47 protein-coding genes, 2 tRNA genes, 1 other RNA gene and 1 pseudogene (1 of these 51 running past the window's edge) are annotated in these 57671 nt (G+C 36.3%); 19 read left to right on the top strand and 32 right to left on the bottom strand.

Translation table 11 applies throughout. From position 1 onward, the window contains the following. From ACFIKJ_RS04685 to ettA, 13 genes are all read right to left on the bottom strand, one after another. On the bottom strand, positions 1-331 hold the 5' end (the start) of the coding sequence (locus tag ACFIKJ_RS04685) for an FtsW/RodA/SpoVE family cell cycle protein (RefSeq protein ID WP_375626128.1). Its footprint begins 824 nt before the window's first position; 331 of the gene's 1155 nt are visible here — the first part of the coding sequence; its start codon is at positions 329-331; its stop codon lies beyond the left edge, outside the window. Between the two features lie 143 nt (positions 332-474). Next, positions 475-1869, bottom strand: coding sequence for a UDP-N-acetylmuramoyl-L-alanine--D-glutamate ligase (gene murD / locus ACFIKJ_RS04680; RefSeq protein WP_375627068.1), 1395 nt, complete (start codon positions 1867-1869; stop codon positions 475-477). A 4-nt stretch (positions 1870-1873) separates the two neighbouring features. Next, entirely contained in the window at positions 1874-2944 is a 1071-nt protein-coding gene (gene mraY / locus ACFIKJ_RS04675; protein ID WP_015856644.1) for a phospho-N-acetylmuramoyl-pentapeptide-transferase, read from the bottom strand. Positions 2945-2965: 21 nt separating this feature from the next. Further along, positions 2966-4387 carry a UDP-N-acetylmuramoyl-tripeptide--D-alanyl-D-alanine ligase gene (gene murF / locus ACFIKJ_RS04670; RefSeq protein WP_375670300.1) on the bottom strand — a complete coding sequence of 474 codons (1422 nt, stop codon included), beginning with the start codon at positions 4385-4387 and terminating at the stop codon, positions 2966-2968. Next, positions 4384-5835, bottom strand: coding sequence for a UDP-N-acetylmuramoyl-L-alanyl-D-glutamate--2,6-diaminopimelate ligase (locus tag ACFIKJ_RS04665; RefSeq protein WP_375627063.1), 1452 nt, complete (start codon positions 5833-5835; stop codon positions 4384-4386). The genes murF and ACFIKJ_RS04665 overlap by 4 nt, the downstream gene beginning before the upstream one ends. Positions 5836-5858: 23 nt before the next feature. Next, entirely contained in the window at positions 5859-7601 is a 1743-nt protein-coding gene (locus tag ACFIKJ_RS04660) for a peptidoglycan D,D-transpeptidase FtsI family protein (protein ID WP_375627061.1), read from the bottom strand. Beyond that, on the bottom strand, positions 7601-8005 hold the full coding sequence (locus ACFIKJ_RS04655; RefSeq protein WP_375626139.1) for a hypothetical protein: 405 nt from the start codon (positions 8003-8005) through the stop codon (positions 7601-7603). Before ACFIKJ_RS04655 ends, ACFIKJ_RS04660 begins: the two co-directional genes overlap by 1 nt. Further along, positions 8002-9000, bottom strand: coding sequence for a 16S rRNA (cytosine(1402)-N(4))-methyltransferase RsmH (gene rsmH, locus ACFIKJ_RS04650; protein WP_375651872.1), 999 nt, complete (start codon positions 8998-9000; stop codon positions 8002-8004). The genes ACFIKJ_RS04655 and rsmH overlap by 4 nt, the downstream gene beginning before the upstream one ends. A 264-nt stretch (positions 9001-9264) precedes the next feature. Next, an RNA gene (gene rnpB / locus ACFIKJ_RS04645) (RNase P RNA component class A) lies at positions 9265-9655 on the bottom strand. Between the two features lie 83 nt (positions 9656-9738). Next, on the bottom strand, positions 9739-10248 hold the full coding sequence (locus ACFIKJ_RS04640; RefSeq protein ID WP_375627056.1) for a lytic transglycosylase domain-containing protein: 510 nt from the start codon (positions 10246-10248) through the stop codon (positions 9739-9741). Positions 10249-11563: 1315 nt separating this feature from the next. Then, the gene (locus tag ACFIKJ_RS04635) at positions 11564-11941 is read right to left on the bottom strand and encodes a hypothetical protein (protein WP_375651874.1); all 378 of its coding nucleotides are present in this window, start codon (positions 11939-11941) and stop codon (positions 11564-11566) included. A gap of 1892 nt (positions 11942-13833) precedes the next feature. Then, positions 13834-14772 (bottom strand): ArsR/SmtB family transcription factor, encoded by a 939-nt coding sequence (locus ACFIKJ_RS04630; RefSeq protein ID WP_375627052.1) that lies wholly within the window; start codon positions 14770-14772, stop codon positions 13834-13836. Positions 14773-15444: 672 nt separating this feature from the next. Beyond that, on the bottom strand, positions 15445-17094 hold the full coding sequence (gene ettA, locus ACFIKJ_RS04625) for an energy-dependent translational throttle protein EttA (protein ID WP_375636151.1): 1650 nt from the start codon (positions 17092-17094) through the stop codon (positions 15445-15447). 161 nt (positions 17095-17255) lie between these two features. Between ettA and ACFIKJ_RS04620 the strand changes: the two genes are divergently transcribed. Next, complete coding sequence (locus ACFIKJ_RS04620) at positions 17256-17792, top strand: hypothetical protein (protein WP_375653815.1); 537 nt, start codon at positions 17256-17258, stop codon at positions 17790-17792. 46 nt (positions 17793-17838) lie between these two features. Continuing rightward, complete coding sequence (gene pncA / locus ACFIKJ_RS04615) at positions 17839-18447, top strand: bifunctional nicotinamidase/pyrazinamidase (protein WP_375627046.1); 609 nt, start codon at positions 17839-17841, stop codon at positions 18445-18447. A gap of 455 nt (positions 18448-18902) precedes the next feature. Here the strand turns inward: pncA and ACFIKJ_RS04610 are convergent, their stop codons facing one another. Beyond that, positions 18903-19955 carry a DUF475 domain-containing protein gene (locus tag ACFIKJ_RS04610; RefSeq protein ID WP_375627044.1) on the bottom strand — a complete coding sequence of 351 codons (1053 nt, stop codon included), beginning with the start codon at positions 19953-19955 and terminating at the stop codon, positions 18903-18905. 362 nt (positions 19956-20317) lie between these two features. Between ACFIKJ_RS04610 and ACFIKJ_RS04605 the strand changes: the two genes are divergently transcribed. Further along, on the top strand, positions 20318-20857 hold the full coding sequence (locus ACFIKJ_RS04605; protein WP_375626155.1) for a helix-turn-helix domain-containing protein: 540 nt from the start codon (positions 20318-20320) through the stop codon (positions 20855-20857). A 389-nt stretch (positions 20858-21246) separates the two neighbouring features. Further along, complete coding sequence (locus ACFIKJ_RS04600) at positions 21247-21426, top strand: YegP family protein (protein WP_375626157.1); 180 nt, start codon at positions 21247-21249, stop codon at positions 21424-21426. 509 nt (positions 21427-21935) lie between these two features. Here the strand turns inward: ACFIKJ_RS04600 and ACFIKJ_RS04595 are convergent. The 4 genes from ACFIKJ_RS04595 to ACFIKJ_RS04580 form a co-directional block, all read right to left on the bottom strand. Further along, a complete protein-coding gene (locus tag ACFIKJ_RS04595; protein WP_375626159.1) occupies positions 21936-22118 on the bottom strand; it encodes a hypothetical protein in 183 nt (60 codons plus the stop codon). A gap of 52 nt (positions 22119-22170) precedes the next feature. Further along, positions 22171-22482, bottom strand: a complete 312-nt coding sequence (locus ACFIKJ_RS04590) for a hypothetical protein (RefSeq protein ID WP_375626160.1) — start codon at positions 22480-22482, stop codon at positions 22171-22173. A 308-nt stretch (positions 22483-22790) separates the two neighbouring features. Beyond that, positions 22791-23039 carry a hypothetical protein gene (locus tag ACFIKJ_RS04585; protein WP_375626162.1) on the bottom strand — a complete coding sequence of 83 codons (249 nt, stop codon included), beginning with the start codon at positions 23037-23039 and terminating at the stop codon, positions 22791-22793. 21 nt (positions 23040-23060) lie between these two features. Then, positions 23061-23186, bottom strand: a complete 126-nt coding sequence (locus tag ACFIKJ_RS04580) for a hypothetical protein (protein ID WP_375626164.1) — start codon at positions 23184-23186, stop codon at positions 23061-23063. A 613-nt stretch (positions 23187-23799) separates the two neighbouring features. On the opposite strand from ACFIKJ_RS04580, the gene ACFIKJ_RS04575 reads away from it, so the two are divergent. Further along, positions 23800-24114, top strand: coding sequence for a helix-turn-helix domain-containing protein (locus ACFIKJ_RS04575; protein WP_007347852.1), 315 nt, complete (start codon positions 23800-23802; stop codon positions 24112-24114). Here the strand turns inward: ACFIKJ_RS04575 and ACFIKJ_RS04570 are convergent. Continuing rightward, positions 24038-24220: a hypothetical protein gene (locus tag ACFIKJ_RS04570; RefSeq protein WP_015856659.1), complete on the bottom strand. Its 183-nt coding sequence runs from the start codon at positions 24218-24220 to the stop codon at positions 24038-24040. The two genes, ACFIKJ_RS04575 and ACFIKJ_RS04570, sit on opposite strands and share 77 nt — an antisense overlap. 1675 nt (positions 24221-25895) lie before the next feature. Next, positions 25896-25972 (bottom strand) — tRNA-Ile (locus tag ACFIKJ_RS04565). A 172-nt stretch (positions 25973-26144) separates the two neighbouring features. Between ACFIKJ_RS04565 and ACFIKJ_RS04560 the strand changes: the two genes are divergently transcribed. After that, positions 26145-26888, top strand: coding sequence for an SIMPL domain-containing protein (locus ACFIKJ_RS04560; RefSeq protein WP_375653813.1), 744 nt, complete (start codon positions 26145-26147; stop codon positions 26886-26888). 28 nt (positions 26889-26916) lie between these two features. Here the strand turns inward: ACFIKJ_RS04560 and ACFIKJ_RS04555 are convergent, their stop codons facing one another. From ACFIKJ_RS04555 to dnaG, 3 genes are all read right to left on the bottom strand, one after another. Further along, the gene (locus ACFIKJ_RS04555) at positions 26917-27378 is read right to left on the bottom strand and encodes a YcgN family cysteine cluster protein (RefSeq protein ID WP_375651876.1); all 462 of its coding nucleotides are present in this window, start codon (positions 27376-27378) and stop codon (positions 26917-26919) included. A gap of 591 nt (positions 27379-27969) precedes the next feature. Next, complete coding sequence (gene rpoD / locus ACFIKJ_RS04550) at positions 27970-29985, bottom strand: RNA polymerase sigma factor RpoD (protein WP_375626202.1); 2016 nt, start codon at positions 29983-29985, stop codon at positions 27970-27972. A gap of 389 nt (positions 29986-30374) precedes the next feature. Beyond that, complete coding sequence (dnaG, locus tag ACFIKJ_RS04545; protein ID WP_375627035.1) at positions 30375-32312, bottom strand: DNA primase; 1938 nt, start codon at positions 32310-32312, stop codon at positions 30375-30377. 135 nt (positions 32313-32447) lie between these two features. On the opposite strand from dnaG, the gene ACFIKJ_RS04540 reads away from it, so the two are divergent. From ACFIKJ_RS04540 to ubiC, 4 genes are all read left to right on the top strand, one after another. After that, positions 32448-33665, top strand: a complete 1218-nt coding sequence (locus tag ACFIKJ_RS04540; RefSeq protein WP_375626171.1) for a mechanosensitive ion channel family protein — start codon at positions 32448-32450, stop codon at positions 33663-33665. 70 nt (positions 33666-33735) lie between these two features. Continuing rightward, entirely contained in the window at positions 33736-35427 is a 1692-nt protein-coding gene (locus ACFIKJ_RS04535; protein ID WP_375670299.1) for a Na/Pi cotransporter family protein, read from the top strand. 866 nt (positions 35428-36293) lie between these two features. Then, the gene (locus tag ACFIKJ_RS04530) at positions 36294-36545 is read left to right on the top strand and encodes a GlsB/YeaQ/YmgE family stress response membrane protein (RefSeq protein ID WP_375626175.1); all 252 of its coding nucleotides are present in this window, start codon (positions 36294-36296) and stop codon (positions 36543-36545) included. A 1078-nt stretch (positions 36546-37623) separates the two neighbouring features. After that, a complete protein-coding gene (gene ubiC / locus ACFIKJ_RS04525; RefSeq protein WP_375626176.1) occupies positions 37624-38130 on the top strand; it encodes a chorismate lyase in 507 nt (168 codons plus the stop codon). 666 nt (positions 38131-38796) lie between these two features. On the opposite strand, the gene ACFIKJ_RS04520 is transcribed toward ubiC, so the two are convergent. Beyond that, complete coding sequence (locus ACFIKJ_RS04520; RefSeq protein ID WP_375626178.1) at positions 38797-39249, bottom strand: GatB/YqeY domain-containing protein; 453 nt, start codon at positions 39247-39249, stop codon at positions 38797-38799. A 258-nt stretch (positions 39250-39507) separates the two neighbouring features. Here ACFIKJ_RS04520 and carA point away from each other — a divergent pair, with 258 nt between their 5' ends. Continuing rightward, positions 39508-40704, top strand: a complete 1197-nt coding sequence (gene carA, locus ACFIKJ_RS04515) for a glutamine-hydrolyzing carbamoyl-phosphate synthase small subunit (RefSeq protein ID WP_375626180.1) — start codon at positions 39508-39510, stop codon at positions 40702-40704. A gap of 497 nt (positions 40705-41201) precedes the next feature. On the opposite strand, the gene ACFIKJ_RS04510 is transcribed toward carA, so the two are convergent. Continuing rightward, positions 41202-42422 carry an MFS transporter gene (locus tag ACFIKJ_RS04510; protein ID WP_375626181.1) on the bottom strand — a complete coding sequence of 407 codons (1221 nt, stop codon included), beginning with the start codon at positions 42420-42422 and terminating at the stop codon, positions 41202-41204. A gap of 754 nt (positions 42423-43176) precedes the next feature. On the opposite strand from ACFIKJ_RS04510, the gene ACFIKJ_RS04505 reads away from it, so the two are divergent. After that, on the top strand, positions 43177-44013 hold the full coding sequence (locus tag ACFIKJ_RS04505) for a DUF1460 domain-containing protein (RefSeq protein WP_375626183.1): 837 nt from the start codon (positions 43177-43179) through the stop codon (positions 44011-44013). A 1175-nt stretch (positions 44014-45188) separates the two neighbouring features. On the opposite strand, the gene ACFIKJ_RS04500 is transcribed toward ACFIKJ_RS04505, so the two are convergent. Continuing rightward, positions 45189-46097 (bottom strand): cation diffusion facilitator family transporter, encoded by a 909-nt coding sequence (locus ACFIKJ_RS04500; RefSeq protein ID WP_375626185.1) that lies wholly within the window; start codon positions 46095-46097, stop codon positions 45189-45191. Positions 46098-46852: 755 nt separating this feature from the next. Between ACFIKJ_RS04500 and ACFIKJ_RS04495 the strand changes: the two genes are divergently transcribed. Further along, positions 46853-47662 carry a TrmH family RNA methyltransferase gene (locus ACFIKJ_RS04495; RefSeq protein ID WP_375627021.1) on the top strand — a complete coding sequence of 270 codons (810 nt, stop codon included), beginning with the start codon at positions 46853-46855 and terminating at the stop codon, positions 47660-47662. Between the two features lie 295 nt (positions 47663-47957). Here ACFIKJ_RS04495 and mnmA read toward each other — a convergent pair whose 3' ends face one another. Next, positions 47958-49169 carry a tRNA 2-thiouridine(34) synthase MnmA gene (gene mnmA, locus ACFIKJ_RS04490; RefSeq protein WP_375670298.1) on the bottom strand — a complete coding sequence of 404 codons (1212 nt, stop codon included), beginning with the start codon at positions 49167-49169 and terminating at the stop codon, positions 47958-47960. 387 nt (positions 49170-49556) lie between these two features. Between mnmA and ACFIKJ_RS04485 the strand changes: the two genes are divergently transcribed. Then, positions 49557-49832 carry a DUF1153 domain-containing protein gene (locus ACFIKJ_RS04485; RefSeq protein WP_015856675.1) on the top strand — a complete coding sequence of 92 codons (276 nt, stop codon included), beginning with the start codon at positions 49557-49559 and terminating at the stop codon, positions 49830-49832. 146 nt (positions 49833-49978) lie between these two features. Here ACFIKJ_RS04485 and ACFIKJ_RS04480 read toward each other — a convergent pair whose 3' ends face one another. Next, positions 49979-50365, bottom strand: a complete 387-nt coding sequence (locus ACFIKJ_RS04480) for a flagellar export protein FliJ (protein ID WP_375626192.1) — start codon at positions 50363-50365, stop codon at positions 49979-49981. 566 nt (positions 50366-50931) lie between these two features. On the opposite strand from ACFIKJ_RS04480, the gene ctrA reads away from it, so the two are divergent. Then, positions 50932-51633 (top strand): response regulator transcription factor CtrA, encoded by a 702-nt coding sequence (gene ctrA / locus ACFIKJ_RS04475; RefSeq protein WP_015856677.1) that lies wholly within the window; start codon positions 50932-50934, stop codon positions 51631-51633. Positions 51634-51857: 224 nt separating this feature from the next. Here the strand turns inward: ctrA and chpT are convergent, their stop codons facing one another. Further along, positions 51858-52496 carry a histidine phosphotransferase ChpT gene (chpT, locus tag ACFIKJ_RS04470; RefSeq protein ID WP_015856678.1) on the bottom strand — a complete coding sequence of 213 codons (639 nt, stop codon included), beginning with the start codon at positions 52494-52496 and terminating at the stop codon, positions 51858-51860. Positions 52497-52712: 216 nt separating this feature from the next. Here chpT and ACFIKJ_RS04465 point away from each other — a divergent pair, with 216 nt between their 5' ends. Genes ACFIKJ_RS04465 through ACFIKJ_RS04455 form a run of 3 tightly spaced genes read left to right on the top strand, consistent with a single transcriptional unit; the run spans position 52713 to position 53974 of the window. Next, the gene (locus ACFIKJ_RS04465; RefSeq protein ID WP_375626194.1) at positions 52713-53309 is read left to right on the top strand and encodes a DUF1134 domain-containing protein; all 597 of its coding nucleotides are present in this window, start codon (positions 52713-52715) and stop codon (positions 53307-53309) included. Between the two features lie 28 nt (positions 53310-53337). Further along, on the top strand, positions 53338-53718 hold the full coding sequence (locus ACFIKJ_RS04460; RefSeq protein WP_375627013.1) for a hypothetical protein: 381 nt from the start codon (positions 53338-53340) through the stop codon (positions 53716-53718). Next, a complete protein-coding gene (locus ACFIKJ_RS04455; protein ID WP_375626198.1) occupies positions 53708-53974 on the top strand; it encodes a hypothetical protein in 267 nt (88 codons plus the stop codon). Before ACFIKJ_RS04460 ends, ACFIKJ_RS04455 begins: the two co-directional genes overlap by 11 nt. A 326-nt stretch (positions 53975-54300) precedes the next feature. Here the strand turns inward: ACFIKJ_RS04455 and ACFIKJ_RS04450 are convergent, their stop codons facing one another. Continuing rightward, on the bottom strand, positions 54301-55419 hold the full coding sequence (locus ACFIKJ_RS04450; RefSeq protein ID WP_375670297.1) for a DegT/DnrJ/EryC1/StrS family aminotransferase: 1119 nt from the start codon (positions 55417-55419) through the stop codon (positions 54301-54303). 49 nt (positions 55420-55468) lie between these two features. Then, positions 55469-56425, bottom strand: a complete 957-nt coding sequence (locus ACFIKJ_RS04445; protein WP_015856681.1) for a Gfo/Idh/MocA family protein — start codon at positions 56423-56425, stop codon at positions 55469-55471. A gap of 163 nt (positions 56426-56588) precedes the next feature. Between ACFIKJ_RS04445 and ACFIKJ_RS04440 the strand changes: the two genes are divergently transcribed. Next, a tRNA-Met gene (locus ACFIKJ_RS04440) sits at positions 56589-56665 on the top strand. Between the two features lie 541 nt (positions 56666-57206). Here the strand turns inward: ACFIKJ_RS04440 and ACFIKJ_RS04435 are convergent. Further along, positions 57207-57671, bottom strand: a pseudogene (locus ACFIKJ_RS04435) (late control protein); the annotation flags it as partial.

The following is a 57671-nucleotide window of genomic DNA, read 5'->3' as shown; positions in this document are numbered from 1 at the left end:
TCCGTGCTCCCTTTAATTCTGGACCAAAAAATAAGGTTGCAACCATAAGAGCAAGCGTTACAATGAGCAAAAGAGCACATAAACGACGAATATTAGAAAGCGAAAAAAAAGAAATGGTAACCATCGTAAAAAATGCTGAAATGCTAAAAATGATATGCCACCGAACAAAATAAAAACTATCAGCAATTCCGATTTTTTTTGCAATAATAGGGCTGGCAGCAAAAGATAGCATAATGCCAATACCCATTAAAATTAAACAAGCTGCAAAGATAGAGCGATCAATCGTCCACCACCAATTAGCAATTGGATCTCTATCTGCGCGCGTAACCATGGTATCCACCTTATCCATTTTATAAATTATCTCAAAGTGATATGGTTCCCCAGCCTATTTAACAAACACTTTAAAAACTAAATTACACAAAAAAAGATTCTGGAGTCTTAACGCAAAAATATTTTTTTATAACTGATGCTTTTTTATTGTAACTGCATCACAAAAGAGACAAATGCTTCACCTCGCATTTCATAATTTTTAAATTGGTCATAACTTGCACAAGCAGGTGACAAAAGAACCGTCACCTCTTTTTCCTTACAACCCATTGCGTCAACAGCTGCTTCATGCACCGCATTTTTCAAAGTTAAGCTCATAGAAAAGGGAAAAGCAGATCCAATGGTGCGGGCAAATTCTTCCGCCGCGCTCCCAATCAAATAGGCTTTACGAATTTTAGGAAAAAATTCTCTAAGAGACTCTATTCCTCCCTGTTTTGCCTCTCCCCCAACAATCCAAAAAATATCATTAAAGGTGGAAAGCGCAGGAGCTGTTGCATCTGCATTAGTCGCCTTGCTGTCATTGATAAACAAAACCGCCCCCATTTTACGCACCTGCTGCATACGATGATCCAGCCCTTTATAGCTTGCTAAACAGTTCTCTATATGTGGATCGGTTATTTTTAAAGCCTGCAACGTTGCTAATGCCATAAGGGCATTTTGCGCATTATGACATCCGCGCAAAGCAGTCATAGACGCCAGATCTGCAAGCATATGACGCTGTCCTTGACAAACAGAAAAGAGCTTAGTCCCATCTGCATAAAAACCATTTTCAACAAAATGATCCTTGGAAATTGCCCAAATTTTCTTCCCCTCATGAAGCAACTGTTGATATAAAACCCGACAAGCTGCATCATCAACTGAAATAAAAGCCTGAGAAGCCTGAGCAATCAGATGCCTTTTGGTTTGCACATAACAGGCAAAACTCCCATGTCGATCAATATGATCAGGTGTCAAATTCAATAAAAGTCCAATGGTCGGCTGAAGAGAGGGTGTAAGATCAATTTGAAATGATGAACATTCAATCACATAGATACGTTTTTTAACAAATGGCTTAAGCGTCAATATTGCCTTTCCGATATTCCCCCCCACCTGCACATCATAACCCATTTTTTCCAACAAATGCGCAAGTAAAGCCGTTGTAGTTGACTTCCCATTCGTCCCCGTAATCGCAATGAAAGGAACATCTTGGTCACAAAAACCATAATGCTGTAAAAAATGCTGGCGCGCACGAACAAATAATTCAATATCACCGATAATTTCTATATTTTTTTTTCGTGCTTTTTCAACAACCCAATGGGGTTGAGGACAATTTAAAGGAACTCCAGGAGCTACAATCAATGCAACAAATTCTGACCAATCTTCATAACGGAGATCTCGCGTTGGAATATTGTGCCGAAAAGCCATTTGCACGCTTGAAGGACTATCATCCCACGCCACCACTTCTGCACCGCCACGCATCAATGCTTGTGCCGTTGCTAGTCCAGACTTCCCCAATCCAAATAAAGCAACTTTTTGTCCTTTATAACACGCAACAGAAATCAAAATCTCACCGCAATTTAAGTGTTGAAAGACCAATAAGAGCAAGAACAATTGAAATAATCCAAAAGCGTATCACGACTTGGCTTTCAGTCCAGCCTTTTTTCTCAAAATGATGATGTATCGGTGCCATAAGAAACACGCGTTTTCTTGTTAATTTGAAATAACCAACCTGAATAACGACCGAAAAAGCTTCCACAACAAAAAGCCCACCAATAAGAGCCAAAACAATTTCGTGCTTCGTAGCGACTGCAACAGTCCCTAATAATCCTCCAAGAGCCAACGAACCAGTATCTCCCATAAAAATAGCTGCAGGTGGTGCATTAAACCATAAAAAACCAAGCCCTGCCCCAACAACAGCTCCCAATAAAACAGCCAATTCACCTGCTCCCGATACATAATGGATTTGGAGATAATCAGCAAAATTCATATTACCAGAAAGATAAGCAATCAGAGCAAAAGATAAGGCTGCAACCATCACAGGAACAATAGCAAGGCCATCAAGTCCATCCGTCAAATTAACCGCATTACCGGTCGCGACAATAACAAAAGCAGAAAAAGGAATAAAAAACCAGCCCAAATTGATAAGATAATCTTTCAAAAAAGGCAAAGCGAATCCAGATGAGCCAATTTGTAGGATGACAAAAGCAGCAATTGCGGCAACACAAAACTCCAAACTTAACCGTGCTTTCCCAGAAAATCCTTTGTCTGTTTGTTTTGTGACCTTAAGATAATCGTCATAAAATCCAATTGCCCCAAAAGAAAGCATAACCAATAGCGATACCCAAAAATAAATATTCGATAAATTACACCACAAAAATGCCGATACCACAATACCGGTTAAAATCATCAATCCACCCATTGTAGGTGTTCCAGCCTTTTTAAAATGTGTTTGAGGACCATCCGCACGAATCGGTTGCCCCTTACCCTGCCGCAATTTAAGAGAAGCAATGATGCTAGGTCCAAACAAAAAGACGATGAGCCCCGAAGTAAGCATAGCCGCTATCGTGCGAAAAGTAATGTAACGAAATACATTCACACCTGGAAGCCAATCACTAAACGAAGAAAAAAACAGCATCATGGTACAAAAAACCTCTTAAAACTATGAAGAAACCGCTTTATAGCGGTCAAGCAATGCAGTCACAATATTTGATGAACAAAGGCTATTGGATGATTTAACCATAAGCAGATCCCCAGAAGAAATTTCTGCTAAAAGGAGAGATAAAATTTTCTCAATATTTTCAGCATAATGAACCTTAACACCAGCAGACAAATCACTAACTAAAGATTTCATCGCCTCACCAAATAGAAAAACCGGATTAGCACCGGAACGACGTATTGGCTTTATTAAATCACGATGAAGCTTTTCACTATACTCCCCTAACTCTAGCATATCTCCTAAAATAGCAATTCGCCGCCCCTCTTCCCCGACTGGTCCTGTAGCAAGAAGCTCAAGCGCAGCACGCATAGAAGCAGGATTTGCATTATAGCTTTCATCAATGAGATAAAATTCACCCCCATTTGATAAAGACAGTCGATAACGAACACCTCGCCCCTTTTGAGAAGAAAAATGGCGAAAAGAAAGAAGAACAGGCTCTAACTCAACTCCCATAGCATCACAAGCAGCAATAACCCCTAAACTATTTTGCACAATATGGCGTCCGGGAGCACCAATTTGAACCTCCCTATCCCGCTCCCTAATACGTACAATCATAGAAGAACGATCAGTTAGAAGACGTATATCTCGTGCTTGATAATCAGCATTTTTGCTCTCACCAAAGCTTAAGATATTCTTTACACCGCATTTCTTTGCTTCTTGAACGAGATAAGAAAAAAAATCACTATCCGCATTTAAAATGGCAATGCCTTTCTCATCTAATCCTTCAAAAATTTCAGCTTTTGCCTTTGCTATTTCTTCAAGATTTTTGAAAAAACCCATATGTCCTGCACAAATATGCGTAATGAGAGCAACATGCGGACAAACCAGTTTGACCAGAGGGCGAATTTCATCTCTATGATTCATGCCAATTTCAAAGATACCATAATCACTCTCCATAGGCATCCGCGCTAAAGTGAGTGGAACCCCCCAGCAATTGTTTAAAGAAGCGAGATTCGCATGAACGTTCCCTTTCGTTGCAAGTGCTTGTTTCAAAGCTTCTTTTGTCGTTGTTTTTCCCACCGATCCTGTTATCGCGATAATCTTAGCTCTTGAACGTTTGCGTGCAGCTTGTGCAAGTTTTTCTAAGGCTTGCAAAACATCAGGAACAACAATAAGCGGGGCCGATATCTTTTTCATATCCCTCAAACGGTGTTCCGCAACGATAAGAACGCCTGCACCTCGTTCATAAGCTTGCGCAGCAAAATCATGACCATCAAGATGATGCCCTTTAATGCAGAAAAAAATATCACCTTCCGCAAGAGTACGACTATCAATGGAAACCCCAGAAAAAGTTTCTGGCATGCTTCCCATTACAACACCATTAATTGCAGCAACAAGTGCTTTTTTATCCCATAAAGCTGTCATTTCTTTCGGTCCTCTAGAGCTTCTATCGCTTTCAAACGATCTGAAAAAGGATACGTTGTTTGCCCTATAATTTGGCCATCCTCATGACCTTTTCCAGCAATGATGAGTGTATCACCAGCTTTCAAAAGCTCCACCGCATAAGAAATAGCCTCACCACGATCTGCTATCTCTATTGCTGTTGGCACTGCCTGTAAAATATCCTTGCGTATTTTTTCTGGCATTTCTGTGCGAGGATTATCATCCGTTACAATAACAATATCCGCTTTATCCGCCGCAATTTTTCCCATCAAAGGTCTTTTTCCTTGATCACGATCTCCTCCACAACCAAAAACAACAATCAAACGCCCTTGCGTAAAGGGACGAACAGAAAGCAAAACCTGCTCCAAAGCTTCTGGTTTATGAGCATAATCAATATAAACAGGCGCATTATTTTCTGTCTTTCCGACAAATTCTAACCGCCCAGGCGCCCCCTGCAAAGTTTCAAGCGCAGAAAAAACCTTACGAGGTGAAACACCCGTTACAATTGCTAACCCCGCTGCCATAAGCGCATTGGCTACCTGAAAATCTCCAGCCAAAGGCAAATCAAATGTATAAATATTATTTTCCACACGACACTCAATACACTGTTTTGAGCGTTGATGTTCAACACGATTAATCGTGATAAATTGCCCCTTACGACCAATTGTCAAGACACGGCGGCGCGCTTGTGTAACAACATCAATAACCTTTTGTGAATAAACATCATCAGCAAAAATCAAAGCAGGAGCAGATACAGGCAAAAGTGTATCAAACAACTTCATTTTAGCCCGCAAATAATCCTCTACCCCCGTGTGATAATCCATGTGATCTCGCCCTAAATTGGTAAAGGCACCAGCCGTTAAACGAACTCCATCAAGTCGTCCTTGATCAAGCCCATGCGAAGATGCTTCAAGGGCCGCATGTGTAACACCTTCATTGGAAATTTCACAAAGAAGACGGTGCAAGACAACCGGATCAGGTGTTGTGAGAGAACCATAAACATTCCGTTTAGGAGAAACAACACCAACCGTTCCTATACTCGCAGCACAAAATCCAACATGAGTCCAAATTTGCCGAATAAAAGAAACAACAGATGTTTTACCACTTGTACCAGTCACAGCAACGACCGTTTCAGGCTGAGAACCGTAAAAACGTGCAGCTGCCAACGCTAAACTATGACGAACATTAGAAACACGTAAAATGGGAACAGATAAATCCTCAAGAACAGCATGACAATCTGTAACAATTGCTCGTGCGCCACGCTTTATCGCATCATCTATATAGTGCCTTCCATCACTTTTTTTTCCTTGAACAGCGACAAAAACATAGCCTGGCAAGACTTGTCGAGAATCTGCACTGATTCCTGTTATTTCCATTGAAGAAAGATTCTGATCTTCAAGACATTCTGTAAAAACTGTTCCAAACAACATAACGCTGCACCTTTGTATTCATTTTACCGTTGTTTAACGAAACTTGAATTACTCTTTTTACTTAAAAGAGGCTCATATTCTTTTTTAAAATCGGATTTTACACCAAGAAAACTAGCTGTGCGACGAACAATATTAGCAAGCATTGGTCCAGCATTCATCCCCGCTGTTGCTGAACGCTGTCCCTCTGCAGGCTTTGGTTCATCAATAATTGTTAAAACAACATAAACAGGATCATCAATAGGAAAAGCAGCAAGAAAACTATTGAAATTTTTTGTTTTAGAATATTTTCCATTTTCAACTTTTTCAGCTGTTCCTGTCTTACCACCTACACGATAACCTTCAACTTTTGCATTACGTCCAGAACCAATATCACTATTTAATTTATAAAGGTAACGCATATTTTGACTTGTTTTAGCCTGCAAAACCCGTTTTGCGTAGTGCAACGTTTGTCCTTTTGTACGTTTTAAAAATGTCGGAGCGATTAACCAACCACCATTCATTAAAGCAGCAGCCCCAACAGCTGTTTGCAAAGGTGTTGTTGCCATACCATGCCCAAAAGAAATCGTCATAGAATGGATATCCTTCCAATGATGAGGCACAATAGGATGGGCAACTTCAGGCAATTCTGTTGTCAATCGATCCAGTAAACCAAGTCGTTTCAAAAAATTACGATGTCCATCAATCCCCACCGCCAATGCCTCCTTAGCAGAACCAATATTAGAGGAATAAATAAAAACCTCCCATAACGTTAAGGGACGATTTTTCCCATGAAAATCATGAATAGTATACCCACTACTTGCTTTTATTGGCTTTGAAGCATCAATAATACTGTTTAAATGAAAAATATCGGAATCAAGAGCCATGGCAGTTGTAAAACTTTTAATGATTGATCCCATTTCAAAAGCTCCTGCCGTCATCCGATTGAGACGATCACTTTTTAAAGCTTCAATAGGATTTCCAGGATCAAAATCTGGTAGTGATGCCAAAGCCAAAACTTCCCCCGTATGTATATTTAAAATAATAGCTCCTGCAGCAATTGCCCTATAACGCTTCATAGCCTGAATAAGTTCATCATGAACAATTGCCTGAACACGCACATCAATCGAAAGCTGAACTTGTTTTAATGATTCTTCCATAGCAAGACCAGCGGCACGCAAAGCACTCAACCCCGCATCATCAATATATTTTTCCATACCTGCAATGCCCTGATTATCAACATTCACCATACCGAGAATATGGGAAGTTACAGGTCCATCAGGATAAAAACGACGAATTTCAGTCCGAAAACCAATTCCTGGTATACCAAGAGCCATAATTTTCGTCTTCTGCATTGGTGTTAACCCACGCTGTATCCAAGAAAAACCAGATTTTCTTTTTAAGCGCTTATAGGTTTCCTGCCAATTAAGATCAGGCAAAACTGTTGAGAGCAATTCAATTGTTTCATCCACATCAATAATACGTCGTGGCTCAGCAAAAAGTGAATAAGTTTTAATATCTGTTGCCAATAAACGACCATTACGATCAACAATATCAGGCCGTGCCATCAATTGAAGAACTCCTGGCCCCTTTGCTTCTTCAATCTGTCCACCTTCCAACCCATAAGAAATAAGGCAAGCCCCCATGATGCCATATAAAATTAAAAAGCAGAACAACGAAAAAAGCAAACGTGGACGACTAGAATAGGGACGACGAACAGAAACATTATGATTATTCAACGAATTCTTTAAGCGCTTTTTCTTCTGTGAGAATAAAAAAGTCGATTTCATTACTGCGCGCCTTTTTGGACAACATCATTTATCTGAGAAGCCCGATTATTTGTCAAAATATCCTGATTATCTTCCAAGATATTTTGTTTAATCACTTCTTCAATTTGATCATGTACCCGTACCGGAATATCTTTAAACGCCACGATTTGACGCGGCTGTATAACCTCTAACTCAAGTTCTTTTTGATAACGTTTTGCAAGTTTTTGCATGCGTGAAGGCCTTATCATCACAGCCCACTCAGCACGAAGCAAACTTACCGTATTTTTTGCTGCAGCAATTTCATGCTCAAGATGACGAACTTCGTTCATTCGTTTTTGAACATCATATTTTACTTTATAAGTAAGACCTGCCATACAAATCATAATCATCACTAAGATCATATCAAATGTACGAAAAACTGTCATTTCTTGCCGCCTTCAAAACTGGCAATCTCTGCTAAACCAAATAACTTCATATCTGCTGCAAGAGCTTCTGCTTTAGTTCGTACACCAACACGCAACCGCGCAGAACGTGAACGAGGATTTTGCTGTAACTCCTCTTCACTTGCAGTTATCCCCCCTTTAAACAAAGGAAAAAATGTTGCTGGAGGCGTTTTTATTTCAGGAAGATAGCGTGATCTCATACACTCTCCTGAACGAAAAGAAAAAAATCTTTTGACCATACGATCTTCAAGAGAATGAAAACTGACAACCCCCAAACGACCACCCGGTTTCAAAATGCGTTCAGCAGCAAATAAGCCACGTGCAAGTTCACCAATTTCATCATTAACATAAATGCGAAGAGCCTGAAATACACGTGTTGCAGGATGAATGCGATCTCCTGGCTTACGTCCTATCAACGCTTCGATAGCATACGCCAAATCACCTGTACGCAAAAAAGGCTGAACAACACGACGCTTTTCAATCATCCGTGCAATTCGCCCCGCATAGCGCTCTTCTCCTAATATCTTAAAGATACGTGCCAAATCCCTTGCTTTTAAGTGATTTACAACATCGCCAGCAGTAAAACCAGTCTGAGCCATTCGCATATCTAATGGACCATCTTTTTGAAAAGAAAATCCCCTTTCAGCTTCATCAAGCTGCATTGAAGAGACACCAATATCCAAAATAACGGCGTCTACCTTCTCTTCAACAACGCGATCCAACTGTGAAAATTCCATTTGCACCAAACGAAGTCGTGGAAAAAATTCTTCAACAAGCGATTGTCCCGCACTAATAGCATGAGGATCACGATCAAGAGCGATCACCTCCGCCCCTGCCTTTAACAAAGCGCGCGTGTAACCACCAGCACCAAAGGTGCCATCAATCACTTTTGCTCCAACCAATGGCATAAGCCCAGCCAAAACTGGCTGCAACAACACTGGGATATGGCGTTCAGCTCTTTGATCCTGCTTTATCAAAATAATCCGTCTTGAAGTTATGCTGTCTCAAATCAACAGCTCTCTCATAGCAACTGATTTTAGAGTAACCTAGCCTTCAACTTTCATATTAATCACAATGAACGAAAAAACTAAAGTTATCCCAAGACAGATCCTAACGCATTATACTTAAAGAAATGTTATAATTTTTTAAAATACTCTTTGCTCAAGTGTCCATTTCAAACACATAGAATCCATAAAAGAGCATATATAATTGATCTTATAAAATATCGCGTATCATCATGAAATATCAGTCGGCCTATAAGCCGGGTTCTGTAGAGTAAAGCTTACACTTTACATGGCAACCATTCATCTGGGACGGATGTTACCATCCGCCTCGTGCAACCTACCCGAATGACTCGCCCGGAAATCGGCTGCAAATTAAATTTTGCACGTCATTTCTATTTGGTCTTGCTCCCGGTGGGGTTTACCTTGCCGCATTCATTACTGAATGCGCGGTGGGCTCTTACTCCACCCTTTCACCCTTACCTATAAAAATAGGCGGTTTACTTTCTGTGGCACTTTCCCTAGGGTCACCCCCGCCGGGTGTTACCCGGCACCGTCTTTCCATGGAGCCCGGACTTTCCTCACCTGCCGCATTTCAGCATTAGACAAGCGCGGCTGCCCAGCCGACTGACGCATTAATTTATAAAACATTTTCTGCTCCGTGAAAATAGCATCTTAAAATATTTTATAGCAAACCTGTCTAAAAAGATGTTTTTATTTTAATGAAGCCAGATAAGTTTTCACTTTTGCGCAATATTTCGCCGAAATGGAATTCATTTTTTTTGCAGCATGACCTGCGTTATATTTAAGGATTGTACCACACGTACTTCCACCACTGAGTTTATACGCCCGTGCCAAATAACGCATACCATATTCAAGATTGGTCGCAGGATCGTACAAATCCTGTACAGAACCACTAAAGCCCAACCCTCGTGCCGTAGAGGGTTTAATTTGCATCAAACCTATTTCGCCAGCAGCCCCCCTTATACCTGCCTTATAATTACTTTCAACTTTTACAACAGCATGTGCTAAATTAACGGGAACATTATATTTATTCGCAAGTTTCTGAATAAGAAACTCATAAGGACGATCAGGAATCTTAGAAGCAACAATCACTGAGGCTTCTCCTGATTCCACAACATTTAAGACACTATGAGCCCAACTTACATCAAATACAAAAAATACAGCACACGCTGTATTTAACAAGATTTTCAAAAATTGCATTTTCTTTCTCTTCACTCAAACATTCTTAAATTCTAGTTGCAAATAATTTGCAAACGTATTGTACAAAAAAAGAAAGCAAAAGAACGGCTTGAAAAAGGAAAGAGTAAGACAATTTCAAGATAAAATTCTGCAACAAAAGAAAATCTCTTTATGCACAAATTATAGATTTATCTATATCATAAAATAAAAAAAATAAAGAGACTATAATTAATCTTATAGCGTATTAAATAAAATGATATAATCTGTAAGTTTCTGCTATCACTATTGTATCACTCAATTTTTATATTTAAAAAATAGCATCTTAAAGAGAGACAAGAACATCTTTTTACCGAAGATCCTCAATATCAAAAAAGTTTCACAAAAAATATAAACTGTTATCAACACTTCTCTCTGGTTAATAAACACCCACAGCACTCTTTATGTCCGATAAAACCCCAACAAATCATAAAACAAGTCCCCGCTCCCATCATTGCGCATAAAAAATTCATAAATATACTAAAACTATCATACTCTTTACCAATTCAAAATATTGCAACAGACTTTTAGCTCTTAAGATGCCTCAAAGAAGCTTTTTACTTCTTCTTTTGAAAGAGCTTTTATCCACACAAGCCTCTCACTTGTAGTGCACAAGAAACTAATTTTTATTTTTTCACCATGAATAAATTTAAAACGAGAGAATTTTACAATTCTTAAGATTCTCACTCAATATGAAAATGACAAATTATCATTATAAAACAATATGCTAAAAAAGCTATATCCGTCTTTGTCTCTACAACAAAGCTTAACAATTACTTTTGTCTGTTTTTTGAAAAATGTTAGGAAACTCAATACCCCCAAAGCCTTTTAAATAAAAATAAACCCTCATCTTCATTCAAATATTTTTTTCTTTGTCACAGACAATCACCTTATCAGCCTTGCACCTCATTTTCAGAAATCATACAAGTGAATAAATATTCTAAAATCCGTAGAACAAAGGAATCTTAAATCCTTTTAAAATTTTCTATTTTCTCATATCAAATAAAAAAATAACCGGCATATAAAACGCGATTAACGTGTTTTATTATAGCCAATACTGCTTTTGCTTTTGTTATTGTCGCGATTGATAATACAATTAACTCGACCAATACCCTTGACAGACTTTCTTTCACTCCTGTAATGATTGCATCATTATCGTTATACTTTGATTGCTTACCTTTTGAGTAAGATAAATTTTGCTAACTATCTTACAAATTGATTATCTCCTCGCACTTTTTAAAAATCCACGCAAAGCTCTTGCTGCTTAAAATAAAACCCAAAAGCGCGATTAAAAAAACAGCTAAAAATAAGCATTAGCAATGGAAGGACGAGAAATCGCTTTTGAGAGAGCCATAGCAACAGTTTCACCAGATTTTTGAGCCTGCTCACGACTCTGACCACTTTTAGCAGCAAGCGCAATTACATCACGACGCAGCTGCGCAATAAACAACTCTTGCTGTTGAGGGTCCATCTTAGAAAGATGCTTGATAATATCTGGAAAAGATACGGACAATCTCTCTAACAACTCCTCCTCTGTTACATCAAGATTCTGAGAAGAAAAAGAAGGGCGACCGGAAAAAAACTGATAAACAGTACCGCTTTGAGAAGCAAAAAAGACAGCGCCAAAAATAAAAAATACGAATAAAATAAAAATAATACGACGCGAAAAAGATTCCATTATCTCTTACCTAAAGATCACAGAACACAAACATAGATTCCTTTTATGATTCTCCTTATAGCATTCAACAATGCCTAAATAAAGAAAAATCAAATTATTGAAAATGAATACGCCAACACTATCCGCCCAACAAGACCTGCCCCTCTATGTATTCAGGTAGTATAGGCGAAACAATAACAGATCTTACACTTCCCCCTAATAACACGCTACAACATACCCCAAAACAATTATAAAAAGCCTGACTGAGGAAATCCTCAGTCAGGCCAGACAATCTAGGGGATCCACGCGGGGGGGGGGGGAGGAGGTTCCCCGATCGTCCTCTCACATCAACCACTAAGATAGCCGATGCAATATTCTTGCTATGGAATAAAATTCTTTAAACAACAAGAAATTCTTATCATCTTCTACGCAAAAAAACATAAAAGAGTTATAAATTGTTTAAAAATGTTTAAATTTAGGCAAAAAAAGTTTAAAATGACCCAATTTGAAGCAATTTTATTTCAAGGAACATCAATTAGAATCTACAATCATTATAACTTTTAAATAATTTCTTTCATAACTCTGATGATCATAATTAAAAAAACCGTAATTTCTACGTACCCACCCTATAAAAATCAAACTATGTAAAAGTAGAATCACTTTTCCAACAGCAATCACCACAAAAATAAAAATGTAGATTTTTAAAATCTTATCTATCTTCATAAAAAACTCTGTAAATGATCATTAAAATATTGTCGCATCTCTCATGTAACAATCAATGAAGAATTTAAACAGCTTAATTTTATGAAAAAATGAGAACTCTGAAGGTATTTGTTTCGAATCACGTGCTATAATCATTCCAAATAACGATAAACTATTTTACAATAACCAACAGGCTCTAACGCATTTTAACATAACAAACCGAGATCAATGCAGACAGTTTCTCTTAATCTCTATCATTTAAATGATTCCGTAAAATAATACACACAGTAGTTTCTACACTCAAAAATTGTTATAGTCTGTTCTTCTAACGTAAATAATGCATTGATTTACAATCATAACGCATCATTTTACAACTTACATGAGAGATCTCAAGAACGTAAGATCCCTTATTTTAAATCTTCGTCCATTGAATCAATGAATAGCCATACTATGGCACATCACAAACAAGAAAAAGCATATGGATAAAAAACATAAAAGCCCAAAAATAAAAACCTATTGCCGTCTTTACCATCCCTTTCATTTGCCTTTACGAATTTCAAACATGCTCATAACGCTGTGTTTTAAATAATGAAAATCATGCATTGTCTTACCCTTTTACCCCTTCGTCTTTTTAGAGCATCTTTTTGCACCACTCACTAAAAATTCCAAGGTACTTCTTATCTAAGCACCTGTTTTAAAGAGACATCGTAAGATCTATTGGGTACCACCATTTTTGACATTTATGAAGGTATGAGCCATCACTATATTATATTGTGCGCTATTACATCATATCGCCGCCGCTCTCATATTTAGAAATATGTATTTCCTTTTACAAACGCTATTATTTAGATAAATATCTTCTCTTGTAACAAACAAACAGACTCTTTTGGATTCTGAAACAGGAAATTTGAAATGAAAAAATATTCCTATATTCGAGCCTCTCATTGAAATCTAAAAAATCAATATATTGGCTAATAAAACAAATATGATATCAAGACACCTTAAATAACGATCCTCATAGGCTTATCTCTATAGAAGGTGCTTTCATTACACAGTACACAGCCACCAAGCCGCTGTAAAACACCAATACTCTCATATAAAAACATAATACAAATGTAAAAAACAATAGATTATCAATGATTGAATAAAGTTTTATCTCTACGCTATTCCTTAAGAAAAATCAGAGAATAAAGCAGGTCAACAAACGCGATTTATGCAAAATCGACTTGTTTATCTTTGATATCGTCAACTAATAAACGCGGATCACGAGCAAGCCAAAGCGTAACCATACCCTTCTCACTGTTTTCATTTTGTATAGGAGTAAGACAAACCGTTTGTTCTAGAACAAGTCCCGTATTTTTAAGCCATTGTTCTATTTGTAAAGCCGAAAATCCAAAACGCGTATGTGCTTGATCAGAATATGAAGACTCAATTTTATGATAACCAAAATCCACAATCAATAAACGTCCATGAGGACGCAAAACACTTGATATCTCATGAAGAAACATTTCAGGATTTTCAAGAAAATGTAAAACCCAATGAAGAATAACTAAATCAAAAGTTGTATCTCCAACAGACAAGTGAAAAACATTGCTATCAAGCACAACTTCAACCGCATGCGTATAAAGATTAGAAAACAATTTTAAGACAGAGTCTCCACCTATTCCAATATTCAGCATCGTTTGAAATGGTTTATCGCCAATGATTTCAAGTAAAGCGTTTTCCACACCATGATCTGCCATATAGGATGACCGTAATACATCCCATTGCAACGTATTTTGTAAAAAATGCTTCTTCCTCGTTTTTTGACGCTGCTTTTTAACATCCTTCAAACGTTCTAAATCATGCGCTAACAACATATCATGCTTTGGTAAAGCCGAAAGAACACCCATCACAATGTCTTTACCCAAAAAATCATGACAAAGCTTAAAATAAAGGCTATCTCCCTTCTGATAACGCTCAATCAATCGTGCTTCGTACAACAAACGTAAATATCGTGATATACACGCTTGCGACTGATCAAGAATAAAAATAAAATCAGGAATTGTTAAATCTTCATGACGCAAGAGCGTAAGAACACGTAAATGGTTTATTTCTGCGACCGCTTTTAGCAGCACAATCATTGCATCTAAACTTGCACTTTTTTTCATAATTATCCCTTAAACATTCTTATAAACATTTGTTTACAGAAAAAAAAGTCAAGCATAAAACGCATATTCTCATCTATTTTGTTCTCTCTATTTTATTATACTATAAAAAAATAGGCTACTGTAAAAAACGAACAGATCTCATCTCTCTGCTTCTCGTTATAATGATAATGCATTGATTTATAATAACAATTAATCATTTTCAACTTGAATAAAACATCGGAATACCGTAAATTTTCCTCATTTCAAATCGATTCATGATAAATCAATCCAAATTATTCTCTTACAGCTCATAAACAGAGGAGACATATGGATAAAAATACTTTTTATAGTCATCTCAAAACAAGAACTGCACATTATTGAGAGAAAATAAATAACATGATGGTGCCAGCTTGCATTTTTATTAAGTAAAGATGATAATGCTCAATGACCAGAGCATTTGTAGAAATAGTGCTATACTCTTCACCCCCTCCTTTTCATTGCAATTTTACAAGCAATAACCGGTTATATATCATGAGTAGAATAACCCTATTTAGGTCATAATTTCATAAAGTGTCTCTTACTCTTTTCAATGAATAAAAACTTACACAGAGTACACACGCACTTTATTTATGAAATAAAAAACGCAATAAAACACACTATTATTCCAACAAAGTTGAGATAAGATAAAAAATTCTAGCGTGTAAGAGGTTTATAATTTGCATGCTTAGGATTAAGAGATTCCGCCCCAAGACGACGAACTTTATCAGCCTCATATTCAGCAAAATTACCTTCAAACCATTCTACATGACCATCACCTTCAAAGGCTAAAATATGTGTTGCCAATCGATCAAGAAACATACGATCATGCGATATGATAACTGCACAACCAGCAAAATTTTCCAATGCATCTTCTAATGCACCCAATGTTTCAGTATCAAGATCATTTGTCGGTTCATCAAGAAGAAGCACATTCCCCCCCTCTTTTAGAAGTTTCGCCAAATGTACGCGATTGCGCTGGCCTCCTGATAAATTTGCCACCTTCTGCTGTTGATCTGCCCCCTTGAAATTAAAAGCCCCGCAATAAGCGCGACTATTCATCTCATATTTGCCTAATTTAATAATGTCATTTCCACCAGAAATTTCCTCCCAAACAGTTTTATTCCCCACCAAGGAATCGCGACTCTGATCCACATAACTCATGTGAACTGTTTCACCGATACGTATTTGACCTGAATCGGGCTGTTCCTGTCCCGTCAACATTTTAAACAAGGTCGACTTTCCCATACCATTGGCCCCAATAACGCCGACAATACCACCAGCAGGAAGTTTAAAAGAAAGAGAATCAATCAATACACGCTCACCATAAGCTTTAGAGAGATTATCAACTTCAATAACAACCTGTCCTAATCTTTCTCCAATAGGGATAATGATTTGCGCCTCTCCAGGACGGCGCTCACGTGCTGCTTGAACCAACTCATCATAAGCCTTAATCCGAGCTTTTGACTTTGCTTGTCGCCCTTTTGGACTAGAAGCGATCCATTCTTGCTCACGTGATAAAGCACGTTGACGCGCTGCCTCTTCACGGCCTTCTTGAGCCAAACGCTTAGCTTTAGCCCCCAAATAAGCAGAATAGTTCCCCTCATAAGGAATACCTCTCCCACGATCTAACTCTAAAATCCAACCCGTTACATTGTCGAGAAAATAACGATCATGGGTTATCAAAAGCACAGCCCCAGGATATTCACGTAGATGCCTTTCAAGCCAAGCCGTCGTTTCAGCATCTAAATGGTTTGTCGGTTCATCCAAAAGTAACAAATCAGGTTTTGACAAAAGCAATTTACAAAGTGCAACACGCCGCTTCTCACCACCCGAAAGTTTTGTTACATCCCCATCGGCTGGCGGACAACCAAGAGCAGCCATAGCCATTTCCACTTGACTTTCTAAATCCCAAAGATTCTGACTGTCAATAATGTCCTGAAGCCGTGCACTTTCATCAGCCGTTTCCTCGCTATAATTCATCATCAATTCGTTATAACGCTCAAGAATTTCTTGTTTATCTGCAACACCTTCCATCACATTGCCACGCACATCTTTGCTCGCATCAAGCAAAGGTTCTTGTGGTAGATAGCCACAGCGTGCTCCTTCAGAAATCCATGCTTCTCCCGTATATTCCTTATCTAGCCCAGCCATAATACGTAAAATAGTTGACTTCCCTGCACCATTCGGCCCTAAAATACCGATCTTCGCATCTGGATAAAAAGACAAATGAATATTTTCTAGAACTTTTTTATTGCCGTAAGACTTGTTAAGCCCAGCCATATGATAGATAAATTGACGTGCCATAAATTTCTCTTTATATTGTGCGATATTAAAGATTAGGATTTTGAAAAAACTGCTTTTGCTTTTTGAAACTGTACAGTAAATAGCACTTACATCGTATCAAAAGCTTTCCGCTTTATATTGGTACATTTTTTCTAATCTCACAAGCCCCAGTATGGTCCTGAATGCAAAAAAACATCCCCCAAAAAAGCAAAAAGCAAATCTTTTTAGCTGTACCTGAAACCTGTTATCAAACATTGCCTCTCTTTTCCATACCAGATATAACATTGTATTTTTATCGTATTAAACCAACTTATCAATGTAATATGGTACCAAAAAGAAAAGCAATTCTCTATGCACCTTCTTTTTTCGCTTTATGGGCTTTATATTACGCAGTAAAAAATCCTTCTCTTTTTTCATCGATTTTTTGCTACGGGAAACAATGGTCTTCACCCCTTGCCTTGATATGGCTTAAATTACGTTTACAAAACGATCGCCGCCTTATGGGATCTGACGTCCCAAGCCCAATGATCATGAAAGCTTTGCATCAACACGTAGCAAAAAATGAATACAGTGCACTTCCCATTGGTACGTGGTTACAATTCGTAAAAAACTATAAAACCAATTGTAAAAACTTATCCATCCCCCTCTTTTGGCTTGATAATTATAAAAATAATATCAATATCCAACACATCATTTCAAAACTTCAAGACGACATATAGCTTTTTTAAAATACGATAAAAGCTCATCTCATATAGGAATATATTAATGGAAAAAAAAGCCTTAATCGTCATTGATGTTCAAAATGACTTCTTACTAGGTGGAGCACTTGCCGTACCACAAGGTGATGCTATTTTACCCGCCATCAATAATCTCATAAATCATTTTGACCACGTTATCTTAACCCAAGACTGGCACCCAAAAAACCATTGCAGCTTTGCTTCCTGCTATCCTGAAAAAAAGCCCTATGATACCATCATTCTTGACTACGGTCCTCAAATACTTTGGCCTGATCATTGCATACAAGGAACACAAGGAGCAGAATTTCATCCATCTCTTAGAGTGGAAAAGGCACAACTTATCCTTAGAAAAGGCTATAATCAAAAAATGGATAGCTATTCTGCTTTTCTTGAAAATGATCAAAAAACACCAACAGGTTTACAAGTTTATCTCAAAGAACATGGTTTTACCAAGCTCATTATGTGTGGCTTAGCAACTGATTTTTGTGTCGGATTTTCTGCTCTTCACGCTATACAATGCGGTTTTAAAGTCAGTGTTTCATTAAATGCCTGTGCTGGTATTGATGTAAACGGATCACTAAACACTATGCTTAAAACTATGAACGAAGCTGGTATAGAACTTTTAATGGTCTCTTAAAATATTCTTCTCTAATCTACTATTATAATATACTGATTTATAAAGGATAAATTATTTTTCACATATTTAAGTGAAAGTCTAGAATATCGTAAATTCTCTGATTTCAAACCTGTTTCAAAACCATTCTCTTACACGTTACAAAGAGAATCAATGTATGAATAAAAATCATTCAAAAAAACAGTAAAAATGCTTCTTATGAACCATTAAATGCAAGAACTTATCATAATATTGAAAGCTGGTAAAAAGTATAGCATCAGCTTTCTGTCTTATATTTAGGTCAAAAAGTACCCTAAAGATTTTACACTATTCCCTTCATGAGTAGTATCATGCAATGGACTCAACTTTAAAATAAAAACACAAATAAGCAATAAAATAGTATTTTATTTTGCATAAAAGACCTCTTTCTATTCAAAGATATGTGATAAACAAAAGCCTGAGAAAAGAAGAAATCTCCATTACTTAGACACAACATGTTTATCCAATTGACGATGCTTAAAACGAATCGAAGAATATAATGCCATTCCAATAATACAGACTCCCACAAGTCCTGTTAAAACTTCAGGAACCGATATAATCGTTTGCAGATACATAATCACTGCAAGAACTAAAATTGCATAAAAAGCACCATGCTCTAAATAACGATAATGCAATAATGTTCCTGATTCAACCAGCATAATTGTCATAGAACGAACATAAAATGCACCGATACCAAGACCTATCGCAATAATAAAAAGGTTATGTGAAAAGGCAAAAGCACCAACCACGCCATCGAAAGAAAAACTAGCATCAAGAACTTCTAAATAAAGAAACGCCCCTACTCCCCCGTGAGTTACTGTTGTTAAAGTCTTTTGAGGGGTATCCAAGAGATGACCGACAACTTCAACACCGATAAAGGTCAAAAGTCCATAAAGGGCTGCCAATAAAAAAGTCATTTTATCTTCTGTGTCAATCTGCCCTGAAACAAACAAGATCAAAATCAAAACAATTGCAATATCAATCCCAACAAGCGCCCCAAACTTTTGAGCAGGTCTCTCTATAACATTAAGCCAATGTACCTCTTTTTCAGAATCAAAAAAATATTTTAAGCCAACCATCATAAGGAAAGTGCCTCCAAAAGCAGCAATCCCCATATGCGCATCGATTAAAACTTCAGCATATCGATGTGGTTCCCATATCGCTAATTTTACTGCCGCAATTGGATTAATCCCAACAGCAACGACAACCACCAATAATGGAAAAACAATTCGCATCCCAAATACAGCTATCAAAATGCCCCATATAAGAAAACGACGACGCCACAACGGATCCATTCTACTAAGAACACGCGCATTGATAATAGAATTATCAAACGATAAAGAAATTTCCAAAACTCCTAAAACAAAGCAAATAAAAAAATATTTAAGAAAACCAGTAATACTTTCCGTTTCAAACCAACCAATAACCCCTCCTAAAAAGACACCAATAATCGTGAAAAAAAAAGCAAACCCAAAATAGCGTAATAGGGCCATGATCATTCCTCAAAGTTTATTTTCTAATTCATCTAAAGCACACCCAGTACAAATCCAAAGTTTGCATCTCTTTAAAGTTGCATCTATTAATGCAGAGGTGTATAGAATATATATGGTAAAGTTACATGAAAATTCTCTCAAAAAAAGCAAGAGACAAATGTAGAAAACAGAGAATTTTGTTTTGAAATGAATATCAATTGTCAATACAGTAAGCGAAATATTTCTTTCTATCCACGAAAAATAAAAAAATAAAAAGAAATTAAAGCTATAAATATTGACATTATATCATAGAATATTAATACATAGTGTGCTTTTATTATTTAATGATTTATACCATGATGATTTACTGAGGGAGATAATTCGTGGCACGTCCTGAAACTGAATCAAAAACCATATTTGGAAAACGTTTGCGTTATGTACGTCTTGCTTTAGGCGATCCATCACGTGAAACCTTAGCTAAAAATTTTAGCATGACAAAAAATTCTATTGCTTTTTATGAGCGTGGGGAGAGAGAACCCAATCTTAGTGTTTTACAAACATACCGCACGTTATATGGTGTCAATATTAATTGGCTCTTAACTGGACAAGGAAAAATGTTTGACACCGAATATACAAAAGGTGATTTTGACTGGAATTATTTTATTAAAAAAATCGAAGGACTGGAAGAAACACTTGCCAATGGTGAGCGTAACGAAAAACTAAATAAAGAGAAAATCGACAGCTCTTATGAAAAATTGCAGCAATATTTGTCAAGACAAGGTTTATCTAATGGCCTTAACCCTAAAACTACAACCTCTCTGATCGACATGAAAGCTAAAATGGCCAATTCTTATACTCTTAGCTTATTCATTGATTTACTCATTCGAAGCGTATCCCAAAAAGAGGTTATCGCTAATCAATAAACATCTATTTTAAAAGAAAAAACAAGAAATGATTAAGCTCTACCAGTATGGAGAAAAATATTTTTCACTTTATCCATGCTGGTAAGATTTTGTATAATTTATAAAATTTGTTTCTATAACGACAATAAAAATATTTCCATTGTAAATAAAAGTATAATGTCTTTAAATTAAAAAAATAATTTTTAGTATAAAATTTTCATTCATATCTTATTGACAAGAAATTTTTTCTTGTTAAAAGAATAATAGCTCTCATAGAAATTATTTTTTAAGGTCAGAAAATTTAAGGGAAATATATTGACGACTTCCTATAGAGACATACATTAATGTTCAAAAAGGGATTAGTTAAATATTTATCCTGAAAATTATCAGCTATTTTATGAGGTGGAAGCATGTATTTTGAGGTGTTTCAAGGAGTTCACAATCAATGGTACTGGCGTTTAATCTCAGGAGATGCACAAAAAATTGCTTTTTCTAGTAAAGGTTATCCAACAAAACAAGATATCCTAATCAATATTGAACAAATCAAAGAAATTACACATAAGGCTCTTATTAGAGAACTACAGTTCTAACGTTCTTTACCATTAGAACAAGCGTTTATTTTATATAATGGTATGTGAGTTACTTTTGTGACAAATAAAAAGTGATTGTTTTTCCCTCAGTGGGATGAATCTTTTGTGTTATTTCTAACACTCATAAATAACAGTCAAATTCTTGCATATTACTATATGTTTGTTTTCAATCATACTTAACTCTCTGTAGCACTTATAAAAAAGAAACTCTTTTAAGTCTTTTATTTTTTATAAAAATAAACGCACATGAAAAGAAAATGAATCATCAACGATGAAATACAATTACTCTACCAAATATTAATATCTTTTACCTTTATATTCCTCTTCTGTATCTGATAATCATAACTGACTTACCCATTTCATCTTCATAAAAAGCAAATATCTCTTTCTTTCTATTATCATGCAATTTTTTAGACATATTAGCTGAAACTATCGTCGCATTTATATCTTATATCTAAAAGGAACGTGCAAAATTGTTTCAAGCATAATGGATTGTATAGACGCGCTTTTTAATAACCAGCATACCTATAAACTGGTTTATCATCATAAACTCTTATTTTATAATCAAAGACGCTCTGTCTTATAAACTTAAATGTTTTCATAAAATCAGAGTAAACTTGAATATTCTCTTTCAATACAATCCCTCCATCAGCATCATAATTGGCTTCATTAAAGTTTATCTCTCTCGTCATTCCAATCTTCCTAACACATTTCCAAGCCCTTTAATGCAAAATATAAATACAATCACTCTTTATCATCTTCAGATTTAAGCATTTTTTGATATTTCTTTTCATTTTTTTCATATTGTTTAATTTGTTTTTTCAGTTTTTCAATTGCTTGGTCACGTCTTTTAATCACCATACTTTGCTCTCTAATAGCTCTATCTCGTTCTTCAGTCATCTTCATAGAATCTCTTAAAAACTCATGCTTTATTCTTCTAGATTCCTCTTTTAAAATTTTCACTTGACTGCGATAATATAAAGAAAACCGAAATATAACCCCACTGCACAACAAAACAACAACCATTGCTCCCAATAAAATTTCGTTTACACTCATTTGGATCTCCCTTAATTGTCGCTCAAGTGATCATCTTGACCAATTTGTTTCATCCTCAATCAAAAAAAGAATGCAATAAACCGCATGTTCCAAGTGTGAACAATCACTCTCGGCATTCTTATTTTCTCCATTAAAGCCATTGATAAATGACGCAAAAAAATCCCTGAAAGCGGCTAAATCTACACGCTTACACCAATTATTTGCGACACATTTATTGACACAAAAAACAAAAAATAAGGAACGTCAAATAAAACTAACGACGCAACGCAATCGTACAAGCCTTGCCCAAATCGTTCCTATCTTCCTTTTTACGCCATGGGGAATGCGGCTATATATGAAAGTTCTTCATTATTACAAAAATCATCAGTGTCACAAAGCACAGCATTTCTGTAAAATTTTGCCTTCCCAAAAATCTTTACATCACCATAAATTAAAGCATCACTATAAACTCGAGCCTTTCTATAATCACGAGTATCACCATAAAATTCAATACATTGAGCATTCAAAACTTGATCAAAAAAGACCGCATTAACGTAAACATATGCATCTCCACTCATATTCGAATAACTATAAAGTTCTTATCTTTCATAAACATGCAAACTCTTACGAACGACTACACAACCATATGTTAATGCATTGTTATCAATAACAATATCATTGTAAACACAGACTTCATTATAAACCGCAGCATCATAAAAACACACTCACCCCCATAAGGGCATTAATCGAATGTACCCCCCCTCCCAAACAACCACTTTTGTGACTCAGATTACCTTCCTGTTTAATAAAATATCCAAGATCACTTTTTTGATATTTCCCAATTTTTTTAACGCATATATACGATATACCATCTGATAGTGATCTAATTTATTACAATAGAGGAGAAATCAGTATTCTTTGCCTATGAATTTACATTTTTTCTACAGCCATTATCCTATCTCTTAAGGCTCTAAAGCTTCGTTATACTCACACACCACCTCAACGCAGAATTTTTTTTTACAAATTCTGATGTTGGGGTATATCTTGATTTATAATGCTGCTACGTATACTATCACAGTGAAATCTCATAAACATACGAGTGTGTATCGCCGTTTCCGGTATACACATTTACTTCTTCACAACCGTGGAACTAAGCAACCATTTTTTATTGATTCGAATCTGAAAGTGTATGGGGACATTTTGTTATTAGTTAAAAACAACTCTATATGCTTCATTAGCGAAGAGCTACACATGGATATTTTCACGCTCCTTGTATCATATATTCTGGATTCGCAGCGCAATATTAACGCTATAGCGTAAATATGTAAAGGTCTAAAAATGACAAAGACTGAAAAAGATTGGTTCCAACGCTTAGTTGAATTGATTAAAAGTGACGGACGAACAATGATTGAAATAAGCAGAGCTGCAGGCTGTGGACAAAATTACGTCCAACAAATGATAAATGGAGGAAAGAGGCCTTCAGTAGATAAACTCATGGCTATTTTGAACACACTGGGAAATGCTAGTGCCATATATGTAATAACTGGTTTCAACATCTCCGATGAAGACTTAAAACTCATAACTTTGATTTCGTCTGGAGATAAAAAGAAGATTGAAGCCTTAAATGTTCTGTTGAATGAGCAGAATCTGTAGAATTTTCTACTCTATCCAATATCGCTTGCTTTTGAGACGTCGACAAAGACTCCCATTTCACAATAATATCAGATAAAGTTGTTTCAAATTTTTTATCATTCTTCATAGTCATACTCCATGTAGTCAAACTATATAACGCTAAAGCGTTTAAATATATCTCATACCTTAGAAAAAAATATTTGCAATAGGCAGTATGGAAGCAATTGTGTACAAACTTATTTTACAAAATCAGATGAAGTTCTATTAGTCATGTACCATGGTGAAACAGAAAGCATCACACGATCCAGATCTTCTTATGAAAATTGGTATGATCTATCAAAAATGCGAATAATGTTACGCATATCTTGTGATTCGGACCAATAACAAACTAATGTGAAAATATCCCTAAAGACACTCCTGAACTCTATATAAGAGAACACGAAAAAACTTTTTGAAAAAAAATATATCACAATTTTATTCTACATAGCACCATCTATGTTTTTTAAACAATATTGCAAAGCAAGAATATAACAATGTTATAGGAATAAATTCTTATAAACAGAGCCACACTACCTAAAACTCTGTAACACGTTTATAGGTAACCTCCCCTCTAAACGCACCTTGTAAATACTAATATAAGTCTCTACCATAAGCAAAAATGATACTATTAAAAAATAAAACGAATCACCACGCATACTCTTTGCACGTAAATTGTATTGCAGATTTACAACAAGAGAGAAATTCCTTTATGTAAATGAAGAATTATATTTTCAAAGTATGATTTTGAAGAAAAGTATACTTTTCCAAAAAAATTACCCTCTCTGCCAATAATTTTTCATAAGAGAGAAAACTCTCTACACAATCAATACGAGAAAAATGTTAGTAATACAAAAAAGTGCTAGGTTTAGCGAAATATTGCCAATCCCTTATGAGAGTAAAATCAAAAAAGACTTCTGCTCTTCAATAATAATTCGGATTACATGAAAACTCTATAATTTGAGCATTAAGCGAAAAAGACAGAAAACGGCATTTTAACGAATTTTCCAATATAATAGAAAACATTTCTTACAGAATAATAAAATTCCTATTACAATAAAATCTGGATGATGCAAAGCGATAGAAACAATCACTCAATTGACTTTTCAAAGAACGATTGATGAAATTCTTTTCAGAGAACACGCCACCGTCATTATGAACAATATTTCTCAAAAATCAAATAGAACGCCTCTCTTGGGAAAAAGAAAATATCAACAAATGCTATCATCGTTGCCCCCATGATATATGTGAACACCTATGGATCACATTCTCTTATATACAACCTTTCATCACGATAATGCTATTCGAACGTCTAAAAGACATTAACATCACCCAGAAAAAAGCAAATTTACCCTAAATGTTTTTTGAGCCATTTGTTCTAAACAGGTACAATCTTTAAAATTGGTCTTATTGGGATCTGTTTATTTGCAGAACAAGCATAAATAAACTTATTCAATGAAGCTTTTAGCCTTCTATTTTATGAAAAACATCATACAGAAAAAGTACAAAACAGTATATGAATTAAGAAAGTAAATAGCGCCACATATTAGTTAATCCAAATGCTACAATGTTTAAAATGAGAGCACTTCTTTAATGAGACTAAAAAACATACCATCACTTTATATTAAAGCGACTGATAGAAAAAAACAGCAACAAACAATGACAAAGGATTTTAGAACAAACAGGAAAATAAATAAAAAACGAAAAAGGTAGAATCCCAAAATTTTTATATAAGCGACCCATTTTTCTATTGGCCATTTCCCTATTGGTGGGCCCGGAGGGACTCGAACCCCCAACCAAGCGGTTATGAGCCGCTGGCTCTAACCAATTGAGCTACAGGCCCCATATATAGGTTGTTTCTCTCTAAACTAAAATGCCCTATGATACAAGAGCTGACAAAGATTATAACCCATCTTTTTCTCTTTTCTATTGGTTTTTTTTTCAGTGCCCTAATTTCTTTACAAGAACTCTTAAAAATGAGAGAATAGTTAACTGACAAATATAAAGGTATAGATATGATAGAAAAGAAAATTCAACCACTGAAGGGTTCTCTGGTTAAAGCAGTTATATTAGCATTTACACTCTTAGCCACATCGTTGAGTGTACGTGCTTATGCTGAAGAAAATAAAATGAAAAATGCAACGATTACAGTGACTGCAATCGGAGAAAGTCAAGCTGCACCGGATATGGCAATTATTAATCTAGCCGTTGTTACCTATGACAAAACTGCCCAAAAGGCATTAGCTTCCAATAATCAATCCATCAATGATATTATACAAGCTTTTAAAAACAATGGCATCCAAGCAAATGATTTGCAAACATCAGGTTTATCCATTTATCAGTCGACTTCTGATAAACACCACGAAAAAAAGAATAATGAAAAACTCTATCATGTTTCAAATTCTTTAACCGTGCGCATTCGTGATCTTGCCAATGCTGGTAAAATCTTTGATCAAGCGATGACTCTAGGTGTTAATTCAGTTAACGGCATTACTTTTACCAACGCAGATACAAAGCCATTTTATCAAGAAGCACGTAAAAAAGCCATTACTGAAGCCATTGAAAAAGCGCAAACGATAGCGCAAGCAGCAAATTTAAAATTAGGAAAAATTATTGAAATCAATGAAAAGGATGATTACTACCACCCAACACCACGTCTCATGAGTAGAGCAGCAGATGCAAGCTACGCAAATACAAATTTTGCAGGTGGTGAATTAAATTATAATGTGAGCGTCACTGTCGTCTTTGCGATCGATTAAATCACCAACTGTTGTATAAAAAATCATATTACTGGCCTTTACATAGAAGACCAGTAATGTGATGAAGATAATCTTCCTCAGATAATAATTCGTCTTCGTAAACCTCTATCTGTCCGCGTGCAGAAATATGCGCTGTATGTACTGTCTGGCAATCTCCTGATACCAATGGATGCCACCAATGAAGATCTTTTCCCTCATAAATTAATCTATAAGCACAACTTTCTGGAAGCCAGCGCGCTGTTTTAACTGTTGTAATGTCTAGCGATATACAATCTGGTACAATTGATTTACGATGAGCATAATCTCGACAACTACAAGTTTCCCCATCTAAAAGACGACAAGCAATACTGGTTGCATAAAGGTCACCCGTATCATCGTCCTCAACTTTATGGAGACAACAACGGCCACAGCCATCACAAAGGCTCTCCCACTCAGAAATGGAAATCTCTTCTAATTTTTTTACTTTCCAAAAGGGAAGCTCTCCACTCATAAACTCAGACACACCTTTTTTAATTAAGACGATCTATAAAAATGAAACGTTTAATTTCTATAATTTCATCTATTTCTGTCTCTTAAAAAGATTCAACTCAATGTATGCTTTAAACCGTTTTCTTAAAATCTATCTGAATAAAAAGAAAATATTCAAAAAATAGAGCATATAAATGAACATAATCTATTGAAACATCCCTTTATAAACTGACAAAGAATAAAATGCGTCACCTAAAATGATAGAAAAATTCCGCAACGAATACACATTTCTCATCAAAAAGTCCGTATGTTGCAATATAAGTTTATTCTTAATAGATCCTATTTCTTAAGAAACAAGCCGCTACACGCAAGATAATGTTTTTCGTTCATTTTTTCAAATGACTACCACACCGGTCTTTGCCCTACATCTGTTATTTTCAGAAAAAGAAATACAAAATTCAAAAGCTAAGAAAAACATTAAACATCGTAAACTTTCTGGATTATTCAAATTCTTCCCATATTTTCTCAAAAAAGCATCCAAGTACAATGTGACACACCTCCCCTTCATTAAGAAGAAAGAGAGATTTATTAAAATGCACACGAATTTCTTTATTTAAGAATCGAGAAAACTGCGCAATTTTCGTGAACGGCTAGGATGTTTTAATTTACGAAGTGCCTTTGCTTCAATCTGACGAATACGCTCTCTTGTAACTGAAAATTGTTGTCCTACTTCTTCCAACGTGTGATCTGTATTCATCCCTATTCCAAAACGCATCCGCAAAACACGTTCTTCCCGCGGTGTTAATGAAGCAAGAACGCGTGTTGTCGTATCTCGCAGATTAGCTTGGATAGCTGCATCAATTGGTAATAACGCATTCCTATCCTCAATAAAATCACCCAAATGGGAATCATCTTCATCACCAACGGGCGTTTCGAGTGAAATGGGTTCTTTTGCAATTTTAAGAACTTTTCGTACTTTTTCTAACGGCATAGAAAGCTTGCTAGATAATTCTTCTGGTGTTGGTTCTCGTCCAATTTCATGGAGAATCTGACGCGATGTACGAACGATTTTATTAATTGTTTCAATCATATGAACAGGGATGCGAATCGTACGCGCCTGATCAGCAATTGAACGCGTAATCGCCTGACGAATCCACCATGTTGCATAAGTCGAAAACTTGTAGCCGCGCCGATATTCAAACTTATCCACAGCCTTCATCAAACCGATATTGCCTTCTTGAATAAGATCAAGAAACTGCAAACCACGATTAGTGTATTTTTTTGCAATTGAAATGACAAGACGCAAATTAGATTCTACCATCTCCTTTTTCGCAATTGTTGATTCGCGTTCACCTTTCTGCACCTGCATAACAATCCGACGAAATTCACCAATCGAAATAGCCGTTTCTTGCGCAAGATTTTGTATCTCACTTCGCAATTTTTGGATTTCTTTTGCTTCACGCATCGAAAATTCTTTCCAACCAGGTGTAGGCAAAGCAGCAATATAATTCATCCAATCTGCGTCCAATTCACGCCCTTGGTATTCTTTTAAAAAATCCTCATGGCCAATACCATAGCTGTTGGCAATCCGTTTCAGCTTACCTTCATTATGAATCAATCTCTTATTGATGTCATAAAGCTGTTCAACCAAAGCCTCGATACGATTTTGGTTTAAAGAAAGAGATTTTACTGCTTGAATCAACTCACCCTTTAATTGAATATATTTCTTCTTCTGAGAAGATGTAAGGGCCCCCTCTTTACGCTCTGCCAAACTGCTTTCAACATGCTGATCTTGTAATTTTCGTAATTTCACATAGGTTTGAGCAATAAAATCCAATGTTTCCATAACTTGAGGACAAAGTTCATTTTCCATTGCAGCAAGCGATAAGTTAACATCGTCATCGTCTTCTTCATCATCGTCTTCAATGTTTCTCTCTCCTGCGCTCTCCCCCATATTACGTATACCAGAAGACATTTTTTCTTCTTCTGTCTTATTCACTTCACTTCGCTCAATAACAGGAGCCTGCTTTGCTTCTGGACCAGCATAAGTTGTTTCAAGATCAATAATTTCACGAAGAAGAATACGCTGTTCTTTTAACTCGTCACGCCATATAATAAGAGCCTGAAAAGTTAAAGGACTCTCACAAAGTCCCGCAATCATTGTCTCACGCCCTGCTTCAATACGCTTAGCAATAGCAATTTCACCTTCCCGTGAAAGAAGCTCAACAGCTCCCATTTCACGCAAATACATACGCACCGGATCATCCGTACGATCTGTTACTTCGCGTTTATTCGTTGTCGTTGCAATTGCGTGGCTAGAGGCCTCTACTAAATCACCACCCTCTACTGTAACTTCTTCTTCATAATTTTCAGACTCAACCTCATCCTCATCATCCACAACATTAACCCCCATCTCAGAGAACATCGCCAAGATATCTTCAATTTGTTCGGATGTAACCTCGTCAGAAGGAAGAACAGCATTGAGTTCATCCATTGTTACGTAGCCATTTTTTTTGGCAAGTTTAATCATTTTCTTGATGGCATCATCAGAAAAATCAAGAAGAGGACCATCCAAACTTGCTTGGCTTGTTACTTCTGCACTATCTTTCTGTTTAACCTTTGTTGCCATACCATAACTCCACTCGACCACTTCACAGTTTCCATGTAACCATAGTTTCCATGTGACCAGTTTTTTTGCTCTCACTAAAATCTACCAATAGTTTCTCATATATACTTCCTTTTAAGAGATTACTATTGGAAAGAATACATTTTGTATACGCCTTAACATCCAGACAAACTTGACATCCAGACAAAAACGCGGGAAAACTCCAGAAGTTTCCCCGACACCTCTCAGCCCTTCTGAGATAATCTCTGTACCCTATCGTAAGAACCAATTTCCCGCTTTTCCTAAAATTTACCCGCTTTTCCTAAAATTTAATTGCCATCTTTATGAAAATGTCACTCCCATAAACTTCCTCATCTAAAATTTAAGTGACTGATTCGCATTAAAAAAGCGAATCATTTTATCGTATCTTGTGTATTCCCGTCTATTTTTTCATCCAACCAACTTCCAAACCCTTCAATTAACGCTTCTGTTGCCTGCATCTGCTCCAGCTCATTTTTTACCTCACGAAGCAGATCAAAAACCTCACTCTTAGGATTTTCTACAAGTTGCTCTTTAATATCCTGTAATCTCTTATGTAGGTGGTGTTCTTGAAGATGCAAGTAGACAGCTTGTTTTAATATCGCACGTGCATCCTCTATAGAAGCTCTACCAAAAATAATATGCATACCAATATTTTGCACAAGATGTTTCATACGCTCTAACAGAGCCTTTTGCCCTCTTTTTTCTAAGAGCGCAACCATCGTCTCCTTATCATGAAGCTGTTGATTCCCAAGAATTTCCAACATAGCTTGATGAAAGCACATCAATTGAGTATTTTTTAATTCTAACTCAGAAAGATTTTCAAAATTTTCATACCACAACTCAGGATAGTAAGCTAAAGTGAGTAAAATCACTGCTTCTCGCAAAGGAATAGATTGCGAAGAATTTCGTACTATTTCAGAATTTGCTAACAGAGAAAAGGATTGATCTTTAAAGATCCTATTTGGTGAAGATTGATCATATCGCCCTTCCCCCCTTTTTTTCGAAAAAGAGGGACGAAAAAAATCAAAAAGGCGTTTTTTTACATCTTGCAAATAATAACGACGGACATCTTCATCCTTAATCGTAAAAATTTGTTGTTTTAGTTGTTTTTCTAGCGCTGCTCGTGTCTCTGGAGTTTCAAAATGCTTTCCATAGGTAGCACGCCACCATAAAAGCTCACTCAAAGGAATTTCTTTTTGCAAAAAAGAAGAAAAAAGTTGTGCTCCACCAGCACAAACAATTTCATCAGGATCTTTTCCTTGTGGCAACAAAACAAAGCGTACACAAACCCCAGCCTTTAAAAGAGGCAACACACGATCAGCAACACGAAAAGCAGCGTTTAAACCAGCAGCATCACCATCAAAACACAAAATGGGCTCCTTCCCCATCTGCCATAAAAGCTCAATTTGCGCTTCCGTTAATGCTGTCCCTAAGGGTGCTACGACTCCTTCAAAACCAGCTTTAGTCAATGCAATGACATCCATATACCCCTCAACAACAAGGAGTGAATGATTTTTTTCATCGCCAACAAAGCGACTGTTTTTGCGAGCCGCTACCGCGTTATAAAGTATATTTCCTTTATGAAACAGCACTGTTTCAGGGCTATTGAGATATTTTGCTCGTGTCTCTGTCTCTAATGCACGCCCTCCGAAAGCCACCACACGTCCGCGCAAATCTTCGATAGGAAACATAATACGATTTCTAAATCGGTCATAAGAATCCGCACTCCCCTCATGCACTGTGAGAAGTCCACATTCTTCCATTTGCTTTATTGAAATGCCCCGTGCACTCAAAGCTTCTTTCAAAGCTGTACGCCTTACCGGTGCAAAACCAATGCGGAAACGCTCTACGAGCTCTGGTGTCACACCACGTGCATCCAGATAACGACGTGCTTGCGCACCTCCTTTATAGCGTAAATTATATTGAAAAAAATCTGTAGCAATTTTCATCACATCATAAAGCTCAGCTTTTTCCAGTTGACGTTTATGACTTTGTGAATCCCAAATAGGGAGTTTCATTCCCGCAAAATCAGCCAAACGCTCTACACTTTCTGAAAAGTGCAATCCATCAAGCTCACACAAAAAGGTAAAAATATCCCCACTTACACCACAACCAAAACAATAATAGCGCCCTTTATGATCATCACAATGAAAACTTGGCGTTTTTTCACCATGAAATGGACAACAACACCAAAAGTCTCCCCGTGAAGGCTTACTTTTTCGAGGATCAAAATCCACCCGTTGACCAATCACTGTTGAAATTGGGAGTCTCGTACGCAGTTCATTAAGGAAATCGGGCGGGAAACGCATTATCTCTCACAAAGTTTGAAAATTCTTTTTTGCATATTTAACGACTTTAGAGCATAATTCCAATACTTCCTCTTAAGCAGTTGTAAAATTTTAAACTCTTAACTGCATATAATTTCAGAAATGGAGAGTAGAAAAGTGATCGAATTTATTGTTCAATATCCGTGGTTAGAGGCTATTTCTTGGCTTGTTATTCTTACTATATTTGCCCTTTTAGTCAACTTTCTAGGACGAAAATTACTTATTCACGGAGCAAAAAAACTCTCTTCTTTTCTCCCCAAAAATACAACGGTGGATATTAATAATGCTATTCAATACATAGCGGATATCATTTCAGCCTTTATTATTTCAGTTGGTGTTAATTTTATACCAACATTGCCCAATGCATTCAGTACTGTCATCGGTAATGTTGCTAACGCCTTCATTATCTTTTTTGTTGTTCTGACAATTTCTGCCTGTCTGAATGTCATTAATATCCTCTACGAACAACGACCAACAGCACGGTTAAAACCAATAAAAGGTTATATTCAAATTGCTAAAATTGCACTTTTTGCTGTTGCGACAGTTTTAATGGTCGCTACATTGATTGACCGCTCCCCTCTTATTCTCTTCTCCGGTCTTGGTGCAATGGCCGCGGTTCTCATGTTAATTTTTCAAGATACGCTTCTTTCTCTCGTTGCCGGTATTCAAATTTCATCCACTGATATGGTTCGCGTTGGTGATTGGATTGAAATCCCCAATCTCGGCGCCGATGGTGATGTTATTGAAATTGCCCTGCATACTGTTAAAGTTCAAAATTTCGACAACACCATCACCTCAGTTCCTATCCGTAAACTTGTAACCGACCCTTTTAAAAATTGGCGTGGAATGCAAGAATCGGGTGGAAGACGCATCAAACGCTCCCTTTTTATTGATCAATCAAGTATCCATTTTCTCACAGAAGAAGAACAAAAATATCTTTCCCGATTTAATTTATTAGAAAATTATTTCACACAAAAAGTAGCGGAAATTGACCAATGGAACGCTCAATTAGATAAAAATCATGATGTCTTAGCCAATACGCGCCGTTTAACCAACATTGGAACTTTTCGCGCTTATGTTTTTGCTTATCTACAACAGCATATAAACATCAACCCTAATATGACCTTTATGGCACGGCAATTACCTCCTACAGAAAATGGTCTACCCCTGGAAATTTATTGCTTTACGAACACCACCGTTTGGATAGACTACGAACAAATTCAAGGTGATATTTTTGATCACCTTTATTCCATTCTTCCTTGTTTTGGTCTAAAGGTTTTTCAAAATCCAAGCGGTTATGATTTTAATCAAGTATTAAAAGCAAAAGCGAAATAAAAACGATAAACTTTAATTTATCAATTTTGAGGCAAACATATTCATAACAACAGAGAAAGAATAAAGTATCATGAATGGTTCATTGGTACTCCTTCATCTTGCCGGCGCTGTTTCTTTACTTCTCTGGGCCACACGCATGGTGCGCACAGGAATTGAACGCGCCTATGGTGACAGACTTAAATATAAAATGTGCCACGTTATTTCAAAACCATTGTTTGCTGTAAGTTTTGGGCTTTTTACAGCAATGATTTTACAAAGCTCTACAGCAATAACGCTCCTTGTTGGTTCTTTCGTTGAATCTGGTTTTGTCTCTGGAGTAGCGGGGCTTATGGCTGTACGCGGAGGAGAATTAGGATCAGCGATCGTTGTTAAAATTCTCACCTATGATCTCACACTTGTTGTGCCCCTTTGTCTTTTAATTGGCACTTGTATCTTCATGACAACAGAAAAACGTGAGTGGCGTCAAATAGGACGTATTGTCATCGGTATTGGTCTTTTGATTTTATCTTTAGAGATGATAAGTACAGCGACAGAACCTTTACGTGAAAGCGAAATTTTGCCTAGCATCATTCGTTATCTTTCAACCGATCCTGTTTCCACTTTTTTGTTGGCTGCTGGCTTAACCTACCTCTTACATTCATCCATTGCAGGAATCATTTTGCTGGTCAATTTTGCCAACTACGATCTTATCCATACGCAACTCTGTGTTGTCATGGTTCTTGGTGTCAACTTTGGCTCTTCTCTTATAGCACCACTTTTAACGCGCAACGCCTCTCCTAATACCCGCCTCGTTCCCTTAGGAAACTTACTCATGCGTGGGGCCGGTTCAATCCTTGTACTTACCTTATTTCTCTCCTTTCGCCCTCCTATCACATGGCTTGGCAATAACGCCCCTACTCAAGTGATCAACGCTCACATTATTTTTAATGTTTTCATTCTCCTTGCTGGAATACCGCTTTCAAAATGGGTTTTAAAATTAACCACTCAAATTGTTCATATAAGTGCAAAAAAAACGCAAGCCGACAAAACGCTCAATTTATCGGATCAAACAGCTCTTGATGACAGTGTTCTTGAACGACCCTCTCTCGCTCTCTCGAATGTCATGCGTGAAGTCATTCATATTTGTGATCTTGTGGACATCATGCTAGAAAAAATCATGGGACTTTATGAAAATCCTGATCCCAATATTATTCGTGAACTCAACCAACTCAACACCATATTGGACAAAAAACATATCGCCATCAAACTTTATCTTGCACGATTAGCGGGACAAAAATTATCTGACGAAGAAGCTCTTCAAACGCAAGAACTTCTAGGCGCCTGTATAAAATTAGACCAAGCAGGCGATATCATTATTCATAATATGCTGATGCTGGTTAAAAAGAAACAACAAAAAGGTTTACACTTCAGCAGTGAGGGCTGGAATGATCTCCTTCGTTTCCACGCCATTGTACTAGCCAACGCGCATATAGCATTTAACGTTCTCGTCTCACGCGATACACACACTGCACACCTATTGGTACAAAAAAAAGATCAACTACGAAACTTAGAAAAAGAGATGAGTTTAAAACATTTTAAACGTTTGCGTGAAGGGGATCTCAAAAATGTAGAATCATCCAGTCTTCATCTCGACACTGTCCGCGACCTTAAACAAATCAACTCTCTTTTGACCTCAATGATCTACCCCATTTTAGAAGAACAGGGACTTCTTCAAAGTTCTCGCCTACGCAACCCTGCTGAAGAACAAACAGAAAAACCTTAAACTTTTAAATAACTTGAATAAGAAATACATCACATCGATTACTCGATTTGGAATATGGTCAAGATATTGATTTAATCAAAATATTTTATTATTTGACAATTTAAATGAGTTTTCTGCATCGTAAATTTCTTTCATTTAAAATCTATTCATGATGAATTACTCAAAGTCATTTGCTTGCACATTATAAACAAAGCAGCATGTAGAATAGAATTCTTGAAGAAAGACGTAAAAATGCCTAATCATCTCAAAGCCAAGACTGTTAAACACATAAAGAGAAAGTCAAGAGTATGATGGTTCCAACCTAAACTCGCCTTGTAAAAAGGAACTGCCCCGCAGTAGCAGCAAAAACAGAAATACTCTATAAGGAATGCAAAACCCCACAAAAATGCAACGTTTATATCAAGATTGGTAGAGGCTCAACCTATACAGCCATTCTATAACGTGTCAACAAAACAGTTTTAATTTCATTTCAAACATCATTGATATCAATTGGCAAGCTCCAGACTTTTAAATGTCCATTTTACTTATTGCTTTAATCACAAATCACAATTGCTTTTTAAACTTAAGAGAGAGATTAAAAAGCTTATAAATAAACTTTATGATTTCTTAAAACATTTTCACTAATATTTTCTTCTTTTATTCATGTTTCTCAAATAATTAATTTATTTATAAATTAAAATGTGATATATACTCATGCTTGTTAAGTATTGTTATTATATAAATGTGAATGTTATTTAAATATAAAGGAAAATAATAAGTAAAATTTCTAACAAAAATATCCTTTCCACTGGATAAAAAAGGGATAAATCTTGATTTTTATAAAGTTTACTCTAGTTACAATTTAAGTTCAGGCAAAGGAGGGTATCATGGAAGATGCAAACATCGGTTGGATTGCAGCTATTATTATCGGCGGAATTGCAGGTTGGGCTGCCCAGTATATTATGAAAAGCCAAACAGGAATATTGTTAAATATTATCTTAGGGATTATTGGCGCTGCGCTAGCAAGCTTTCTTTTTAGTCTTTTAGGTGTAAGTTTTGCTGGTTGGCTTGGCTATCTTATTTCAGGTTTTATAGGAGCCTGCATTCTTATATGGGTAGGACAAAAAATTCGATCATAGAGCGTTTATTTTTTTTACACCTTTTGGGATTTAATAAAAAACTGGGAAACAACTAGAAAAGTTTGAAATATTTCCCTGGAGCTCGTTGTCACCAGTTTTGATATGATGGTGAGATGCTTAAGCTGCGATTTTGGGTATACACCATCACCGTATTTTAAAACGAAATGCAGTAAAGATCTTTATAACGCACCATTTCATACCTATATAAAGTTACGCATATCAGGAAAGATATGTTGCGTTATTTTAACGAAATACGAACTTATTTTCGTACCGTACGCGCAAATCTAGCTCATCTCACTGTAATAACAATCCGTAAGGTTACAAAAATCACTAACGATGATTAAAGATTCTACCGCATAGCACTTAACGCCTATACACTTCATCAACAATACCTTTTTACCGAAAAACTCGAAGAGCTCTTTTGCGTTCTTAAGAAATAAACAGAGAAGGTAAGCAAAAAATGATAAAGAGATTTTTTCTAATCTATGAAATAAAATAGATATATTATAAATACATATTAATATAAATTTATTATAAAAGACTAAACACTCTTTAATATGAAGTAATTTATTACAATTTCAATAATATAATCTATTTTTAAGTTTTCAAAAATATATGCCTTACTATAAAATTATTGACTATAAAGAATACGATCTCCTTTACATCTCAATTCAAAAGGGTTGAATATCTCTTCACTTTCTAAAGTATAAAATAAAGTTTTATTTCTCTTTAAATTTTCTCTTTATATCATCTTACATAGATGACTTTTTATATGCGTTACAAACGAATTTTAAAGCACAAAACATTTTTCCCATTGCTCATGCGATAAAGAAATTTCCCTAACGCATTGTGAAAGCGCCTTGGATAAAACATAATACCTTATTTTGCTTTTTTAATGAAAATAATCCTATAATATATAATTCCCGCATATCTTCTTTTAAAGACCTTTTCTTTCGACTTTCCCTTTGATATCTTCCTGTTAAAATCTTGCTGCTTTTATACTCCTTGTATTACAATAGAGCTATCTACTTAACCCAACATAACATATGGAATAAGACTTTAGCTGTGGAGTAAAACGATGTCTGATCTTCAAGATTCCATCTTACCGCCTCTAAAGTGGCTCTCTAATCAAAATCCTCCAATACCAGAAAACATTCGCAATTGGCTCATGGAATCTGGCTCTATGACGCTTCGATTAAAGAAATATTGTACCTGCCTCCAAATTCAACCACAACGCGAATGTTTTATTACGCGAGATAAATTAACAGACGAAGCAGAGCATCTCCCCGAAAGTGCGCGTTATTGGCTACGTGAAATCATATTGATGGGAGATAATAAACCTTGGCTCCTTGGACGCACTGTAATTCCACAAGAAACCCTCCTACACAATCAAGCCTTGATGCATTTGGGAACTGTACCTCTAGGACATTATTTATTTAACCATGACCAATTAACCCGCGATTACATTCATATTGGTCAACAAGATGTGCTATGGGCACGCCGTTCCCGTTTGCGGTTAACGGGTAAGCCATTGTTGCTAACTGAACTATTTTTAACAGATTCACCGCTGTATCCCCACCAATAAAGGTTACTCATTTTATTCTGCATAATTTATAGATTTTATATAGCTTATAAGGGATTTAATCAGAGAAAAGAATTTCAAAATCATCTCAAAACACATTACAAACAAAGAGTTATTTTCAAAATATCTTTTCATTTCATCAACTCAGCTTAAAAATGTCTTCTATAGAAAAAACGTTTAACGTTCTAATTTTCTTATCATTAAAACCAGCGCTTGAATTAAGAAGATATACATCATCTACATTTAAATTTCTTGCCGAATAATCAGCACTCTAAAAAATACGGCAACTCTTTATCAAAAAAATGCTTTGAAACAGCAAAAAAGACAACAACACACTCCCCAAAATTGGAAATCTGTATCAATTAGCTTAATCATCCTATTTTAAAATTTTTAATAGTGCAGACAATAGATCTTTTTTTTAAAAGTAGAAACTCTATAATTTTTTTGTTTTGTTAATGATCTAACAGCTTTGAAGAACAGTAAAATATAATACATAAAAGATGTTTTTATTGCTCTATGAGCTCCAAAAAAGATTCGTTTATTTCAAAAAAATATTTTTTTGATAATAGTATGTATGTAAAAGATAAATGACATTTATCAACATCCTACTGACTTACAAAGGCGAAGCACAATAAAAAATATTTTCCAATCCCCTTGAATTAATAAGATCTATTGCAATTTTTTACGAAGACTATTGCACACTTTAGAAAAATTCATTTGCCCTGCATACCGTTCCTTAAGCCATGCCATCACCTTACCGATATCGCGTAATTTTTCAGCTTTTGTTTGTACCAAAGCTTCACAAAGGACCTGTTCTACTTCCATCTCCTTAAGTTGATAGGGAAGAAACTCACGAATAACTTCTATTTCTGCTTGTCCTCTCTCTGCCAATTCCAAGCAACCAGACTCTTTATGGACTCGCATCAATTCTTCACGCTGTTGAAGCATTTTAGTGAAAACAGACTGTATCTGCTGATCATCCACTTCTAACTTCCCTTGATCATAATAAAGAATATCACGATCCCTAACTGCAGCATTCATTAAACGGAGTGTAGCAAGACGCGCACTATCTTGCGCTTTCAAAGCAGCCCTAAGAGCCCCATCAATCTGGTTACGCAACATAAATTTATCCAATTTTGTTCAAGAAGAAAGCGCCTTTTAACCAATCTTTATCCATCTTGCAATGGAGGATAAAAAAATAATTAAGGACTCGATCTTCGAAAAGCTAAAACAAGACTTTACCTCTTCATGGAATGTACTTATACTGCCTATTTCAAGCGAAACATTACCAGAATAATATACACAGCATCTGTTAAAGGTATGATTTTTGTGTAAAGTTGATCATTATACCTTTCAGAGAATAAATTGTGGATACATACTATGATACAAACGACTTCACCCAGCCACCCTTGGAGTATCAAAAAACCTACAGCCCTCTTAGTCTTAGCTGATGGAACCGTTATTGAAGGCAAAGGAGCAGGTGCTACAGGTATTGCTGAAGCTGAAGTGTGTTTTAACACCGCCATCACAGGCTATGAAGAAATCCTCACAGACCCGTCATACACACAACAAATCGTTAATTTTACTTTTCCTCATATAGGAAATGTAGGGGCAAATAGTGAAGATATTGAAGCTCTCTCTCCTCTCGATTGTCATGGTGCTGTTGGCGCTATTTTCAAGGCAGACATTACACATCCCTCAAATTATCGTGCCAATGAAAATCTTCATCAATGGCTTAAAACGCATAAAATTATTGCACTTTGTGGTATTGATACACGTGCGCTCACAATTCTTATTCGTGAAAAAGGTGCGCAAAATGCTGTCATTGCACATGATTCTAATGGAAATTTTGATATTCCTTCTTTAAAGAAACGTGCGCAAAAATGGCACGGTCTCGTCAATCTTGACCTTACGAAAGATGTGACATCTCAATCATCAATGCAATGGGATGAAAAACCATGGAGCTGGAACAAAGGATACAGTACAAATAATGTGCATAATCTTCATATCATTGCAATTGACTATGGTATTAAACGCAATATTCTTCGCCTTATGGCAACACAAAAAGCACGCATTACTGTTGTGCCTGCCCACACAACTGCAAAAGAAATTCTAGCAATGAACCCTGATGGCGTTTTTCTTTCTAATGGACCAGGGGACCCCGCAGCTACGGCTCAATATGCCGTTCCAACGATCAAAACATTAATTGATCATAATTTACCAATTTTTGGAATATGTCTTGGTCACCAACTTCTCGCTCTTACGGTTGGTGCAAAAACCGTGAAAATGCACCAAGGACATCATGGTGCCAACCACCCAGTTAAAGACCTCAACACTGGAAAAGTTGAGATTGTATCGATGAATCACGGTTTCGCCGTAGATTCTGCCTCTTTACCACAACATGTACAAGAAACACATATTTCTCTCTTTGATGGTTCAAACTGTGGTATTCGAATCATTGGAAAACCAGTTTTTTCTGTTCAATATCACCCCGAAGCTTCTCCTGGACCACAAGATAGCCACTACCTCTTTCAGCATTTCTGTGATCTCATTATGAATTATAAAAAAATATCTTAAAATAAAATATCTCACTTTCTAGCTTCTCTCCTTTAAATTATATCATCTTCCCATACACAAATATATTATTTGTATACCTACAACTTATTGAATAAGTGTTATTATTTATCATTTTGCAACTAAGATGAGAGCACTGAATAACTTGAATTTTTCTCATGACCTCTCCTCTTAGAATTGTATTCATCAAAATCATTGGCTTCCCCCTAAGCAAGATAAGTGTGTCGATAAAAACCATTTTTAAAAAGAGTAAAGTGCCTAACCTTCAAATAAGTATTGGATTCACAATACAATTCTAAGCATTCTATTTTGCATGAGAAGCGTAATTCCTATTAAAGAATAAAAAAATTATTTGCACTAAATGAGAAGAATGTATCGATATTCTATACAACACTTTGTGAAACAAATATCACAAAAAACTTTCTGCCTATAAAATGATACATTTTGTTTATCTTGTGCATTCTCTAGCAAAATAGTACGTACCAGCCCCTCTCAAAAAATTAACGTACCCGCAAGGCAAAAATAACTGTTGCAACGACAAGAAGAAAAAAGCCTCCAACAAAAGGGGCACCAGAAAAATAAAACTGTGCATTTTTATCTGTAAAACATTCAAAAAGAAACACATAAAAAACAGAACCAAATATTAAACTTAACGAAATAACAGATGTCATCGCTCCTTGCAGTTCTCCTTGTACATTTGTTGGCACCTGCGCTGAAGCAATAGCACGTATAGGTGCATGAACAAGATATTCAAGCATTGTACACGCACAAACCATATAAACCATCCACCCCTGCGTTGCGAATGTATAGCCTAGCATAGCAACGGAGGCAAACAAAAGCCCCACTATAACAATATGCCAATCACTCCATCGTTTAGAAAAATAAGGCAAAATGAGAGCGACTACAATAAATTGGCCTATCCCAAAAACACTATAGGAGAGCCCAATAGAAAAAGAACTCCAATCATAGCGTTCTTTTGCAATGAAAGCCCAAATACTTAACCATACAGATTCCGCAAACCAATAAAGAAAAAAGACCAATAACACCCAAAGAACCATCGGATATTGTTTCAGGTGCCAAAAAGCACCTAAGGGATTTGCCCGCTTAATATCAAAAAAGCGCCTATTCCACAGAGAAAGAGTTTCTGGAAGCATAAGCCAAGCAAAAATAAAATTAATGAGTGAAAAACCAGCAGCAAAATAAAACGGTATACGCGGACCAAACTGACCTAAAAAACCACCAATAAACGATCCTAAAATAAACCCCAATGCGGATGCAACGCCTAACAGACCAAAATTGCGTGTACGGGTTTTATCATCGGATATATCCGCAAGATAAGCTGTACAAGTTGCAAAACTAGCACCACTCATCCCTGACAAAAGACGCCCGATAAATAACATAGAATAACTCCATGCTATGGCACATATGAGATTATCAAGAGCAAAGCAGATAATAGAGAGCAGCAAAATAGGACGACGACCATAACGATCAGAGAGATTGCCAATAACAGGAGCAAACAAAAACTGCATCACTGAATAAGCTGCAAGTAATTTTCCTCTTTCTACAAAAGATGTACTGACATCTTTTCCAGTTAATTGAGAAAAATATTCAGGCAAAACAGGACAAATAATCGCAATGCCAAGAATATCTAACAATAAAGTGATGAACACTAAAACGAGCCCACGCTGAACAAAATTCGGATTGAGCATTTGGTCTTGCATAACATACACACTATTTTACGCATACAATTACTCCCCCGCTATCTTTTTACTCCCTTTTCCTTTTAAAAGTATTCTATACCATATACTTGTCATATATAAAATAATAGCAAAGTAAAAATTTAAGTAAGAGTCAAGATAAAAATATAAAATTACGTTTTAATTAGTATATCATTGTCAAAGCATAAAAATATTTTTTTGCATTATACGAATAAAATATTTGTGCGACCAACTCATAAACAAAATTTCATGAAACACAGAGCATTTCCAATAGTTTTAGAGACATTATGATGAATTTTATCAGACATCATTTCCCCTTCTCATACCACCGTTTTCAGGAATCTCAATTCCATTTGATACGTTAGATATCCTATAGCAATTGAAACCTTTTAAAAGATAAGCTCTTAAAGAATTTTCTTACCCTCAGAATGTGCTATAAGATTAAAGCAGCATCACCCAAATAGCTTAACAATGCAAAAGCTCATCATATTTTTAAAAGTATTTATCTGACAATCATTTTATTTAAAAAATAAGTATATTATAGAGAAATATTCTTTAATTCTATAATCTTAGAAACTATTCATATCGCTTGAAATTTGTGTAACCTTAAAAACCATGATTATATCTTTATATTCATTGATGCTCTTAATGATTATATGCTACTGTTAAATCTAATAATGATCGTGATACGCATTTAAAAAATAGCACTTTTAGAAATAGTTAGTCATGAATTGTTAATGCAAAAATGGTGTATAGAATGCGAAAAATATCTCTATTAGTTCTCATTTTAATATTGGTAACAGGATATGATGTTCAGGATTCTGATTCACAAGAGAGTATTTTAGGAAATAAAATAAAAACACAACAAACAAACAACATAAAACTAGATCCTTATACTCTAAATAAACTAAATGCTCTTCTCAAAAAACGTTCAGAAACAAATTATCAGGAAAAAGGGACACTAATTGACTTTCTTTCTGAAGCTTTTTTAGGGACACCTTACCAAGCAAATATGTTACATGGCTCAGAAAAGACACCAGAAAAACTGATTATTGATTTTAGAGGCTTAGATTGCTTCACTTATCTGGATTATGTTGAAGCATTACGCAAATCAACATCCCAAACAGAATTCATAAATAACGTCATAAAAACGCGTTATATTAACGGTAATATTCATTTTTTAAATCGCAAACATTTTTTTACAGACTGGGCTTATAGAGAATATAAACTCGCCACTGATATTACCGCTGAAATAAGTCCCCATGCGGTAAAAATAGAAAAATATCTCAACAAAAAAGCTGATGGTGAAAACTATCTACCTGGGTTGCCAGTTGTGAAACGCACGATAACGTATATCCCAAGTAACTTTATTAATGAGGAGGTTGTAGGTCGTTTACAGTCTGGTGATTTTATTGGTATTTATACGAAACTTGCTGGATTGGATGTAACACATGTGGGCTTCTTTATCATGACAGATAAAGGGCCAATGTTAAGAAATGCTTCTTCACGAAAAGAAAACGAAAAAGTCGTTGATTCTCCTTTTATGGATTATGTTGCAAAAACACCAGGAATCATTGTTTTAAGAGCTCTTTAATAACATCATAGTGATATGAAATATCTTCTCTATTCTTAAAATATATACTGTAGTTATTCAGGTAAACATCTAACTTCGTTCAAGCTATACGGATACAATATATTTTTACAGTTTTTAGAGAAAAAGTCGTTTTGATCTAACTTTGTTTACAGGTATGTAAAAAATCACGGATTTGTGATCACTTTTACTGGTTGAACAATAAAGACAGGCAAAACTCTATTTTAGTATCACGCTTTCCTTTTATATTCTCAACCAAGAATTATCTATAGATTATCACTAATCTGATCTTTACGAATATAGCGCAAAAGACATAGATAAACGTTTGTAAAAATAAGTAAAAGTAACGCCAGATATGTTTTTTTTATCTCATAAAGTATTTTATAAAAATTCGATCTATCTCTCTAATTTATTGCGTATAAATTTTTGACCTTATAGCATTATTTTCCTCATAAAGTCTTTGCGTTTTCTTGTTGTCTATACATTAAAATAACCCTGATGTAGCAGCATATTTATGATTAGAATGCACCAGTACTGTACGCGTCATTGTAAAATTTTTGATGCTAGATTGAAATGAAAATATGAAGGCATCAATTAAAAACCAGTATCTATCTTTAGCATCATTCTTTAATGTGTCCCCTATCCTTCATGCAATAAAGAACATTTAAAACAGAACACATTTTATCGGTAAAACAACACATTTATTAGCAACAATAATGATGATTAATCTATGATCACAAACTTTAAAATTCTACTCATAACTTTTATATAAAATTTATCATTAAACTTATGACGAAAGCTTCATTCCTCCTCGCCCTAAGAAACGAAACATCTACTCCTGACAGTCTGTAAACAATCCGTTCTCTTAAGTGAATTTAAGCGGCTAACCATTTCATGAGATTCACTTACACAAGGATACACCAGCAAGCCCTATTTTGAATATTTACTCCACACTCTAAAAACACTTAATAGATCAAATTTTATATACCCAACCTTAAATAACAGTGTTTTAACGAAATAGAATAAATCTTGCCTTAAATACTCTGTTTAACCTTTTATAATTGATTAATGCAAAAATTAAATCAACGAAAGAGATTCACTGTATTTTCGAGAGGTATGAATCGCCCCATCATAAAAAATAGTCCCCATAACATAGCAGACAATTTGAAAAAATCTTTTTATATAAAAGGGATCACCGTTGTACCGGGAGGCAATTTTGCCTCATCTTCAGGCTCGACATGAATAGAAATACGTACATTATCAAATTCTTGTTGAAGAACACCTTCGATTTTATCACAAATTTTATGTGCTTCTCCTACCTGCATTATAGCAGGCACAACCAAATGAAACTCTATAAAAGTAACCCTCCCAGCAACACGCGTCCGTAAATCATGGACCTCAAGCGCACCCGATGCATTTGCAGAAATCAGCTCCCGAATCCGCATGCTTTCATTCAATTCAACGCCAACGTCCATTAATCCCTGAACAGCATTTCTAATCACCTTCCAGCCCTGTAAGAGAATATTAACGGCAACGATTATCGCTAAAATTGGATCTAAAATTCCCCATCCCCCGATAAAACCAGCAATCAGACCAATTAAAATTGCAAGCGAAGTAAAAACATCCGTTATAAAATGCACTCCATCCGCTTTAAGAGCCGGTGAGCGATGGTGTTTTCCCTGCCAAATAAGAACCATTCCCCACATACAATTTATGACAGTTGCAATAAGATGAATAACAAGCCATACTCCAGGCTTCTGCAATAATTGAACGGTAGAAAGAGCTATCCATGCTTCTCTTAAAATAACAATTGCCGCAATAATAATGAGTATCCCTTCAAGAATGGCGGAAAAATATTCTGCTTTATGATGCCCAAAGGGATGATCCTGATCCGCTGGCTTCATACTCACTTTAACAGCCCACCATGCTGCAAATGACGCAAGAATATTAACTATTGATTCCAATGCATCAGAATAAAGTGCAACCGAATCTGTGATGTGATATGCCCAATATTTCAAAGCAAAAACAATACACGCAATAAAAATAGAGTATAAAGTTAAGCTTTGTATATTGATTTTTACATCCATGAACCTCATCCTTTTCTTCACGAAATAAGGGATTAATATTTTCAACCATATAATTATACTTTTGGCATATCGACAATATTTCCTCAATATTACAGAAGCTTCAGCATACAATAAACGCTTCAAGCTCACATTATTATCGTAAAAACTGCTCAGTTACACGAACAGAATCAATAAAGGAAGAAGAGAGGAACAGAATAAACAAAGAGCTTTCCCAAAAGCAATCAAACACATCACCTTCATTACTAATCGTTTTCTGAATAACTTAAAGCCATCTCACATCTCATAAACAAAAAACTTGTTTTTACTCAAATATACCATGATCATGCATTATTTTTCAGTCTTATAATGTGCATCATAAGCCATCTTTGCAACTTAGAAAAAATATCTTAGCACTCTACTGTAACCTCAGAGGTCAACCGCATTTTAAAATATGATTTACTAAAAAATTGAGATATAAAAAAGAAGAACAATGATTACCCCAAAAAAAAGAATCTGGGCATTGGGGACCCAGATTCTTTTCCCTTAGAAATTAAGGGCATACAGAACTTGGGAAATAGCGGGGACCCAAGACACTGCACCCGATACGAGAAAAAATATATGATTCCGTATCAGTATTTTTATACTATACCTATGGTTGCATATTGTCAACACAAATTCTACCATAAGTTTTAAAATAATGTTTTTTTCTCTCTTTGTTAAAATAAAATAAATTCTAACATCTGGAAATCATAAGAAAAAAGCACTAAAAATCTCTCATGCATTTGAATATCATAACAATCAATGAAACCGATGATCCACGCCTAAAAGCCTATCATAATATCCGTGAAAAAGATCTTGTTGGACGGCAACATCAATTTATTGCTGAAGGCAAAGTAACATTGTCCGCATTACTGCACTCGAAAGAGTTTTCTGCCATCTCACTGCTCATCGTAGAAAACCGTCTCTCTGGACTTCTACCGCTTTTAGAAAAAACACAGCCTCTATGTCCCATTTATTGCGTTCCACAAAAAGTCATGGATAATATCACCGGCTTCCATGTTCATCGTGGTGTCTTGGGTATTGGTAAACGCAAAATACTGCCATCTTTACAAAGTTTTCTACAACATCTTCCAGAAAAAGCTTTGATTCTTGTTTTATGTGGTATCTCGAATCACGATAATATGGGATCAATTTTTCGTAATGCAGCAGCCTTTGCCAGTAATGGTATTATTGTCGACAAAACCTCATGCGATCCACTTTATCGTAAATCAATAAGAGTTTCTGCCGGCGCTGCTTTAAAAGTACCCTATACGCAAAACGCTGATATAAATGACATTATAGCTGCTCTAAACGATGAAAACTTTCATTTTTATGCACTCTCCCCTTCTGCTTCACACACTCTCAAGCAAGCCAACAAAACTAAAAGAATGGCACTTATTTTTGGAACAGAAGGCGATGGCTTACCACCCCATATACTACAACAATCAAAAACCTTACGTATTCCCATGACTGACGGTTTTGACAGCCTTAATGTTGCCACAGCCTCAGGTATTGCACTTGCCCATTTTACCAACTTTGACCACTAAAGATGATAACACTTTAAGTTGTAAAACATATCCGATGTTGTATGTTATCTATCAGTCCCAATAATGTTGCTGTTCCCTAGCATTTGAAAGCATTAATTAAAAAACATTTTTATATTTTTCTTATCGATGCTTTCCGCACCCTAACCCCGCTCATGACGTGCAGAAGACATAATTTTGATGGATCCAATCATTTAAAAACTTTCAATGATAAAATCTTCCGGAAGTCTCTCATTCAAGTTTAAGTTTAAGGTTAAAATTATCATTATAAATCAACTGACTATTTTTTATGAAGCTGTTATTTTAGTTCAGAGGAAACAGAATCTTTTGTTTCGAGATTACATAAAACGCGCTTCAACATCATTTCAGTATCGGCCGCACGTTCTGAATGTGTTACAAATCCTCCCCCAAGAATACGCGCCTCATGATCATTTCCATCATAAAGAACGCAAGCTTGCCCTGGTGCAACACCATTTTCACATTCCAATAAATCAACGGAAAAAATACCTTCTTTATAATGTAAGCGCGCAAGATGAGGAGGACGCGTTGAACGCACCTTTACAGCTACCTCAATACCTTGAGAAGGAAAATTATCTAACGACTCATCACCAAGCCAATTCACATCACGTAAAAAAAGCTTATGTGTTTCTAACATTTCACGCGGTCCAACAATAACACGTGCATTTTCCACATCGAGATAAACCACATAAAGCGCTTCACCCGTTGATACTCCAATACCACGACGTTGACCAACCGTATAATTAACAATTCCCGAATGTTTACCTAAGATCTTTCCATCAATATGGACAATAACGCCAGGATTAGCTGCTTCTGGACGCAGTTTTGCGATAACATCTGAATATTTTCCTTGTGGAACAAAACAAATATCCTGACTATCATGCTTATTGGCAACCACAAAGCCCATTTCTGCTGCCATTTCACGAACGCGGGTTTTTGGAAGGTCACCAAGTGGAAAACGCAAATAATCAATCTGTTCTTGTGTCGTTGCGAAGAGAAAATAACTCTGATCACGATCATTATCGAGAGGACGAAAGAGTGCTCGATGCGCTCCGTGGGAACGGGAACGAATATAATGTCCCGTAGCCAAAGCATCTGCCCCCAATTCGCGTGCCGTTGCTAATAAATCAGCAAACTTAACCGTTTGATTACACGCAATACATGGTACTGGTGTCTCTCCATGCGCATAGCTTTCTGCAAAAGGATCAATAACAGCTTCGCGAAAACGCTTTTCATAATCAAGAACATAATGCGGTATTCCTAATGTTTCTGCAACGCGGCGTGCATCCTCAATATCTTGTCCTGCACAACACGCCCCCACCCGATGCGTCGCTGCCCCATGATCATAAAGCTGCAACGTAATGCCAATAACATTATACCCTTCCTTTTTCAAAAGACCTGCAACAACCGATGAATCAACCCCTCCCGACATTGCAACAACAATGCGAGAATCCTCAGGTTGTCCTGGTAAATCAAGACTGTTTAAAAACATGTATTCATTCTCTATTTAATGCTCTGTTTAATGTCTACTCATATGTTAACATTTTGATGTACGCTCTTCAGCACTTTTACACGATTGATTGTCTTTATATTGTTTTTTTATCTTTTCCACAACCATAGGCATTACTTTCTTAAAAGCTGCTGCAAACAAAAAAAGAATGATCGAAATAAGGCATAATGGCAATCGTTTGGGAGAAAACCTTTTTGCTCTTTTTAAAATCTGGTAAAATATTGCAAGAAGCTCTTCTACACACTTCACTTAAGTTTCTTTTACGTGCTCAATCACTTTATTAATTTTTTCTTTCAGCGCGTTTAGCTCTTTTTTAAATTTCATGCTCTATAAACGAATCAAGTCCTTGACTAAAGGTAGAGGATACGAATGACCAATTTGATAAAAACACAAATGAAATATGTTATTGGGCCAGATGGAAGTCCGCTTACAATTGCCGACCTACCGCCGCAAACAACACGACGCTGGGTGATTCGTCGCAAAGCTGAAGTTGTTGCGGCTGTCAGAGGTGGATTGTTAAGTCTTGACGAAGCGTGCCAACGTTATACTTTGACTGTAGAAGAATTTCTTTCATGGCAAAGTTTGATCGATGAACACGGTTTAGCGGGATTACGAACGACCAAGATTCAAAACTACAGGCATTAAGTTGCCCTTGATGACGATTCGATAACATAAAGAAACTTGTAAAACAGCCAAATTTGATAAAAATTTGGCTGTTTTACACTATACCCAAAAGATAAATCTGAAAGAATAGATTTTTCAATAATTGCTTTTATCATCCAACCATTGAATTAGCCAACCATTGAATTAGATTGAATCAAAATATCCTCACCACCCGCAGCAATCTTCTTTTCCCGTGCTTCCAAAAGCTGTGCACGTTGCAGCTCTGTATTAGCTTCATGGAGAGCAATTTCAGCGTTTGTTTTTTGAAGCTGTAAATCACGAATTGAATTGATCAGATTATCACGTCTTTGCCGCGCTGCACGCGCAAAAGCAGAATAAGCAAAATGGTGAACATCATTGTTTCCAGATTTACGTTCTTCATGAGTAATTTGTGCTTCCAGCTCTAACACCATTCGTTCAAACTCTGCGATCATCATCTCAAGCTGTGCAATTTCACGGCGTTTTCCACGCACTTGAAACATCCTCAATCGCACCATATTTTCTCGTGGCTTCATACTCACTACTCCTTGATTGCGCCAACTCAAAACTCGCATTCACACCCAATAAATATCTTTTAGTTATATGTCTATCCGACAAAAACAGTCTATTGACTTGAAATTATAACAATTTTCGCCTTTCATTAAAGCATCTGAACATACAATCTGCTTTAAAGAGCAATAACTATTTCTTTACTTTTCCCCCCATTATAAAATGAAGAGATTTAAAGCTCAGTAAACAAACACTGAAATTGTAAAAAAGTAATTTATAATGCTCTTTTACAAATTTTTTTAAGTTAAAGTTTATAAAAAAAGCCCTTCTTTTTTTATTATGTTAAAAAAATATGCGATTTTTCTAAAATAATTTTGCAGCCTCTTTCAAAAATAAAAATATTTTGTTAACCACTATCATGGATAGTGGGGAATTTAGTAGTGATTGTTACGCGTACTACTGAAATATTCATAAACACTTTGTTATAAGTGTTTGATTTCATGAATTGTTTTTATAACAGTGGTTTTGCTAACTGATTATAAAATAGAAATGCTCCTTATGATTCGTGAAGGAGCGAAGTGAGGGATCTAAAATGCGCGTATTATTAATTGAAGATGATAGAGCAGTTACTCAAAGCATTGAGTTAATGTTAAAGTCAGCTAACTTTAATGTTTATATCACTGATCTGGGTGAAGAAGGTATCGATTTAGGAAAACTCTATGATTATGATATCATTTTGCTTGATCTGAATTTGCCCGATATGTCAGGGTATGATGTCTTGCGGACTCTAAGGTTGGCAAAAATAAAAACTCCTGTCCTGATCCTTTCTGGTATGAATGCCATTGAAGACAAGGTCCGTGGTTTTGGCTTTGGAGCTGACGACTATATGACAAAGCCTTTTCATAAGGATGAGCTCATTGCACGTATCCATGCAGTTGTTCGTCGCTCTAAAGGACATGCACAATCGGTTATTGTTACCGGTGATCTCACTGTCAACCTTGATGCAAAAACCGTCGAAGTTGCAGGGCGCCCCGTTCATTTAACCGGAAAAGAGTATCAAATGCTAGAGCTTCTCTCTTTACGTAAAGGTACCACCCTTACTAAGGAAATGTTTCTCAATCATCTCTATGGTGGAATGGATGAACCAGAACTAAAGATTATCGATGTTTTTATCTGTAAATTGCGGAAAAAATTGGAAGCAGTCTCTTCTAGTGTAAATTACATTGATACAGTTTGGGGACGCGGTTATGTATTACGTGATCCAGTTGAAGAGAACGTACGAAAAACCGCTTAAGCAGTGAACATGCACTTTGTAAAATCTCGGAGTGTGGCGGGCCGAGATTTTTTCCCAAAATCTGTTCTCTGTTAAAAGTAGAAAACTCGCACACCAAAAATTCTCATATAGAAAGCGCTTAAAGCTTAATAAGTAACTATACAGCATTTACACATATAACTCTATTGCTCATATGTTCAATCGAAGCCACTTTTCCCAACACGGCTTAAGCGCTTCTCTCTTATTCAAAGCTTTTTTACACTTTCTAAAACAATACAATGATCATTTTCATCAATATTTATTTTCATCTCTGTCATCTGAGAAAGTAACATTGTGTAATAAAATTGGATGACATGTGCATCAATAAGCTCTTCTTGAACTTCTCCACGAAATAACGCAAGAAAATGAGGGGGTATACGGAGAGTTTTACCGAAAACCTCAAATCGAAAAGAACGTTTATTTTCTTCTTGCAAAATCATAACAACAATTTCACCACCACGAGAAACTGTTGCGTTTGCAATCAATAATAAATTAAGCAAAAGTTTAACTTCATCTTTTGGTAACAATAAAGAAGAAGCTTGCCATTTTAAAGTTGCTTTTTCTTCTTTCATATATTGTTGAGCAACCTGCTCTGCAGCCCGTGTATCTATTTGTCCTCCACTTGCACCAGCAAAACCAAAAGCCAATCGCGCAAATTGTAGACGTGCAGCAGCACTCGCAACGGATAAACGCACCAATTGTAAAGCATCTTCTTCAGCTCCTCCTTCATCATAAAGCTCCATTGCATTTTGAATAGCCCCCACAGGTGAGATCAAATCATGGCAAATACGACTACAAAGCAAAGCAGCAAGATCCGTAGGATTCAAAGAAATATCTAACGTCATAATGATTGAAAACTCCTAGATTCAAAAAAACAAACTTTATTTTAAAGAAAAACTCTTAATATCTGATGCATAATAGGAAACATTAACAATCATGCTAAAAGAAATTCAGAAATAAATTCAAGAATTTAAATAACCTTATATCTTATTTTTTATTTGAATAGAATGAAAATTCTAATATTATCTTTTTGTTTATCACTAATAAAAGGAGAAAACTTCATGGCTCTCTCTCTGCTCAAATACTGGTACAAAAATATTATATCTTTAATCTTCCTTTTATTCATCACCATAAACACTGCACATGCTCAACTACAACCAATAGAGCAAAACGAACCCCATTATTCACTCCAAGAAATTATTGATTCTGGGCATCTTTTTTTTGGAAAAACAGCCAGTGGTCTGGCTGTTGCAATTCAAAATATTTTTTCACAATACGGTTATCCCAATGCCTATATTTTAGGAGAAGAAGCTTCTGGTGCCTTTTTTGCTGGATTAACCTATGGTGAAGGAAGAGTTTTTACCAAAAGCTATGGTCAACATAAAGTTTTTTGGCAAGGTCCCTCAGTAGGATGGGATTTTGGCGGCCAAGGCTCCCGTTTAATGATCTTAGTTTACAACCTTAATAGCATAAATAATTTATGGAAACGCTATGGTGGTATTTCAGGTTCGGCCTATTTAATTGCAGGTGTTGGTTTTCATGTCCTCAAATACCATAATACCTTGTTAATCCCAATACGTACAGGGATCGGTGCACGCCTTGGTATCAATATAGGATATTTAAAATTAACACCTAGACCGACATGGAATCCGTTTTAAACGTATTCTTATTTGAAATAGGGGTATTATGCTTATTCAATCGTTTATTTTTTTTATTCTTGGAGTTGCTTTCACTTCTTGGGTACTGGTACTTTTGTCTCCTTTTATTTGGCGTAAAGCCGTTCATTTTGCGTATAAAGATGTTTGTGCGCAAATGCCATTATCACTCGCGGAAATAGAAGCAAATCACGATTTTCTTCGTGCACAACATGCTGTAGAATTAGCAAACAACCAACAAAAGTACGAATTTTTGCAAAAAAAATACGCCCAACAAAAAGTACAACTGAGCCAAATAACAGAACAATTTTATCGGCTATGCCTCCCCACACAAGACACTCTCACTAAAGAAGCGATAGCAATCAAACAAAATATCGCCACAACTTTCAAAGGAAAGAAAAATGATGCGTGAAAAAATCGCACACTATCAGCAACGTTTACAAAAAATCCAAACTTATCAGCTTGACACGACTGCTAACCATCAATTGCTGGAAGAACTCCGTGAAGAAACAAAAGAACTTGCAGCAACATTGGCAGCTCAAATAGCGCTACAAGAGGGAAACACATCACCCATCAATACATTGATTCAAAAATCGAAAAGCAAAAATGACCTAGCATCACGTATTCGCAAAAAAATCACTTGTCTCTCCCAAAACCCCGTTAAATAAGTTATCTTTTAAAACACCTTGAATGAAGAGTAAAATCAACAAAGGTTCATTATAACTTTCATAACCCAAATCCTTTTTATTAAACGTGACTTTCTTGCTAAGCTAAAGGACAAAGTTTCTTAACCCATACCGTTCTGTTAAAAAGCATCTTCTTGTCTAGCAGATTCCACTTGCTAATCATATCACCGCCCTAAAGGACAACATTTCATAGGTCCTAGAAAGCAAATAATACCAAAAACATTGGTCACACACTCTAACAAAAGGTACCTTCTAAGATGAGTCAACAATAGAGCTTTGACCATAATTTTAAGGATAAAAATACGCTCTCAAAAGTGATAAAAATCTCTTATTTTTTGGATAATCATATCCTGATCCGTTTGTGTCAAGTAAGGATGCATTGGTAAACTTAAAACACACTCTCCTAAAGATTCTGAAACAGAAAGGGAATCTTTTACATAAGGAAAGTGTTTATAAGCTGGCTGTTGATGTAAAGGAGTTTTATAATAAATCATTGTAGGGATAGAATTTTTTTGTAAAAAATCTTTTAATTTATCACGTTCTTTTACCTTAATCGTATATTGTGCATAAGCAGAACGAATATTTTCTCCTATTTCTGGAACTGTAACAACATCTCTTAAGCCATTGGAATAGCGTTGAGCAATTTCTACACGCTTTTCCATTTCATCTTCAAAGATCGCAAACTTTTCTAGTAAAATTGCAGCCTGAATGCTATCTAGGCGCGAATTCATACCAATACGTACATTGTCATATTGCGTTTCACCTTTACCATGAAACAAAATAGAGCGTAAAAGTTCTGCAAAATGATCATCATTGGTCATCATAGCGCCTCCATCGCCATAACATCCTAATGGTTTTGCAGGATAAAAACTTGTAGCAGCCACATCACCAAAAGCACCGCACATAGTATTACCGCTTCTTCCACCCATAGATTGAGCAGCATCTTCAATTACAAAAAGATTTTCCTTTGCTGCCACTTGAGCAATTTGCACATAGTCAGCAGAAAGACCAAATAAATCAACGGCAATAATAGCCTTTGGCCTTAGACGTCCCTCTTTTTTTACCATTTCGATAGCGTGAGAAAGTTTTTCAACATCAATATTGAATGTATCAGGTAAAACATCAACAAAAACAGGCTTAGCCCCCACCAAAGCAACCACTTCAGCCGTTGCTGAAAATGTAAAACTAGGACAAAACACAGCATCCCCTGGACCAATATTTTTAGCCATAAGAGGCATCTTCAAAGCATCTGTTCCATTAGCACATGCAATCACATGTTTAACACCAAGATATTCTGCCAATTTCTCTTCAAATTCTGTTACTTCTGGCCCCAAAATATACTTACCACTAGCGACAACATGTGCAATTGCAGAATTAATTTTATCTTCAATACGCGCACGCTGCGCCCCAAGGTCGATGAATTGCATATTAACTCCATTGATCATCACAAGAATGCAAAAGCGCTACCTATCTCTTTTATCTATCATAATTGACACCAGCAGCTGTTAAAATCCGTAAAACCGCAATAGCATCATCACCATTTGTACGAGGTGATTGACGCGTTTCAATACAATGAAGAAAGTGCCGTAATTCGCAAGTAAGCGGCAAATCTTCACAAACATCAATATAATTCAGCTCATCCATGCTAAAAGCCCACTCTTGATTTTCTTTCCAAACGGCAAAATGGTGCATTGCCAATTTACGGCTCCACGGTTCCATATCATCAAAAACGAGCATAGCCTTTGTTCCAACAACAGTTAAACGTCTCTCACGATAAGAACTCAAGCGTGAAGTAAAAAGATGACTACGCACACCATTTGGAAAAGTCATATGAATATGAGAAAAATCAGAAATCTGATCAACGACAGCAGCCCCCTCACCGCGAATTTCGGAAGGTTCACATCCTGTCAACGCCAAAATCATTGAGAGATCATGAGGCGCAAGATCCCATAAAGCATCGCTGTGTGTGTGAAATTTTCCAAAGCCTAATCTATGAGAATAAATATATCGCACATCTCCCACTTCTCCGTTTTTCACCAATTCACACATTTTTTCAAAAGCCGGATGAAAACGTAAAATATGGCCTACCATAAAAACTCGCTCATAAGCCTCAGCCTCCTGAACTTGGCGTTTAGCATCAGAAACATTCAAGGCTATTGGTTTTTCCACTAAAACATCTTTACCATTTTTAACAGCACGGAGCACATTTTGCGTATGCAATTGTGGCGGCAATGCTAATACCAGCGCATCAATATCTCGATGCGTAAAAAGATCATCTGGTGTAACAAGCTCTACACCATACATCGTTGCAAAACTAGCAGCACGATCATTATCAATATCAGAGACTGCTGCCAAAGCCCCGAGAGAATGGAGTGTTCGTATATGATTTTCACCCCAATGACCGCATCCTAAAACCGCTACACGTGGCACCATTTTCATGCCTTACCCTACTTTATCATATAAAATTACACTTTTACATATCGAGGATAAAATAGAATGACAAGAGAAAAGCTTAAAAACGATGCTTGACATCTTACTATTCTACCCCTTATATCCGCAAAAGATGTAATTCTTTACAATTATGATTGCTTATTTTGGCGGAGTAGCTCAGTAGGTTAGAGCAGAGGAATCATAATCCTTGTGTCGGGGGTTCAAATCCCTCCTCCGCTACCATTACTTTTTTTGTTGTTGTAGCTTGCCAGCGGTGTAGCTTGTATGTAGCTTGCCAGCAGGTTTTGTATATTTTGCCACTAGGTTTTGTACCAATTTATTTTTTTTCAAAGAGTTTTAAAGTGGTTCTCAAAGGATCTTCAAAGACCTTTCAAAGATCATTTAAAGCCTCTTTTTCTTTTCTGCTCAAAATCACAATTTGAGATGATCAATCAAATTGACTGATAATTTTTCTGTATCCTAAGCACATTATTCAGGACATCATTAAAAAGAAAAGCGTTTAAGCAATTCGGTCAACTTGACCAAATTGCTCTTCAGTCTGCAATTGTGCAATGTTTGCACCATTGCTCCTTTGAGGAATTGGGTAAACATTACCCTATTGCTGTACTCATGCAATTGGATCAACTTGATCCTATTTCTCGTTTTAGCAATTGGTGCAAGTTGCACCTATTCCTTACCTCCACACCAAAGTGCGAACTTTTGATTTTGGTCTCAATACTCTTCAACACCGATCAAAGGGTCAAGTTGACCCTTTGATTTTTTGTCACTCAGAGGTTTTCTTTTCTCCTGCCTCTTTTCCCTTGTTTGGTGCCTCAAAGGTGATTTCTGTGGTGTATCCGCTTTGTTTTTCATAGCAGTGGGTGACAGTGGAAGCTTTCCATGGCCCATTGATTTGCCCACGAAACCCTTGAAGAAGCAGAGGTTGATCCGCCATGATTTCTGGTCGCCCCTCAAGGGTCAAAGAACCACTGCCCACAGCACGACACAACCTGTCCGACTCGGAAGCAGCAGCAGCTCGTGCTTCCTCCTCACAAGTGTAACAAGTCCGCAAACGCCGCACGGGACCGCTAACCCCTGTCTGATGCTTAATGCGGCATTGCTGCCCTTTTGAGCGATCAAAATAAGAAGCTTCAATGGTGCCATATTGCGTACGTGGCTCTAGGGTAAATTCCCAGTTGGAACAGTCGTGTTTATGGATGTCGAGTGCTGGTAAATTGTCACCGCTTAA

This window comes from Bartonella sp. PS7NMGDW (assembly GCF_042193585.1).
GTDB lineage: Bacteria > Pseudomonadota > Alphaproteobacteria > Rhizobiales > Rhizobiaceae > Bartonella > Bartonella grahamii.
The sequence above is the reverse complement of the archived record's forward strand: the minus strand, read 5'-3'. Positions and strand labels throughout refer to the sequence as shown.

Bases quoted from the DNA above. Each gene is read 5' to 3' on its own strand.
- mraY (WP_015856644.1), bottom strand. From the start codon at position 2,944: ATGATGCTGTTTTTTTCTTCGTTTAGTGATTGGCTTCCAGGTGTGAAT.
- murF (WP_375670300.1), bottom strand. From the start codon at position 4,387: ATGACAGCTTTATGGGATAAAAAAGCACTTGTTGCTGCAATTAATGGT.
- ACFIKJ_RS04665 (WP_375627063.1), bottom strand. From the start codon at position 5,835: ATGTTGTTTGGAACAGTTTTTACAGAATGTCTTGAAGATCAGAATCTT.
- ACFIKJ_RS04660 (WP_375627061.1), bottom strand. From the start codon at position 7,601: ATGAAATCGACTTTTTTATTCTCACAGAAGAAAAAGCGCTTAAAGAAT.
- ACFIKJ_RS04655 (WP_375626139.1), bottom strand. From the start codon at position 8,005: ATGACAGTTTTTCGTACATTTGATATGATCTTAGTGATGATTATGATT.
- ACFIKJ_RS04640 (WP_375627056.1), bottom strand. From the start codon at position 10,248: ATGCAATTTTTGAAAATCTTGTTAAATACAGCGTGTGCTGTATTTTTT.
- ACFIKJ_RS04635 (WP_375651874.1), bottom strand. From the start codon at position 11,941: ATGGAATCTTTTTCGCGTCGTATTATTTTTATTTTATTCGTATTTTTT.
- ACFIKJ_RS04630 (WP_375627052.1), bottom strand. From the start codon at position 14,772: ATGAAAAAAAGTGCAAGTTTAGATGCAATGATTGTGCTGCTAAAAGCG.
- ettA (WP_375636151.1), bottom strand. From the start codon at position 17,094: ATGGCACGTCAATTTATCTATCATATGGCTGGGCTTAACAAGTCTTAC.
- ACFIKJ_RS04620 (WP_375653815.1), top strand. From the start codon at position 17,256: ATGCAAAAAAACATCCCCCAAAAAAGCAAAAAGCAAATCTTTTTAGCT.
- pncA (WP_375627046.1), top strand. From the start codon at position 17,839: ATGGAAAAAAAAGCCTTAATCGTCATTGATGTTCAAAATGACTTCTTA.
- ACFIKJ_RS04610 (WP_375627044.1), bottom strand. From the start codon at position 19,955: ATGGCCCTATTACGCTATTTTGGGTTTGCTTTTTTTTTCACGATTATT.
- ACFIKJ_RS04600 (WP_375626157.1), top strand. From the start codon at position 21,247: ATGTATTTTGAGGTGTTTCAAGGAGTTCACAATCAATGGTACTGGCGT.
- ACFIKJ_RS04595 (WP_375626159.1), bottom strand. From the start codon at position 22,118: ATGACGAGAGAGATAAACTTTAATGAAGCCAATTATGATGCTGATGGA.
- ACFIKJ_RS04590 (WP_375626160.1), bottom strand. From the start codon at position 22,482: ATGAGTGTAAACGAAATTTTATTGGGAGCAATGGTTGTTGTTTTGTTG.
- ACFIKJ_RS04585 (WP_375626162.1), bottom strand. From the start codon at position 23,039: ATGAGTGGAGATGCATATGTTTACGTTAATGCGGTCTTTTTTGATCAA.
- ACFIKJ_RS04575 (WP_007347852.1), top strand. From the start codon at position 23,800: ATGACAAAGACTGAAAAAGATTGGTTCCAACGCTTAGTTGAATTGATT.
- ACFIKJ_RS04570 (WP_015856659.1), bottom strand. From the start codon at position 24,220: ATGAAGAATGATAAAAAATTTGAAACAACTTTATCTGATATTATTGTG.
- ACFIKJ_RS04560 (WP_375653813.1), top strand. From the start codon at position 26,145: ATGATAGAAAAGAAAATTCAACCACTGAAGGGTTCTCTGGTTAAAGCA.
- ACFIKJ_RS04555 (WP_375651876.1), bottom strand. From the start codon at position 27,378: ATGAGTGGAGAGCTTCCCTTTTGGAAAGTAAAAAAATTAGAAGAGATT.
- rpoD (WP_375626202.1), bottom strand. From the start codon at position 29,985: ATGGCAACAAAGGTTAAACAGAAAGATAGTGCAGAAGTAACAAGCCAA.
- dnaG (WP_375627035.1), bottom strand. From the start codon at position 32,312: ATGCGTTTCCCGCCCGATTTCCTTAATGAACTGCGTACGAGACTCCCA.
- ACFIKJ_RS04535 (WP_375670299.1), top strand. From the start codon at position 33,736: ATGAATGGTTCATTGGTACTCCTTCATCTTGCCGGCGCTGTTTCTTTA.
- ACFIKJ_RS04530 (WP_375626175.1), top strand. From the start codon at position 36,294: ATGGAAGATGCAAACATCGGTTGGATTGCAGCTATTATTATCGGCGGA.
- ubiC (WP_375626176.1), top strand. From the start codon at position 37,624: ATGTCTGATCTTCAAGATTCCATCTTACCGCCTCTAAAGTGGCTCTCT.
- ACFIKJ_RS04520 (WP_375626178.1), bottom strand. From the start codon at position 39,249: ATGTTGCGTAACCAGATTGATGGGGCTCTTAGGGCTGCTTTGAAAGCG.
- carA (WP_375626180.1), top strand. From the start codon at position 39,508: ATGATACAAACGACTTCACCCAGCCACCCTTGGAGTATCAAAAAACCT.
- ACFIKJ_RS04510 (WP_375626181.1), bottom strand. From the start codon at position 42,422: ATGCAAGACCAAATGCTCAATCCGAATTTTGTTCAGCGTGGGCTCGTT.
- ACFIKJ_RS04505 (WP_375626183.1), top strand. From the start codon at position 43,177: ATGCGAAAAATATCTCTATTAGTTCTCATTTTAATATTGGTAACAGGA.
- ACFIKJ_RS04500 (WP_375626185.1), bottom strand. From the start codon at position 46,097: ATGGATGTAAAAATCAATATACAAAGCTTAACTTTATACTCTATTTTT.
- ACFIKJ_RS04495 (WP_375627021.1), top strand. From the start codon at position 46,853: ATGCATTTGAATATCATAACAATCAATGAAACCGATGATCCACGCCTA.
- mnmA (WP_375670298.1), bottom strand. From the start codon at position 49,169: ATGTTTTTAAACAGTCTTGATTTACCAGGACAACCTGAGGATTCTCGC.
- ACFIKJ_RS04485 (WP_015856675.1), top strand. From the start codon at position 49,557: ATGACCAATTTGATAAAAACACAAATGAAATATGTTATTGGGCCAGAT.
- ACFIKJ_RS04480 (WP_375626192.1), bottom strand. From the start codon at position 50,365: ATGAAGCCACGAGAAAATATGGTGCGATTGAGGATGTTTCAAGTGCGT.
- ctrA (WP_015856677.1), top strand. From the start codon at position 50,932: ATGCGCGTATTATTAATTGAAGATGATAGAGCAGTTACTCAAAGCATT.
- chpT (WP_015856678.1), bottom strand. From the start codon at position 52,496: ATGACGTTAGATATTTCTTTGAATCCTACGGATCTTGCTGCTTTGCTT.
- ACFIKJ_RS04465 (WP_375626194.1), top strand. From the start codon at position 52,713: ATGGCTCTCTCTCTGCTCAAATACTGGTACAAAAATATTATATCTTTA.
- ACFIKJ_RS04460 (WP_375627013.1), top strand. From the start codon at position 53,338: ATGCTTATTCAATCGTTTATTTTTTTTATTCTTGGAGTTGCTTTCACT.
- ACFIKJ_RS04455 (WP_375626198.1), top strand. From the start codon at position 53,708: ATGATGCGTGAAAAAATCGCACACTATCAGCAACGTTTACAAAAAATC.
- ACFIKJ_RS04450 (WP_375670297.1), bottom strand. From the start codon at position 55,419: ATGCAATTCATCGACCTTGGGGCGCAGCGTGCGCGTATTGAAGATAAA.
- ACFIKJ_RS04445 (WP_015856681.1), bottom strand. From the start codon at position 56,425: ATGGTGCCACGTGTAGCGGTTTTAGGATGCGGTCATTGGGGTGAAAAT.